The organism is Synechococcus sp. RedBA-s (assembly GCF_024345495.1).
Classification (GTDB): Bacteria; Cyanobacteriota; Cyanobacteriia; order PCC-6307; family Cyanobiaceae; genus Regnicoccus_A.
Window position 1 is genome coordinate 1 of the sequence record NZ_JAGQBF010000021.1, and the last position, 51,645, is coordinate 51,645.

Sequence of the window (51,645 nt, forward strand, 5' to 3'; positions counted from 1 at the left end):
AGATCCGCGCCGCTGAGGACCCTGAATTCGAGACCTTCTACACGAAGAACATTCTTCTCAATGAAGGTCTGCGTGCCTGGATGGCACCGGCCGACCAGCCGCATGAAAACTTCGTCTTCCCTGAAGAGGTCCTGCCCCGTGGAAACGCCCTTTAATTCATCCATGGTGGCTGTCGGGGGCAAAGACCTCGACTCCACCGGTTATGCCTGGTGGGCCGGTAACGCCCGCCTGATCAACCTCTCCGGCCGTCTGCTGGGCGCCCACGTGGCCCACGCCGGTCTGATGGTCTTCTGGGCCGGAGCGATGATGCTGTTCGAAGTGAGCCACTTCAGCTTCGACAAGCCCATGTATGAGCAGGGTCTGATCCTGTTCCCGCACGTGGCCACCCTCGGCTACGGCGTCGGCCCCGGCGGTGAGGTCACCAGCCTCTACCCGTTCTTCGTGGTCGGTGTGCTGCACCTGATCAGCTCAGCTGTTCTTGGTCTCGGCGGCCTCTATCACGCCCTGCGTGGTCCTGAAATTCTGGAGAACTACTCCTCGTTCTTCTCCCAGGACTGGCGCGACAAGAACCAGATGACCAACATCATCGGCTACCACCTCATCCTTCTGGGTGTGGGTTGCCTGCTGCTGGTGTTCAAGGCGATGTTCTTCGGCGGTGTCTATGACACCTGGGCGCCAGGTGGCGGTGATGTGCGCATCATCACCAACCCCACACTCAGCCCCGGCGTCATCTTCGGCTACCTCACCGCGGCACCCTTCGGTGGCGAGGGCTGGATCATCGGGGTGAACTCGATGGAAGACATCATCGGCGGTCACATCTGGCTCGGCCTGATCTGCATCTTCGGTGGCATCTGGCACGTGATCACCAAGCCCTTCGGCTGGGTGCGTCGTGCCTTCATCTGGAATGGTGAGGCTTACCTGAGCTACAGCCTCGGCGCCCTGAGCTTCATGAGCTTCATCGCCTCGGCCTTCATCTGGTTCAACAACACCGCCTACCCCTCCGAGTTCTACGGCCCCACCAACGCCGAGTCCTCCCAGGCCCAGAGCTTCACCTTCCTGGTGCGTGACCAGCGCCTCGGCGCCAACATCGGTTCCGCCATGGGCCCCACTGGCCTAGGCAAGTACCTGATGCGCTCCCCCACCGGCGAGATCATTTTCGGTGGTGAAACCATGCGCTTCTGGGACTTCCGTGGTCCCTGGCTGGAGCCCCTGCGTGGCCCCAACGGCCTCAGCCTCGACAAGCTCCAGAACGACATTCAGCCCTGGCAAGTGCGCCGCGCGGCTGAATACATGACCCACGCTCCCAATGCCTCCCTCAACTCCGTGGGCGGCATCATCACCGAGCCCAATTCGGTGAACTTCGTGAACGTGCGTCAGTGGCTTTCTGCCACCCAGTTCGTGCTCGCCTTCTTCTTCCTGGTGGGTCACCTCTGGCACGCCGGTCGCGCCCGCGCCGCCGCCGCCGGTTTCGAGAAGGGCATCGACCGTCAGGCCGAGCCCACCCTGGCCATGCCCGATCTCGACTGACCCGTTCGCAGAACCTGATCGCTTTGAGACGTCTCCAACCCCCGCGAATGCGGGGGTTTTTTCATGGTCGAAAGACCTTGTCATCCCTCAGCGCAACGGTGAAGGATTCTGGATGCATCCGCTGCATCCACCCTGCCTACGTTGAAGACGGTTGAACATGCTGTCCCACTGAGCTCACTGAGCCACGCCATGACTGCCACACACACGTTCCTTCATCACCAGCGCCGCTCGGCGGCATGGCTGGCCGCAATGGCGCTGTGCATGCCGGCAGTCGCTTTGCCGATACCAGCACTGGCCCAGTCCCGCTCCCTTGACTTTCCCAGCAGCGGAGTGATCTGCGACCGGACGGTTCGCATCTGCTACGACAGCAACGGGGTGTCCTTGCCACTGACCCGTCGCTATTTCGACCGGCGCGCCGAGCAGAACTTGCAGCGCCAGTTCTCCGGACGACAGATCCCCAGGGAATTTCAACTCAGTGGTGGGGAGGTCTGCGATCTCCGGCGCCAGATCTGCTGGGATGACGGCTGGAAGAAAACCAACGTGAGCACTCGCTTGAGTCGTCAGTTGTTCGGCAGCGACTGGAAAGCAGGGAATCAGTGGGGGAACAACAACTGGAAGCAGAACGAGCAGGCGAGCGTTTGCCAACTCTCCCAGCGCGGGCGACGACTCTTCAACGGCAACTGCAGTCTCAGGCGGCGAAACACAGCGAATGGGACGGCCTATTCCGTAGAGTTTCAGGATGGACAGAAGTTTGCCTTCTACAACCGGCAGGGAGAACTCGTACTTCGTGACGGTACAAGAATATGGCCTGTGCGTTACACCAGGAGTGGCAATGAAGTGGTATTCAATTGGGCCGACCTGCAGCTAGCCGCCGGAGCGGGCAATCAGCAGACAGATCAGCAGGGCTATCCGCAACAGGATTATCCACAGCAGGGATATCCCCAGGACTACCCTCAGAATTATCCTCCCACGCAGAATCCAACCGGCCAGGTCCTGCAGGATCTGTTCAACAACCTGTTCCGCTGATGCAGATTCAGCCCGACAACCAACGGCGCAACAGGGGCAGACTCAACCCGATCACATTGCTGAAGCAACCCTCGATCTGCTCCACCAGTAACCCGCCGCGGCCCTCCAACGCGAACCCGCCCGCACAGTTGAGCGGCTCTCCGCTGGCCACGTAGGCGGCGATCTCCGCCTCGCTGAGATCCGCGAACCTGACGCGGGTCGTGACCGTGGCCACCAGGAGATCGGACGGGAAGTGGCCTGGCTCCCCGAGGGTGTCCCCCACGGGCAGCAGGCAGTGGCCGGTGTGCAGTTCCCCCCATGAGCCGGCCATGCGCCGCCAGCGACTGGTGGCTTCCTCGGCATCACGGGGCTTGCCGAAAACGGCCCCGTCGAGCACAAACAGGGAGTCGCAGCCAAGCACGCCACACACATCCTCGCCCTCCGGCAAGACCAGCTCATGCCCCACCGCCTCGGCTTTGGCCCGTGCCAACGCCTGCACCAGCTGGAGTGGATCTGGATCCCGCCAGGCCTCCTCATCGACGCCGCTCACCTGCACCCGGTGGGGGATGCCCGCCTGCTCCAGCAACCGGCGTCGTGCCGGCGAGGCAGAGGCCAGCACCAGTGGGGCTTGCGACATGGACCCTGACCTCCTGGCCTTGGCAAGACCACAACGATCCTCCTCCCCCGCAGGGAGACCCAGCCGTTTCGTCCCCACCAGAGAGCGCACTGATCCAGGAGAATCGGCACATGCATGGCCCGACCCCAGGCTCCCCCACCAGCACCCTCAACGATCCCCGCTCGCTGGAGCGGGCGGCCAGTGCCCTGCGTTGCCTCCCCTTCCGGCGGGCCTTCTATGGGCTGCTCAGCGGCGAGGCGATCAGCAGCGAGGAGCTGCACCGACGTGTCGACCGGGAGCAGTTCAGCTTCGCTCCCCTGAGCAGCGACCGGGCTGAAGACCACTTCATCTGGCTGATCCGGGTGGGGGTGCTGCGCCGGGAGGTGGATGGCCAGGGACTGACCGAGCGGGTGCGGCTGACGCCGATGGGCCGGGAGCTGCTGGAGCGCTGGAGCGGGGAGATCCCAAGGGCTTCCCTGCTGGAGCGGATCCGCCATGGGCTGCGCCGCCGCTGGCCGCGCCTGTGAAGCCGCTGATGGTGCTGGGAACCAGCAGCGGCGCGGGCAAGTCGCTGATGGCAGCAGCCCTCTGTCGGGTGCTGCTGCGGCGCGGCGAGACGCCCCTGCCCTTCAAGGGTCAGAACATGAGCCTCAACGCCTGGGTGGATGGCTCTGGCGGCGAGATGGCCTACAGCCAGGCCCTCCAGGCCTGGGCGGCGGGCCTGGAGCCGGCGGTGGCGATGAATCCCGTGCTGCTCAAACCCCAGGGCGACAGCACCAGCGAGGTGATTCACCTGGGGCGCTCCGTGGGGGTGTGCCGCGCCGAGCACTACTACCGCGACTGGTTCCGTCCGGGCTGGGCAGCGATCCGCCAGGGCCTGAGCGATCTGCAGACCAGCCATCCAGGTGGGCGGCTGGTGCTGGAGGGGGCCGGCAGCCCAGTGGAGGTGAACCTGCAGTCGCGGGATCTCACCAACCTGCGCCTGGCCCAGTTCCTGCGGGCCCGTTGCCTGCTGGTGGCCGACATCGAGCGGGGGGGAGTCTTCGCGCAGATCGTGGGCACCCTGGCCCTGCTGCGGCCGGTGGAGCGGCCGTTGATCCGCGGCATCCTGATCAACCGCTTCCGCGGGCGCCGGGAGCTCTTCGACGAGGGCCGCAGCTGGCTGGAGCGCCACACCGGCCTGCCGGTGCTGGGGGTGATGCCCTGGCTCGATGAACTCTTTCCCCCGGAGGATTCCCTCGACCTGCTGGAGCGCAAGGCGCGTAAAGCCGACGCCGAACTGGAGATCGCGGTGCTGCGCCTGCCCTCGATCAGCAATTTCTCCGATCTCGATCCCCTCGAAGCCGAACCCAGTGTTCGGCTTCGCTGGGTGCGCCCCGGGGAGCCCCTCGGCAGCCCCGATGCCGTGATCATCCCCGGGAGCAAGCAGACCCTGCGGGATCTGCAGGCCCTGCGTGTCAGCGGACTGGGCGAGGAGCTACGGCGGCATCTGGCTGGCGGCGGCCATCTCTTCGGCCTCTGCGGCGGCCTGCAGATGCTGGGCCAGAGCCTGCTGGATCCCCACGGTCTTGAAGGCAGTCTTGAAGGCAGCCTTGAAGGAGGCGGCGCCAGCGGCGAGCACGCCGGGCTGGGGCTGCTGCCCCTCCTCACCCACTACGACCACGACAAGGCCACCCAGCAGGTGAGTGCCCCGGCCCTCTGGCCACCGGGCAGCAGCCTGGCCCTGGAGGGCTTCGAGTTGCACCGGGGCCGGAGCACCTGCCTGGAGCCGCAGCAGTGCCTGCCCATCGCCCAGCTCCCTGGTCTGGGCTGGTGGATGGCCGGGCCCAAGGGCGCCGTGGTGGCCGGCACCTACCTGCACGGGGTGTTCGACTCGGGTCCCTGGCGGCGGCGCTGGCTGAACCAGTTGCGCCACCGCCGCGGCCTCAACCCCCTGGGGGAGCAGCAACCGCACCACAGCCAGCAGCGGGAAGCCCTGCTCGATCGCCTCGCCGAGGCCTTCGAGGCCCACGTCAACCTCGCCCCGCTGCTGGAGCGGCCATGAAGCGCGCTGCCACGCCGGTGATGGTGCACTGGCCCAATGGCCGCAGCACCCCGGTGCCCCCAGGCAGCGACTGGCTTCAGGCCGCCGCCGCCGCCGGCCAGGCGATCCCCACCGGCTGCCTCGGGGGTAGCTGCGGCGCCTGCGAGATCGAAGTGAACGGCCGGGTGGTGCGGGCCTGCATCGCCACGGTGCCCGCTGCCCGCAGCGGCGACCTGCGGGTGGAGCTGGCCAGCGATCCCTACTGGTGAGCGGCCCCTAGGGCTGAGCCGGATCAGACGGGTGGGCCTGGATCAGGCCGCCGCCCAGCACCACGTCGCCTGCATAGAACACCGCCGCCTGACCCGGGGTGATCGAGAACTGCTCCTCGTGGAAGCTCAGCCGGGCGCGATGGGGGCGGCCTGCGGCTGCATCGGCAGCCGTGGGCTCCAGGGGCAGCAGCTGGGCAGCCACCGGCGCGCTGCGGTAACGCACCTGAACCTCCAGCTCCAGGGGGCCAGTGGGCGGTGGAATCGAAATCCAGTTGATCGCACCCACCACGCAACCGCTGCGGGCCGCCTCGGTGCGGGGGGCCACCACCACCCGGTTCATCGCCCCATCGAGGCGCACCACGTGCAGGGGTTCGCTCCAGGCCACCCCAAGGCCCTTGCGCTGGCCGATGGTGAAATGCTCGATACCGTCGTGCTCCCCCACCAGCGTTCCGTCGACCAGCACGATCTGTCCCTGACGGGGCGGCAGGTAGGCATCGAGGAAGGCCTTCATCGAGCCGTGGTGATCGGCCAGGCAGAGGTCCTGGCTCTCGGGTTTCCGGGCGGTGCGCAGGCCGAGGGCTTCAGCTTCCAGCCGGGTGTCGGGCTTGGTGAGTTCACCGAGGGGGAACACCAACCGCGCCAGCACCGCCTGGGGCAGGTCGTAGAGGAAATAGCTCTGGTCCTTGTGGGCATCGAGGCCCCGCAGCAGCTGGTGACGGCCGGCGGCTGCGCTGGAGCCAGCGGCGTCAGCCAGGCGCACCCGGGCGTAGTGGCCGGTGGCGATGCGGCCGATCCCCAGTTCGGACTCGGCCCACTCCAGCATCGGCGTGAATTTCACCTCCCGATTGCAGCGGGAACAGGGCAGGGGAGTCACGCCCCCCTCGTAGCCCTGCACGAGGAACTCCACGATCTGCTCGCGAAAGCGCTCGCGGCTGTCAACCACATGGTGGGGCACCCCCAACTGTTCACAGAGGCCGGCGGCATCCACCAGCCCCTCGGCGCAACAGGCTCCCTTGCCACTCATCAACCAGAGGGTGAGACCCTCCACCTGCCAGCCGGCGGCCACCAGCAGCGCAGCGGTGAGTGAACTGTCAACCCCACCGGAGAGGCCCACGGCCACCCGATGCTCTCCGGGCCAGGCACGCAGGCGCTCCAGCGCCGCCGCCCCCGCAGCGGTGACGGGGCTGGCGAGGGAGATGGGAGCAGAGCTGGGAACTGGGGCGGTGGTGGTCAAAACCGGAGGCCTCCGGGGCGCAGGAGGAACGAAACAGAGCGTTGTTCCCATCATGGGACCGGGACCCCAGCGGCGGGCCCCGCCTGCCTCACCCGCACCGGAGCCCCCTTGAGCAGCAGCGACACGATCCACTGGCCCCGCCGGGATGCCGCCCACCTGCTGGTGCGCGCGGAGCAGATGGCCCAGCTGGAGCAGCAGCTGTTCGCCAGCGGGCTGCCGGTGGAAGCCCTGATGGAGAAGGCCGCCCTGGCCATCAGTGGGCGCCTGCTGAATGAGCCCGAACCCCTGCGCCGAGGGGTACTGGTGCTGGTGGGACCCGGCCACAACGGCGGGGATGCCCTGGTGGTGGCCCGGGAACTGCACCTGGCAGGGGTGCTGGTACGGCTCTGGAGCCCCTTCGAGCGCCACAAACCGCTCACTGAGGCCCACTTACGCCATGCCCACTGGCTGGGGATCGAGCGCCTGGGCACCAGCCCCGATCCGGCCGAGGCCGCCCTCTGGATCGATGGGCTCTTCGGCATCGGCCAGCAGCGACGGCCTGGCACCGCGATCGAAGCCCTGCTGGCCGAGCGGGCTCGCCTGAGGCCCAATCAGCTGGTGGCCATCGACACGCCCACGGGCCTGTGCGCCGACAGCGGCCGGCTGCTGGGGAGCTGCGCCGCCCGCGCCCGCAGCACCTACTGCCTGGGTCTGCTCAAGCAGGGACTGGTGCAGGACGAAGCCCTGGCCTGGGTGGGGGACCTGGTGCGGCTGGACCTGGGGCTGCCGCCGGCCCTGCTGGGGCAACTGCCGCTGGATCAACCCCTTGGCCTGGGTCGCCTGGATCAGCTGAGCGCTCCAGCCCTGGAGCCTGCGCCCCATGCCGCCAAATACGGCCGCGGCCGCCTGCTGGTGGTGAGCGGCAGTGCCGCCTATCCGGGCGCCGCCCTGCTCAGCCTGCTGGGGGCCAGTGCCAGTGGCTGCGGCAGCCTGCGGGCGGCGGTGCCGCGCCCCGTGGCCCGGCAGCTCTGGAGCCTGCTGCCCCATGTGGTGCTGGGGCCAGCTCCGGGGGAAACAGGCGCCCTTGATCGCCTTGATGCCGTGCTGGTCGGCCCGGGACTGGGGCTTGCTGCCGCCCTCGCCGCTGGGCCCGGCGGCCCACCGCTCTGGCAGGCCCTGCAGACCTTCACGGGCCTGGTGGTGATCGATGCCGATGGCCTCAACCAACTGGCCGCCGGCGTGGCCGGCGAGGCGATGACCTGGCTGCAGGGGAGGCAGGGTCCCACCTGGCTGACGCCCCACGGCGGTGAATTCGCCCGCCTGTTCCCCGATCTGGCCGGCGAACCGCCCCTGGAGGCCGCCGCCCGTGCCGCCACCCGCAGTGGCGCCGCCCTGGTGCTCAAGGGCGCCCGCAGCGTGATTGCCGCCCCCGACGGCAGACGCTGGCAGCTGCTGGAGGCGGCGCCGGAAGCGGCCCGGGCCGGCGCCGGCGATGTGCTGGCCGGATACGTGGCCGGACGGGGGGCACTGGCTGTGGCGGCCGGGATCGCAGCTGGGGAGGCCTCCACCCTGGCGGCCGCTGCCCTGGCCCACGCCCAGGCGGGGCTGACGGCCCGGGAGCGACTGGGGCCGGGTCAGGTCACACCCCAGGCCCTGGCCGCAACTCTGGGCCAGCGCTGTTCAGATGGGGCCAATTCTTAGGGCCTTAAGTGTGTCGTTTTACTCGCACAACCTTGAAAGGTTGTTGAAATAACATCCCCATCTTCTCCATTCATCGGACATTGATCAAACCTTCCGGACCTGTTCATGACAGCCTCCACCCTTCAGCCCCGCGAACAGCGGCGGCGGGGGAGCGATCCCATCAGCTGGTATCTGGGCACGATCGGGCGGGTGCCTCTGCTCACGCCTGCAGAGGAGATTGAACTGGGCAATCAGGTGCAGTCGATGATGCAGCTGATGGAATCGGGCCTGGAGGATCCCCCCAGCGTTCGCCAGAAACAACTGCTGCGCCTGGGTCGTCGCGCCAAGCAACGGATGATGAAGGCCAACCTGCGTTTGGTGGTCAGCGTTGCCAAGAAGTACCAGGGCAGGGGGCTGGAGCTGCTGGATCTGATCCAGGAGGGCTCGCTGGGCCTGGAGCGGGCCGTGGAAAAGTTCGATCCCACCCGAGGCTACAAGTTCTCCACCTATGCCTTCTGGTGGATCCGCCAGAGCATGACCCGCGCGATCGCCTGCCAGTCGCGCACGATCCGTCTGCCTGTGCATCTGAGCGAGCGCCTCAGCGCCGTGCGTCGCGTCAGCCTGGAGCTGGCCCACAAGCTCGGGGCCATGCCCAGTCGCAGCGAGATCGCCGAAGCCATGGCGATCCCGATCCAGGAACTCGACGGACTGCTGCGCCAGTCGTTGACCACCTCCAGCCTCGATGCTCCAGTGAACGGAGAGGAGGGACGCAGTTTCCTCGGGGATCTGATCGCCGACACCAGCCACGAGGAGCCCCTCGACCTGGTGGAGCGAGGGATGCACCACGAGCAGCTGGAGCGCTGGCTCAGCTACCTCACCGAGCAGGAACGACAGGTGCTTGACCTGCGCTTCGGCCTCAACGGGCACGAACGCCTCACCCTCGCGGAGATCGGCCGCCTGCTGGAGGTATCGCGCGAGCGGGTGAGGCAGGTGGAACTCAAAGCCCTGGGCAAGCTGCGGAGCCTCACGAGCCGGCTGCCCAGCCAGCTCTCAGTCTGAGCCTCGGGCTCAGTCTTCGGCCCAGATGTAGCGGGTGAGCTCGCTGGGATCTGGTTCCGGTGCCCCGAGAGCGAACGTCACCGCGTCGGCCACCTCAGCATCAATCTCCTTCTCGATCGCCTTGAGCTCCTCGTTGCTGGCCAGGTCGTGGCTGGTGAGATGGGCGGCCAGGGCCTTGATCGGATCCCGCTTAGCCCAGAACTCCTTCTCCACTTCGCTGCGCAGCTCATCGGGGTCGGCGAGGGAATGGCCACGGAAGCGGTAGGTGAGGCATTCCAGCAGGGTGGGACCCTCACCGGCCCGGGCACGGTCCACCGCCCGCTGGGCCGCGGCGCGCACCGCCAGGACATCCATGCCGTCCACCTCTTCGCCCGCCATGCCGAAGGCGGCGGCCTTGCGCCAGATCTCCGGATCACTGGTGGCGCGATCGTGGGACATGCCGATTGCCCATTTGTTGTTCTCGACGACAAACAGAATCGGCAACTTCCACAGCGCCGCCATGTTCAGGCATTCAAAGAACTGGCCGTTGTTGCAGGTTCCATCGCCGAAAAAGGCGGCGGTGACGGCATCGCTGTCGGCCTCACCGAGGGCATCACGCTTGTAGCGGCTGGTGAAGGCGGCGCCGAGGGCCACCGGAATTCCCTCGCCGATGAAGGCATAGCCGCCGAGGAGATGGTGCTCCTTGGAAAACAGGTGCATGGAGCCGCCGCGGCCCTTGCTGCAGCCGGTGGCCTTGCCGAACAGCTCGCTCATCACCTCGCGGGCGGGCACGCCGGCACTGAGGGCATGCACGTGGTCGCGGTAGGTGCTGCAGAACCAGTCGTGCTGGGTGCGCATGGCCTTGATCACCCCGGTGGAGACGGCCTCCTGACCGTTGTAGAGGTGAACGAAGCCAAACATCTTGCCCCGGTAGTACATCTCGGCGCACTTGTCCTCGAAGCGCCGCCCCAGGGTCATGTCGCGGTAGAGGGTGAAGCCCTCATCCCGGCTCACCGTGGCGAGGCCCGCCGGGTAGAGCGCCGCCAGGCGTTCGGCGTGGCTGCCGGCTGCTGCTGCTTCAGCCCCGTCGGCGGCGGAATGGAGCGTGGCGGCGATCTCCTGAGTCATGGCAAGGGGAGTCGAGGCTGATGCGACTGACTGTAGGGGGAGAGCCGGGCCGGAAAGGTCAAAACCGATGCCGCTGCCTACACTCGCTCTAATGCCCTCGATCCAGGGCCCGTGAGCTGAAGGGGTTGGAACTGCCGATCGACCACTTCCGTCTGCTGGGCGTGAGCCCGGCGACCGACGCCCATACCGTGTTGCGCACCCTTCAGCACCGCCTGGAGAAGGTGCCGGATCAGGGCTTCACCCTTGAGGCGATCCGGGCTCGGGCCGATCTGCTGGAGGCCAGCGCCGACGTGCTCTCCGACTCCCAGCGCCGCCAGGCCTACGAAGCTCAGCTGATGGAGATCGAGCAGGGGGGCGAAGGGCTGGCGGCCGGCCTGGATGTGGCGCCATCGAAGGATCTCGGTGGGTTGCTGCTGCTGCTGGAGGCGGGCATGCCCCAGGAGACCTTTGAAGCCACCATGGCCTGCCTGCAGCCACCCCAGGCCCCAGCCCTTGGCAGCGGCCGCGAAGCTGACCTCTGCCTGCTGGCGGCCCTGGCCAGCCGCGCCGCCGCCGCAGAGCTGCAGGGCCAGCGCCATTACGAGGGAGCCGCCCAGCTCCTACAGCAAGCCATCCAGCAACTGCAACGGATGGGCCGGATGCCCGAGCAGCGGCTGCAGCTGAGCAACGACCTGCGTGAGCTGCTGCCCTTCCGGGTGCTGGGGCTGGTCAGTCGGCCGCTCACCGCCACCCAGGAACGCGCCGAAGGTCTGGAGCTGCTGGAGGGTCTGGTGCAGCGCCGGGGTGGCCTGGAGGGGGAAGACGATCCCAGCCTCCCCCGCGACGACTTCCAGGCCTTCTTCAAGCAGATCCGCCTGTTCCTCACCGCCCAGGAACAGGTCGACCTCTTTGACCGCTGGGCCCGAGGCGGCTCGGCGGCGGCGGAGTTCCTCACCAGCTACGCCCTCACCGCCTCGGGCTTCGCCCAGCGCAAGCCTGAACGCATCGCCGCCGCCCAGAAGCGCCTGCAGGCCTCCGGCCAGCCCGGCATCCAGCCACTGCTGGCCTGCCACCACCTGCTGCTGGGTCAGATCGAGCCGGCCGTACAGCATTTCAACTCCGGTGCCGGGGCCGAGCTCAAAGCCTGGGCCGCGGAGCAAGCCATGGAACCCCTCGCCCAACTCTGCGCCTACTGCCGCGACTGGCTGGCCCGGGACGTGCTGCCCGGTTACCGGGACATCGAGGTGGATGCCGACCTCGAGGCCTACTTCGCCGACCGCGACGTGCAGGCTTTTGTCGATCAGCAGGATCGCCGCCAGGCCCGCGCTGCCGGGCCCGGGCCGGCGGTGATCGCCGGTGAGCCGGCCATCACAACCGGCGCGGCCTGGGCCATGCCCGAGCTGGAATCCCTCCCCCCAGATCCCGTCGAGCTGTTCAGCCCTTCAGCTCCAGAGCCCGCCAGCGACGCTGTGATGCGGGTGCCACGGCCCCGGGCCAGCCGGCCGCTGGCCAAGGCCGGAGTGGCTCTGGCGGCCGTGGCTGCCCTGATCGCCGGGCTCTGGCTGGTGTTGCGCCCCCGGCCGGCTGCACCGCCGCCGCCTTCTCCCGCCGTCAGCACCCGCCCGCCGCAGGCGGCACCCACCGCCGCCGCTGCTCCGCTCACCAGCGCCAGCCCCAGTCAGGCAGAGGTGCGCCTGCTGCTGGAGCGCTGGTTGGCGGCCAAGGCGGACCTCCTCGGCGGCCGCACCAGCCCGGCTGACCTCGATCAGCTGGCCCGTCCGGCCCTGGTGGCTGACCTCCGCTCCCAGGCCAGGGTCCTCAAGGCACGGGGGGAGCAGCAACAGGTGCAGGCCAGGATTGAGCAGTTCCGGTTCAGCACTCAGAGCCCACGCCGGATCGAAGCCGAGGTCCAGCTGGACTACAGCGAGGAGCTCCGCTCCGGCACCAAGGTGATCAAGCCCAGAAGCCGCGCTGTGCTGCGCAACCTCTATGTGTTTGCCCTTGATGGCGGAACCTGGAAACTCGCTGATTTCCGCAGCCGCCGCTGAGCGTTCAAGCCCTGATCGGCACAGTCCCCTGACCCTATGTCAGGGTTTGATTCAACGATCAACCCCCCAGGGGTCACCCCTTTCACACCGCCATGTTCGACGAGCTCTCCCAGCGTTTTGAGGATGCGGTCAAGAGCCTGAAGGGCCAGGACCGGATCACGGAAAGCAATGTGGAGGGCGCCCTCAAGCAGGTGCGTCGTGCCCTGCTCGAGGCCGATGTGAGCCTGGAGGTGGTCAAGGGGTTCATCGAGGAGGTGCGCACCCAGGCTGTGGGCGCCGAGGTTGTGCGCGGCGTCAGCCCCGACCAGCAATTCATCCAGCTGGTGCACCAGGCCCTGGTGGAGGTGATGGGCGGCGAGAACGCGCCGCTGGCGGTGGCCGATCAGGCCCCCACCGTGATCCTGATGGCGGGCCTTCAGGGGGCCGGCAAGACCACCGCCACCGCCAAGCTCGGTCTGCACCTCAAGGAACAGGGCAAGCGGGCGCTGATGGTGGCCGCCGATGTCTATCGGCCGGCCGCCATCGACCAGCTGCAGACCCTGGGGGCCCAGATCGGCGTGGAGGTGTTCAGCCTCGGAGCTGACGCCAGACCCGAAGACATCGCCGCCGCCGGCATCGCCAAGGCGAAGGAGGAGGGCTTCGACACGGTGCTGGTGGACACCGCCGGACGCCTCCAGATCGATGCCGCGATGATGGAGGAGATGGTGCGGATCCGCCAGGCCGCGGCACCCGATGAGGTGCTGCTGGTGGTGGATTCGATGATCGGCCAGGAGGCGGCCGAACTCACCCGCGCCTTCCACGCCCAGGTGGGCCTCACCGGCGCCGTGCTTACCAAGCTCGACGGCGACTCCCGCGGCGGGGCGGCCCTGTCGATCCGCAAGGTGAGCGGCGCCCCGATCAAGTTCATCGGCACCGGCGAAAAGGTGGAGGCGCTGCAGCCCTTCCACCCCGAGCGGATGGCCAGCCGCATCCTGGGCATGGGCGATGTGCTCACCCTGGTGGAGAAGGCTTCCAAGGAGGTGGAGCTGGCCGATGTGGCCAAGATGCAGCAGAAGCTGCAGGAAGCCTCCTTCGACTTCTCCGACTTTCTGCAGCAGATGCGCATGATCAAGCGCATGGGCTCCCTGGGGGGCCTGATGAAGCTGATCCCAGGCATGAACAAGATCGACGACGGCATGCTCAAGCAGGGGGAGGAGCAGCTGGGCAAGATCGAGGCGATGATCGGCTCGATGACCGCGGCCGAGCGGGAGCAGCCCCAGCTGCTGGCGGCCCAGCCCTCCCGGCGGCGGCGGATCGCGGCGGGCAGCGGCCACAGTCCCGCCGATGTCGACAAGGTGCTGGCCGACTTCCAGAAGATGCGCGGCTTCATGCAGCAGATGACCCGTGGCGGCATGCCTGGGATGCCCGGTATGCCGGGAATGGGCGGCGGATTTCCTGGCCTGGGTGGGGGCTTCCCCGGCATGGGCGGCGCCGGCATGCCTGGAATGCCCGGTATGCCGGCGGCCGCCGGGCGGGGCGGCGGCTCGCGCAAGGCCAGCCGTCCCCCGAAGAAGCGCAAGGGGTTCGGCCAGCTCTGATGGGTGGCAAGGTAAGGTCGTTGTTTGGCGCGTGATCTCACCGCCAGGCGGACTTTCCGCCCACCCCCTCCACCAAGTCAGCAAGGCAAGGCCACGATGATCAAGCTCCGCCTGAAGCGGTTCGGCAAGAAGCGGGAAGTGAGTTTCCGTCTGGTGGCCACCAACAGCACGTCCCGTCGGGATGGTCTGCCGCTTGAGGAGCTGGGCTTCTACAACCCGCGCACCAAGGAAACCCGCCTGGATGCCGAAGCCATCCGGGTGCGCCTGAGCCAGGGCGCCCAGCCCACCGACACGGTCCGCTCCCTGCTGGAGAAAGGCGGCCTGATCGAGAAGACCATCCGTCCTGGTGAAACCGTCGGCAAGGCCAAGCAGGCTGCCGCCCGTGAAGCCGCCGTCAAGGAAGCCGCCAAGGCCGCTGCCGCTGAATCGGCGGCCGCTGCTGAGGCCGCCGCCGCCAAAGCGGCTGAAGCCGCTGCTGCCGCCGCCGAGCCCGAAGCCGAGGCCGTCAGCGCCGGTGCCTGAGCGGACGCTCCATGGCTGGGGCTGAAACGCTTCCCTGCTTTTCGATCGACCTTCCCCACCAGGAAGGCGCCCTTGCCCTCGCCGGTGAGGCCGAAGCCACCCTGCATCGCCTTGAGGCCCTCACCGGAGCCTCCCTGGTGTTGCGGGGTCTTCAGCTGGTGATCCAGGGCAGCCCCCCCCAGCTGGAGCGGGCCTCGGCCCTGGTGGAGCTGTTGCGGCCCCTCTGGATGGAGGGTCAGGCCATCGGCGCGGTGGATCTGCAGACCGCCCTCACCGCCATCGACAGCGGCCGCAGCAACGAGCATCGCGAACTCTCCCAGCAGGTGCTGGCCCGCAGCCAGAGCGGCAAACTGCTGCGCCCGCGCACCGTGCGCCAGAAGGTCTACGTGGAGGCGATGGAACGCCACGATCTCACCCTCGCCCTGGGTCCAGCCGGCACCGGCAAGACCTTCCTGGCCACTGTTCAGGCCGTGCGCATGCTCCAGGAGCGACGGGTGGAGCGCCTGATCCTCACCCGGCCGGCGGTGGAGGCCGGCGAACGGCTGGGCTTCCTGCCCGGGGATCTGCAGCAGAAGGTCGACCCTTACCTGCGCCCGCTCTACGACGCCCTGCATGGCCTGCTGGGGGCGGAGCGCACCACGGCTCTGCTGGAGCGAGGAGTGATCGAGGTGGCACCGCTGGCCTACATGCGCGGCCGCACCCTGGCCGATGCCTTCGTGATCCTCGACGAGGCCCAGAACACCACCCCCGCCCAGATGCGCATGGTGCTCACCCGGCTGGGGGAGAACTCGCGCATGGTGGTCACCGGGGATCCCACCCAGTCGGATCTGCCCCGCGACCAGCTCAGTGGCCTGGTGGAGGCCGCCGGCGTGCTGGCGGATGTGGAGGGCGTGGCCATCTGCCACCTCACCGCCGCCGATGTGGTGCGCCACCCATTGGTGCAGCGCCTGGTTCAGGCCTACGCCCGCCGCGATGCGGCAATACCGACCAGGCAACGATAGGGAGAACCGCACACTCCCACCCCGCTGTCACTGGCAGGATGGTGGCAATCGAATTCACTGGTCCCATGCCAGCCAGCAGCAACTTCCAAGAAGCCATCCGCGAGGCCCAGCAGGGCGCGCTGATCGGCCCCAACGTGGTCAACAAGGCACTGCCCTACGTGGGTGGCGGCATGGTGCTCACCGCCGCCGGCGTGGTCGGTGGCCTCTCAATGGTCGGCACCCCGCTGTTCATGCCGCTTTTCTGGGTGGCGCTGATCGGCAACTTCATCCTCTTCTTCGTCGCCCAGAACGTGGCGATGAAGGGCAACAACGGCACGGCCCTGCCGATCCTGGCGGTCTACAGCCTGATCACCGGCTTCACCCTCAGCGGCATCGTCGCGATGGCGATCGGCACCGCCGGCATCGGCGCGATCGGCACCGCGGCCCTGGCCACCGGCATCACCTTCGTGGTGGCCTCTGTGGTGGGACGTCGCATGAGCGACTCGATCGGTCAGGCCCTCGCCGGTGTGGTGGGTCTAGGCATCCTCGGCCTGATCATCGCCATGGTGGTCCAGCTCGTGGGCGGCATCTTCATCCCCGGCTTCGGTGGAAGCGGCTTTGAGCTCCTGATCGCTGGCTTCGGCACCGTGCTGTTCGTGGGAGCCGCCTTCCTCGACTTCTACACCATGCCCCGCACCTACAACGACGACCAGTACCTGGCCGGCGCTCTGGGCATGTACCTCACCTACATCAACCTGTTCATCTTCATCCTGCGGCTGATCATCGCCCTCAACGGCGGCGGCCGTCGCGAGTGAGCGAGTGAGCGACTGAAGCGATTTCAGCCGCATCACAGCAACCGATCCGGCTCAGTCGTCAGCCACCGCCAGCACAGCTGAGCGGATGGCCTGACGCTGGGCTTCGTCGTAGCCCCAGCGATCCAGGAAGGCCACATCCTCTCCGGAGCCCTCCGCACCGGCCAGCAACAGCTCCAGACGCTGTTTCACCGCCAGTGGCTCCAGCAGACGCAGCAGTTCAGTGCACCTCCGAGCCACCCGCTCGGAGCCTGAGCGTTGACCCTCATCACCGGAGCGCTGGTGATGCAGGGCCATCGCCGTGCTCATGGCCAGGTTGCGGGCGCTGAGATCCACCACCCCATCACCGGCCTGGCGCAGGCTCAGTACCAGGCATTCCGGCAGGCGATCCATCAGCGGGGCGTCGCTGGTGAGAGACACCACAAAGAAACCGCGGGCGCCATCGAGGCTGGCCACCAGCTCCCCCACCCGATCGGCCAGCACCTCATCGCTGAGTTCGCCGTTCTGCCAGTGGCCCAGCCAGGCCGCGGCGATCTCCATGGCCTGGGGAAAACTGGGGGAGGCGTGAGTGGAAGCCGACATCTCGGACCGGTGGGCTGGCAGTGTTGAGGTTATGGACAAGCCGGGCCTGAGCGAGACCGAACCAGAGCAGACGCTGGGGGCCGAACGGCCACTGCCGTTGCCTCTGGCCCTGCCGGCGCAGGCCCCCGAGGGCTTTCGCTCCGGCTTTGTCGCCCTGATCGGTCGCCCCAATGTGGGCAAATCGACCCTTCTCAACCACCTGGTGGGCGAGAAGGTGGCAATCACCTCGCCGGTGGCCCAGACCACCCGCAACCGCCTGCGGGCGATCCTCACCACCGCCAGCGCCCAGCTGGTGCTGCTGGACACCCCCGGCATCCACAAGCCCCACCACCTGCTGGGGGAGCGCCTGGTCAAGAGCGCCCGCAGTGCCATCGGCGAAGTGGACGTGGTGCTGCTGCTGGTGGATGGCAGTGAGCCGGCGGGGCGCGGCGATGGCTTCATCGTCGAGCTGCTGCGCTTCTGCCGGGCGCCGGTGCTGGTGGCCCTCAACAAAAGTGATCTGGTGGATCCGCTGCGGGCCGCCGAGCTGGAGGCCAGCTACCGGGAGCTGCTGCTGCTCTCTGATCAGCGGGCTGATCCCGCCGATCCCGGCCAGCGGCGCAGCGACTGGCCGCTGCTGGCCTGCAGTGCCAGCACGGGCGCGGGCTGCCCTGAGCTGGTGGAGGCCCTGGCGGCGCGCCTGCCCCTGGGTCCCCATCTCTACCCGCCGGATGCGGTCAGCGATCAACCCGAGCAGCTGCTGCTGGCGGAGCTGATCCGCGAGCAGGTGCTGACGCTCACCCGCGAGGAGGTGCCCCACTCGGTGGCGGTGCAGGTGGAGCGGATCGTCGAAGACGGCAAGCGCATCGCCGTGCTGGCCACGGTGCTGGTGGAGCGCTCCAGCCAGAAGGGAATCCTGATCGGCAAGCGCGGTCAGATGCTCAAGGAGATCGGCAGCGGGGCCAGGGCCCAGATGCAGAAGGTCTTCGACGGACCGGTGTACCTGGAGTTGTTCGTCAAAGTGGTGCCCAACTGGCGGCGTAACCCGGCGCGGCTGGCGGAACTGGGCTATCGGGGCGAATGATGGCCGCCTCAGTGGCCTCATCCAGCGACTGAGAGGATGGGGGGCCAGAGTGCGCCCCCGCCGTGAACGGCTCCAGCCCCGCCTTCCCCCCCGAAGACCTGCCAGCCTTTCTCGACCTCTGCGCCGGTCAGTGGATGGTGCTGCGCAGCCGGATGGAGGCCACCATGGCCGCCAGCGGTGACGACGACGCCTGGCACAACAGCAACCGCGGCGACCTGGGGGTGAGCCTGCGCCCGGCCGCCCCCGGCCGCTCCCTCGGGGGGCTGGAGGTGACGGCACCCGATGGCCAGGCCCACCAGCTTGACTTCGAGGCCGGCGGCAGTCTGCTGGGCGCCGAGGGCAGCATCGGCCAGTGGCAGCTGTGGCCCGATGGCAGCCTGGAGCTGGTGATCAGCAGCAGTGGCCTGGAGCAGCGCGAGCGGATCTGGTTCACCAAACCGAACCTGCGCCTGCGCAGCGTGATCGTCAACGGAGCCGACGGCCAGCCGGAGCAGGCCAGCTTCTGCTCGGAGATCCGCCGCGTCAGCCGCCCGGCCCCTGCGGAGAGCTGAGGGCCATGCGGCTGGATGTGGTGAGCCTGGCTCCCGAGTCGTTTGCGCCCCTCACCAGTCTCGGGGTGATCGGGCGGGCCTTCAACGCCGGCATCGCCGAGCTGCACACCCACAACCCCCGCGATCACGCCAGCGACCGCTACCGCAAGGTCGATGACCAGCCCTACGGCGGTGGCGCCGGCATGGTGCTCAAGCCGGAGCCGGTGTTCGCGGCCTTCGAATCCATCCCCGTGTTGGAGCGTCGACGGGTGCTGCTGCTCAGCCCCCAGGGTCAGCCCCTGCGCCAGGCCGACCTGCAGCGCTGGGCCCAGCAGCACGACCAGCTGGTGCTGCTCTGCGGCCACTACGAAGGCTTCGACGAGCGCATCCGCAGCCTCGCCGATGAGGAGGTGTCGCTGGGGGATTTCGTGCTCACCGGCGGCGAGCTGGCGGCGATGGCGCTGATCAATGGCGTGGTGCGGCTGCTGCCGGGCACGGTGGGCAGCGCCGAGTCGCTGCTGGAGGAAAGCCACAGCACCCTGCTGCTGGAGCATCCCCACTACACCCGTCCGGCCGAGTTCCGGGGCCTGGCGGTGCCGCCCGTGCTGCGCAGCGGCGATCACGGCGCCATCGCCCGCTGGCGGGCCGAGCAGCAGCAGGAACGCACAAAACAGCGCCGCCCCGACCTCTACCGTCGCTGGCAGGAGCAGCAGCAGCTGTTGCAGCAGAGGCCTAGCGAGATGCGGATCGGCAACGGCTACGACATCCACCGGCTGGTGCCCGGGCGTCCCTTGATCCTGGGGGGCCTCACCCTGGAGCACCCCGCCGGCCTCGGCCTCGATGGCCACAGCGATGCCGATGTGCTCGTGCACGCCCTGATGGATGCCCTGCTGGGGGCCCTCAGCCTGGGGGACATCGGCCAGCACTTCCCCCCCGACGACGAGCGCTGGCGCGGTGCCGACAGCCTGGTGCTGCTGGAGCAGGTGGTGGCCCTGGTGCGGCAGCGGGGCTGGCGGGTGGTGAATGTGGACACGGTGGTGATCGCCGAGCGCCCGAAGCTGCGGCCCCACATCGCCGCCATGCGCGCCGCCATCGCCCAGCGCATGGGGCTCAATCCAGACCAGGTGGGCATCAAGGCCACCACCAATGAGACCCTGGGCCCCACCGGACGGGAGGAGGGGATCGCCTGCCACGCCGTGGCCCTGCTGGAGCCGTGGGGAGGCGGGGATGGGTAGGGTCTGCGCTCTGGCGGTGCTGCTGTTGACCTTGCTCCTGGGTGTGGCGCCCACCGCGGACGCCGGAGCTCATGGCGACGGCAGCCAACAACACGGGATCCAACAGCAGGTGGTGGTGGAGGTCCTGCGCCTGAAGGTGCCCGCCGCCGATCGGGAGGCCTGGCTGGAGGCGGAGCGGCAGAGCTGGGAGCCCTGGCTGCAGGCGCAGAGCGGCTTCCTTGAGCGACGGATCTACTGGGATGCCGCCAGCGACGAGGGGGTGCTACTGATCCACTGGGCCAGCCGTCGCCAGTGGCAGGGCATCGCCACCGCCGAGGTAGAGCGGGTGCAGGAGCGCTTCGATCAGCTGGCGCAGCAGGGCACCGGCCGCAGCGATCCCCATCCCTTCCCCCTGCTCTTCAGCGGTGAGCTGATCCCCCAATGAACCCCAGTGAGCCCCTGGCGCGGCTGGATCTGGGGCGACGCGAGCGGCTGGGGATGCTGGAAGCGGTCTGGGGTGAGACCAAAGATGTCGATCAGATCACGGCGATCCTCGACCGCCTGCACCAGGCCGGCGAGCTCGCCCTGGTGACGAGGGTGAGCGCCGACAAAGCCGCGGCGATCGAGGAGCGGCTGCTCTTTGAGCGGCCCAAGATCGCCGCCGGCTTTGAGCATCACCGCCAGGCCCGCGCGCTCACCAGCGGTATCCTGCCCAGCGCCGATCCAGCCCTGGGGCTGGTGCAGGTGCTCTGCGGCGGCACCAGCGACCTGCCCGTGGCCCACGAGGCCCAGCTGGCCCTGCGCTGCCATGGGGTGACCACGGAGCTGGTGGTGGACGTGGGCGTGGCCGGTCTGCACCGGCTGCTGGAGCAGCTGCCGCGGCTGCGAAGAGCCCGGGTGCTGATCGCCTGCGCCGGCATGGAAGGCGCCCTGCCCACAGTGCTGGCTGGGCTGCTCCCCCAGCCGGTGATCGGCGTTCCTGTCTCGGTGGGCTATGGGGTCAGCGCCGGCGGGGTGGCTGCTCTCAACGGAATGTTGGCCAGCTGCGCCCCGGGGCTGAGTGTGGTGAACATCGACAACGGTTACGGGGCCGCCATGGCGGCCCTGCGCATCCTGCTGGCGCTCAGAGGTGCTGCAGCAGCGGATAGGCCGTCAGCAGCTCCTCAGTGCTGAGCACCTCTCCCTTGCCCTCGGGCTGCCAGATCACCTCCAGGGCGATCAGATCACCGGCGGACACCGCACCGATCACGCCGAGCCCATCGCGCAGATCATCGGCCGTGCTGACGGTCTTGAGGGGGATGCGGCCACGGCTGGCCACCAGCAGGGTGACAGCGATGAAGTCGCTGGTGGCATCGGTGGGGCCACTGGCGGCGGCTTCATCCTGGAAGCGGCGCCCGCCCACATTGGAGGTGACCTCACTGCGCAGCTTGCTGCGTTCGGTCATCGAGAGCCGGTTGAAGGTGGATTCGGCGCTGGCGAAGGGCACCTGGCCCAGTTCGCTGTTGGCGTAGACCCAGAGGTCGGGCTGGCGCAGCAGCGACAGGCTGGTTTCCTGCAGCAGCCGTTGCAGGCCGCTGCTGCCGGTGGTGTCGGCGGTGGCGGCCAGACGGCGCAGATCATCCTGAAGTTCGCGGGCTGAGGCCAGCAGACCCACCTGCAACTGGGCGATGGTCACCGGCCCATCGGCGCGGGGGGCCGCCGCCAGGGAACCGGCGCCACTGCTCATGCCACCGCCACCGCCGCGCAGGGCGTTCACGAGGAAACCGGCGATCGCCATCATGATCAGGAAGCCGAACAGGCCGCCGCCCCCGAAGCCGAAGATGGGAATCAGGAAGGGGAAGCCGATCCCTCCGCCGTAGCCACCCCGATAACCCCCACCGCCATAGCCACCCTGGTAGCCGCCACCACCGCCGCTGTAACTGCGGGGCATGGACGGGGTCGAGCGAAAACTTCCACCACCGATACGACCACCGCGGGCGGCCCAGCTGGGGGCCGGCGAAGAGAAGAACAGCAGGCCACTGGTCAGGAGCGGCATCAGAACCAGCAGAGAAAGCCGGCGCATCCTGGCGAAAGCGATTGGGAAGGGACGAGGGGACACAGGTGTCACCCGAAGCAAGTGCAGCGAATCTAGGAACCACCCCCCACGATGGTGACCACCTCAAGTACGGCGTCCCCACCAACGGCCTGATCGGCCCAGGCCGTGCGGGGCAGAATGTCGCCGTTGAACTCCACCACCACCAGCCGCGGTTCGTAGCCGAAGTGGCGCAACACCTCCAGCAGCGGCAGGCCCGCCGGGCAGCTGCGGGCGTCGCCGTTGAGCTGGATCGTGAGGTTGGCGCCTGGCCCCTGCTGGTCGCTCATGCCTCCTCCCCCAGGGCTGCGAGCAACTGGCGGCTGGCCGCGCCCGGATCGCTCGCCTCGGTGATGGCCCGCACCACCGCCACCCGGCTGCCGCCTGCGGCCTGCACCGGCGGCAGCCGGGTGAGATCGAGCCCGCCGATGGCGAAAAAGGGAATCGGGCTCTCGGCCGCCGCCGCGCGCACGTAGGCCAGGCCCACCGGCTCACGGCCGGGTTTGGTAGGGGTGGCGTTGATGGGGCCAACGCCCACGTAGTCGCAGCCCTCAGCCACCGCCTGGCGCAACTGCTCGATGCGCTGGGTGCTGCGACCGATCAGGCGATCGGGGCCCAGCAGGCGACGCGCTTGAGCCGGGGGCAGATCCCCCTGGCCCAGATGCACCCCATCGGCCTCCACCGCCAGGGCCAGGTCCACCCGGTCATTGACGAGAAAGAGGGCGCCATAACTGGCGCAGAGCTGACGCAGGGCGCGGGCCTCGCGCCAGCGCTCCAGGTCGTCGGCCTGCTTGGCCCGGTACTGCACCAGGCGCACCCCCGCCTCGAGGGCCGCGGCCACGGTCTCGTGCAGACGGGGCGACGGGCTGGTGATCAGATAGAGGTGACAGCGCAGCAGTTGCTCGCGGCGGCCGGCGGCGGCTCCACAGGCGCGGATCAGATCCACCTCCAGGTCATAGAGGGCATAACGGATCGCGGCAGCCTCGGCGGCCAGCAGCGGATCACCGGCGCGGCCGAACTCCTCCAGGACCCGCAGGGCCTCCTGGGCGCGGCCTGCATTGGCGGCCACCACCTGCACCGGCTGAAGCCGCTTGGCCTGGGCGGGGTGGGCCAGGCCCGCTCCCCCATCGCTGGCGCTGTGGCGGGCAGCCTTGTAGGCGGGCAGGTGGCAGCGGCCCAGCCGTTGGCGCAGGTCCTTGAGCCGGGCCACCAGATCCTGGCGGTCGAGGCCGAAGCGGCACCAGTCTTCCAGCACCCGCAGGCCCTCGCGGGCGCGGTCGAGGTTGGCGTCCAGCAGGCGCAGCACGGCCGGCTCAGGTGTCGTCAGGGCGGCATTCACGGGATCGGAACCTGCGTAAGGTGAAGGCCACTCCAGGGCAGGGCGGCAATGGAATTCGGCGGTGGCGACAGCCCGATGCTGGTGCTGATCTCAGGAATTCTGCTGCTCGGGGGCATTGCTGCCTTCATCGGCTGGGGTCTGAGCAACGCCTACCCCCCCGGCTGAGCGGCTCTCCAGCAAGCGGAGGGCCAGGGCCGCATCCACACCAATCTGGCGGCTGAGTTCCTCCAGGCCGGCAAAGCGTTGCTGCTGGCGCAGCAACTGGACCGGCTCCACCTCAAGGTCACGGCCCACCAGCTCGATGTCCCGATCCAGCAGGTGCACCTCCACCGCCGAAGGGGCCAGAGGATCCACTGTGGGCTGCGGACCCAGGTTCATCACCGCCGCCATGGTCGTGCCGCAGGCCTGCAGCGCGCCGCCTCCATCGGTGGGTGAGGTGGTTCGCACCCAGGCGGCATAGACCCCCTCCTGGGGCAGAAACTTGCGGCCGTCCACCTGCAGATTCGCCGTGGGCCAGCTGAGCTGACGGCCCAGCCCCCGGCCGCGCACCACCCGGCCGCTGAAGCGGTAGGGGCGCTCCAGCAGGCGGTTGGCCTCATCGATGGCACCGGCCGCCAGGGCCCGGCGGATGCGGCTGCTGCTGATGCGCTCGGAGCCATCCCAGAGCATCGAGGAGACGAGAACACGTAGACCATGGCGTTCGCCGATCTCTCGCAGGCTGGTGGTGTCGCCGCTTCGGTCGTGGCCGAAGCGGAAGTTCTCGCCCACCGCCACCTCCCGAGCCTGGAGCTCCCCCACCAGCACCTGCTCGATGAAGGCCTCCGGGCTGAGCAGCGAGAGCTGGCGGGTGAAGGGCACCAGCACCAGCTGCCGGATGCCGTAGGGCTCCAGCAGCGCCAGCTTCTCGCCCGGGAGATCGAGGCGCAGGCGCGGTTCGCCGTAGAGCAGCTCCCGGGGATGGGGCCAGAAACTCACCACCGTGGGCACAAGCCCGGGTGTGGGAGCGGCAGCGACGGCGGCGATCACCCGGCGGTGCCCCTGGTGCAGACCATCGAAACTGCCCAGGGCGACGGCTGTGGGCCGCGTCGCCTCCTGGGGGGAGCGCAGGGGAATCAAGGAATCGGACGGGGCCCGGCTTGGAAACCATCCTTCCATGGGGGTTCCAGCCAAGGAGCCGCCGCCACTACGGGCCATGGCAAGTTTGAGGAGCTCTGATCACGGTTCTGCGCTCCGATGGTTGACCGCCTCGATCTCCAGCTGGTGTCAGCGGCCCTGCGCCGGGTGGGCTGGATCCGCTTCTGGACTCAGCTGTGCCTCGGCGTGGTGGTGGTGGGCGTGCTGGCCTTCAACAACATCGGCGGGCGCCTGGCGGCCAACAGTGCCCGCTCCCTCGGGCTCGGCCCTGGCCTGTCCCTGACCACCCTTTCCTTTTTTGTCTTGCTCTGGTGTCTGTGGCAGAGCTGGCTGGTGGTGCGCTGCGGCCGGGCCCTGGCCAGCCCCGCCCGTCCTGGCCGCGGCGAAACCAGCCGTCTGATCAAGCGGGGCGTGCTGGCCGATCTGGCAGGGCTCAGCCTGGCGGCGGTGGGGTATCAGGCCCTGGCCGGCAGCCTGTTCGTGCAGGCCTCGATGCAGGTGCCCGGCTTCTTCGGGGCGCAGCTGGCGGTGCCGCCCGGCACTCGCGGCGGCCTGATGGGGCTGCCGATCACCTCACTCGAGATGCTCTCGGTGCTGAGCAACACCCAGGTGCTGTTCGCCCACCTGATCGGCCTGTGGATCAGCCTCTGGCTACTGCAGCGGGTTCACCGCCCCAGCTGAACCGGCAGTTGATCGAGGCCACCGCGCCAGAACAGCTCCGGCTGCAGCGGTGTGAGGGCGGCGCCGCCGGCATGGATCTGGGCCACATCGGTGGGCCAGTCGCGGGGGCCTGCGGTGGCGGATTCAAGGTCGTCGACCACCTCACCGGCCAGCCAGTAATAGGTGCGCCCGCGGGGATCGGTGCGCTGATTGAACTGATCGCGGTAGCGGCGCACCGCCGGGCGGCACCAGCGCAGGGAACCGATCCGCTCGATCGGCAGGGCCGGCACGTTGAGGTTGAGCAGCAGCCCCTCCGGCCAGGCCCCGGCCATGGCCGCCTCCGCCACATCGAGGGCGAGGGTGGCGGCCGGGCCGAACTGGCGCCAGTCGAAGCAGGCACTGCTCACCGCCAGGGCGGGCAGCCCCTCGAGGGTGCCCTCCATCGCCGCTGAAACGGTGCCGGAATAGAAGACATCGCTGCCCAGGTTCGGGCCGTGGTTGATGCCGGAGAGCACCAGATCGGGCGGGGCATCGAGCAGCCGGCCGAGGGCCAGCTTGACGCAGTCGGAGGGGGTGCCGCTGCAGGCCCAGGCGATGATCCCGGCGGCGAAGAGCCGGTCGGCCCGCTCCGCCCGCAGGGGGGTCTGCATGGTGAGGCCATGGCCGGTGGCGGAGCGCTCTTGGTCGGGGCAGACCACCGTGACGGTGTGGCCACGGCCCGCCGCCTCGGCCGCCAGGGTCTGGATCCCCTCGGCGAATACCCCGTCGTCGTTGCTGATCAGGATCCGCAGGCTGGGCATCGGGAGCGGCAGGGGCAGGGGCGCTGGCGGCAACTTAGGCAGGCTTGCTCCGTACAGTCGACAGCCAACGCCCCCGATCCGTGAGCGCCACGATCAGCCTCCAGCAGCTCACCGACCAGCTCGACGCCCTTGAAGCCGAAGCGGCGGCCTCCATCGCCGCCGCCAGCGGCAGCACGGAGCTGGAGGGACTGCGGGTGGGGCTGCTGGGCAAGAAGGGCCGCCTCTCCGCGGTGCTGGGGGCCATGGGCAAGCTGGAAGCGGCCGAGCGCCCCGTGGTGGGTCAGCGGGCCAACGTGCTCAAGGAGCAGGTGCAGGCGTTGCTGGGCCAGCGGCTGGAGGGGCTGCGGGGCGCCGCCATGGCCGAGAAGCTGGCGGGGGAACGGCTGGATGTGACAACCCCCAGCCGCTACGTGCCGGTGGGGCACCGCCACCCGCTGATCCGCACGATCGAGGAGATCGTCGACATCTTTGCTGGGCTGGGTTACAGGGTGGAGGAGGGGCCGGAGGCCGAAACCGACTACTACAACTTCACCGCCCTGAACATCCCGCCGCACCACCCGGCGCGGGACATGCAGGACACCTTCTATCTGCCCGGTGAGCGCCTGTTGCGCACCCACACCTCACCGGTGCAGATCCGCCACCTGGAGAGCAACCCGCCGCCGGTGCGGATCGTGGCGCCCGGGCGGGTGTACAGGCGCGACGCGGTGGATGCCACCCACTCGCCGGTGTTCCACCAGGTGGAAGTGCTGGCCATCGATGAAGGGCTGGATTTCAGCCACCTGCGGGGCACCGTCACCACGTTCCTACAGCAGTTCTTCGGTGATCTGCCGGTGCGCTTCCGCGCCAGCTACTTCCCCTTCACAGAGCCGTCGGCGGAGGTGGATGTGCAGTGGCGGGGGCGCTGGCTGGAGGTGATGGGCTGCGGAATGGTGGATCCGGCGGTGCTGGAGGGCCTGGGGCTGGATCCCGAGCGCTGGAGCGGTTTTGCCGCTGGCCTGGGGGTGGAGCGGTTCTGCATGGTGCGCCACGGCATCGACGACATCCGCCGGCTGTTCACCAGCGATCTTCGCTTCCTGGAGCAGTTCTGATGTCAAACGGGCCGCAGCAGGAAGGCTCCCCATACACTCAACAGGTTCTCGCCTCCGACCGGTGCCCTGCGTCGGACTGATCGTCAACGACGGCAAGGATCTGGCCGTCAAGACGGCCGATCTGATCCAGAGCCGCTTTGAAGCGGCCGGTACCAGCGTGCTCAGGGTGAGCAGCTCAGGCGGGATGGTGGGTTTCGCCAATCCCGACCACCACCTGCGCAGCCGCGGCTTCAGCGCCTGCGTGCCCGAGAGCTTCCACCCGGAGATGAGCCTGGCGGTGGTGCTGGGGGGCGACGGCACCGTGCTCTCCGCCGCGCGCCAGACCGCACCGATCGGCGTGCCGATCCTCACGGTCAACACCGGCCACCTGGGTTTTCTGGCCGAGGCCTACCTCAGCGAGCTGGATGGGGCCATGGAGCAGCTCCTCAGCGACCGCTGGAGCGTGGAGGAGCGCACGATGCTGGTGGTGAGCGTGATGCGGGGCGACCAGAGGCGCTGGGAAGTGCTCTGCCTCAACGAGATGGCTCTGCACCGGGAACCGCTCACGAGCATGTGCCATTTCGAGATCGCCATCGGTCGCCATGTGCCCGTGGACATCTCCGCCGATGGGGTGATCCTCTCGACCCCCACCGGATCCACCGCCTATGCCCTCAGTGCCGGCGGGCCGGTGATCACCCCCGACTGCCCGGTGCTGCAGCTCACCCCGATCGCCCCCCATTCCCTCGCCTCCCGCGCCCTGGTGTTCAGCGACCAGGAGCCGGTGACGGTGTTTCCGGCCACGCCCGAGCGGCTGATGATGGTGGTGGACGGCAGCGCCGGCTGCTATGTGTGGCCGGAAGATCGGGTGCTGATCCGCCGCAGCCCTCACCCCGCCCGCTTCGTGCGGCTACAGGACCACGAGTTCTTCCAGGTGCTGCGCAACAAGCTGGGCTGGGGACTGCCCCATGTGGCCAAGCCCGACAACGGCGAGTTCGGCGGCCGCGACGGCCCCGGTGCCGGTGCGCGTCCATGAGTGGGCCCCTGATCCTGCTGGTGGGGGAGGAGGCCGAAGCGATGGCACCGCGGCTGGAAGCCTCCGGTTACCGCACAGCCCCGGTGGGTGCCCTGCCCGATCCGCCGGCGGCGGTGCTGGTGTCAGGAGCCGATGGCGTGGCCACGATTCCGGCCCTGCGCATGATCCTGGAGAACGTGCCGATCCTGCTGGATCTGGTCTGCGACAGCGTCGAGGCTCGCTCCCGCTGCTTCAGCTCCGGCGCCGACGACTTCTGGCTCTCCAGCGCCGGCGGCAGCGACCTGCTGATGCGCCTGCGCCTGCTACTGCAGATCCGCGGTGATCACCGTGCTGGCGGCGGCGGCCAGATGCCCCCCCTGCAGCTCGCCGACCTGAGCCTGGATCCTGCCAGCCGGGAGGTGCGGCGGGGCCGGCGACCCCTCGCGCTCACCGCCCGCGAATACCAGTTGCTGCTCACGCTGATGCGACAGCCGGGGATGGTGCTCAGCCGGGAGCAGATCCTCGCTGAGGTGTGGAACGACCAGCAGGGGGCCGCCAGCAACGTGGTGGAGGTGTACGTGCGTTATCTGCGCCAGAAGCTGGAAGAGAACGGCGAGCGGCGCCTGATCCACACCGTGCGCGGGCGGGGCTACTGCCTGTGCGAGCGTGCCCCCCGCCCGGAGCGCCCAGCCCCATGACCCACTCCAGGCTGCTGCCAACAGCGCAGGCAGCTCTGCTGGCGCCGCTGGGGTTGGTGCTGGGGGCCCTCGCCCTGGGCTCCCCCCGGGCCCTTGGCGCGGAGAGTCGAGCGCAGGCCCCTCCCCAGGTGCTGCCGCTGGAGGCGGAGTGGTGCCTGGAGGGAACCGGCGGCTGCATCCAGCTGGAGGTGCCCAGGGGCCAGCGCCAGTACAGCCTGGGCCTGATGCAACGCCCGCCGCTGGGGCCCCTGCGGGGCATGTGGTTTCGCTTCGATCCACCCGAGCCGGCACGGTTCTGGATGCACCAGACCATCACCCCGCTCGACATGATCTTTCTGCGCGAGGGCAAGGTGATCGCCATCGAAGCCGCGGCCCAGCCCTGCCCGCGTCTGCCCTGCCGCAGCTACGGGCCGGTGGAACCCGCCGATGGGGTGGTGGAGCTGGACGCCGGCGAGGCGGCCCGCCTTGGCTTTGCTGTGGGTACCCCGGCGCCGATCCACTGGCTCAATCGACGCGGCGCCCCTTGAGCACCAGCACGGGATTGAGCGGGGCCAGGCGTGTGCCTTCGGCCAAGGGAGCGCCGCGCCAGGCCTGCAGCTGACTCACCTGGACCCTCAGCCCCGCCCGCTCCAGCGGCGGGCGCAACTGGGCGAGTGCTTCGAGGGTGGCCAGGGGAATCACCACCTGGCCGAGGGGCCGCAGGCGCCTCAGAACGATCTCCAGCAGCGCCAGACGCTGACGGCCGCCACCGCCGAGCAGCACCCGGTCGGGATCGGGAAGGCCGTCCTCATCCAGAACGCTGAGGGCGTCAGCTTCGAGAACCCCCGCCGGCTCGACACCGAGACGCTCGGCATTGGCGCGGATCAGGGCCGCCGAGCCACCGCGCCGCTCCAGGGCCCAGAGCGCAAGGGCCGGCCGCAGCCTCAGGGCTTCCAGCCCAACTGAGCCCACCCCGGCCCCCACATCCCAGAGCACGCCGGCAGCGGGCAGCTCTAGATCCGCCAGCAGCTGGATGCGCACCTCCCGCTTGGTCATCAGGCCCGGGCGGTCGTCGTGCTGAAGGAAGAGGCCGTCGTCGAGGCCGAACAGGGGCAGAGCCGCGGGATCGGCTGGGGGAGCCGGAGGCTCGGCGATCAGCAGCACCAGGTGCAGCGGATCGCAGTCGGCGGGAAGCGGTGCGTCAGGCGCCAGACGCTGCACCCGCTCGGCCGGATGGCCCAGCCGCTCACACAGCCAGAAGCCGTAGGCCGCTGCCAAGCCTGAGGCGGCAAGGATCCGTCTCACCTCCTCGGCGCCGCCGCGGCCGGGGTCGGTGAGCACCGCCAGGGCCGCTGGTCGTTTCTGCAGCGCCGCCGCCAACGGTTCTGGATCGCGGCCATGCAGGCTCACCCAGGCGGCGTCCTGCCAGGGGCGGCCAAGGCGCGCGAAGGCCAGCTGCAGGGAGCTCGGGGCCGGATGAAAGCGCAGCTGATCCGGGCGGACATGCTGCAGCAGCAGCCGGCCGATGCCGAACCAGAGGGGATCGCCGCTGGCCAGCAGCACCGCCGGTCGGCCCGCCGCCAGGGACTCCTCCAGGGGCCCGATGATCAGCTCAGGCCTGTCGCTGGCCAGGAGCTCGGGGGTTTCCGATCCCGCCGGCACCCGGCCGGCCGCCAGCTCCTGCTGCCACCAGGGGGCGAGGTCCCCCAGCAGCCGCGTCGGCGCCAGCACCAGCCTGGCGCCCCTCAGCAGCTCAAGGCTGCGGGGCGTCAGGCCCGCCACGCCGGCGGCGTCGGTACCGATCACCTCCAGCACGCCGCGCTGCTTGGCTGCCGGCTCGCTGCGCTCGGTAGCTGCCGGCTCGCTGCCCAGGGTGCCCATTGCGATTGGAGCCATGCTGCTCCCTCAACCGTTGATCCAGTGTCAGCCGATTTGAGACGTGCAGTCTGCAGGAATCGAGAGACCCCATGCCTCCGCCCCCTGGATCGTTTGGACCGTGATCAGCAGATGACTGGCTTCGACCGAATCGGGAATCCTGCAGCGACCGCCCCTCCCGGATTTCGCCGGTAGAGCACCTGGCCAACACGCTCGATGTGATCGATCAGCTCAGGGGATTGCAGCGATACCCGCAGCGACAGATCGAAGCGCCAGGGCAACAACAGATCATCGAGGGCCTGATCGAGGCGAGCCAGGGTGAGGGCATCAAGATCGGCCCCGGAGAGGGTGAGATCAATATCGGAGCCGGGCCGATGGCGGCCCAGGGCACGCGAGCCATAGAGGGTGGCCAGCTCGATCGCCGGGAACGCGTCCAGAGTGGCCTAGATCTGCGCCAAGGCGGCGGCGGGCAAACCGTGGCTGGCCATAGAGATCTGCAAGGTCATGGCTGAACAGCCCGCTCTGCCAGCCAGGCTTCCAGCTCCTGGAAGGCGTCCAGATAGCGACTGGTCACCGCCGACACGATCTCCTGCACGGTGGCCTCATCGTCAGTGTGGGTGCTGAGGTTGCGGTGGCGAATCATCGCCATCCAGATGTCGCCATCGCGGATCAATCCCTGGACAAAGGCTTCTCGGGTGGTGTCGCGGGAACCAAACAGCTCCACGGCCCCACGGGAGGAGAGAAAGTCTTTGAGGGTCTTCCAACTGAGCTCATGGGTGAACTCAAACGCCTGAATCAGACCCTGCCGCTCCAGATCGCTGAGAAGGCATGACGCCAAGCGACCCAAAGGGGTCAACCGCGATGCCACCCACTCCCGCCCCCTTCACCGTGGTTCAGGTGGGCAGCCTCGGGGTGATCGGCGACAACGTCTACCGCAGGCATGAGCGGGCCGCCGCGTGGAGGAGCGCCTGCGCGCCCGGCTGGCGGCGGCTGGCCTGGAACCCCAGCGTCTGGTGTTCAGCCCCAAGCTGGAGAGCGCCGCCTTCGATCAGGCCTGCCCCCTTGCCGATCTGCTGCTCGACACCAGCCCCTACGGCTCCGGCGCCACAGCGGTGACCGCCCTGTCCTCCGGCGTGCCCCTGCTCACCTGCCCCGGATCAGGCGCTTCAGGAGGATTCAGGCTGAACAAGCTCTCCCAGCTGCCGGTCCGCGAAGCCCACCACGGCCCTGGCCACCTCCAAGGCCAGCGCCCCATCCCGTTCGTCGAACAGATCCACCGGCGCCTCATCGCCATCCGGTTAGCGGCTGGCGGTGGTCATCCGCTGCAGAGGTTTCAGCGGCAGTTGGCGCAACTGGGCTGTCTCGATGCCAAGCAACTCCAGGGCGCAGAGCAATCGCTCGATCGAGTGGGTTCGCTCCGGCTCCTGATCGAGGGCCAGCAACACCGCCTTGAGGGCCTTTTCGGCAGCCTGGGAGCAGTGATAGCAGGCCTTGGCGTGGAATCCTCCCTCGCTGTCATGGCTTCTGGGTCGGTTGCAGGCGGATCGCATCGCGGCAGATGCCGCGCCACCAGGGATCGTCGCCCCGTTGGCGCTCCAGCCAGCGGCCCTGGCTGATTCCGATCACGTCGTCGGCCAGGCCTGCTCCCAGCAGGTCATCGGCCAGCTGGTCAGCGGCGCTCTGGTAAGGCGCCACCGCCAGCAGATCCACATCAGAGCGGGCATCCCAGTCGCCACGAGCCAAGGAGCCGAACAGCCACACCTGGGCTCCAGTCCGTCCGGCGAGCAGGGGCTCGATGCTGCTGCGCAAGGCCTCGATCCGTTGGCCGCGCAGCCGCTGGCGGATCTCCTGCACGCTCGCCATGGGCTGGCCTCGACGGGATAGGGCGAGATTAGGAATAGTTCCAGCAGTCCGGGCCCAACGTTGTCCTGGATGCCCATGCCTGAAGCTGCGCCCAGTCCACAGGGCGACACCGAACCACCAGCAGCGCCTGATCCCAACATTGGCGATCACCCCAGTGGCAGAAGGCCGCCAGCCGATCCATCACGAAGAGGGTTGGCGTGATCACGCGTAAGGAGCCCCAGGGTGTTGCGAGGATTTCCAGCTGGCGTGCATCAACAATGGTTTGACCGAATCCCAGCGGGCCTGTGGGGAATTCGAGCAACCATTCCGTCTGAGGATCCGAACCGGTGGACCTGGAGCCCTCGACGGCCATGCGAATCCAAGGAACGACCGTCGGCAAGCGACGCCAAGTCCTGTCATGCTGACTCCAGAGTCCGACTTGCGGAAGCCGAAACCATGAAAGTGACTGTTGAGCTTTCGGATACTGAGATGGCCGAAATCCTGACCCTCACGGGCGAGCGCAAGAAGGGGCCCGCCATCCGCCGCCTGATGGAGGAGGCCCTGCAGCAGCGCCATCGCGCCCAGATCGCCCAGCGATTCCTCAGCGGCGAATGGGGCGTGCAGCTGGAGAGCTACGAGGCCGACCAGGAGCACGAGCGCCAGCGAGACCAGGAGTTCGCCCCATGACCCTGCTGCTCGACACCAGCCTTTGGATCGATTTCACCCGCACCAGAAGCCCGGCCCCCCTCAAGCAGTTCATCGCGCCCTTCGTGCTGGACCCTCAGGCCCACCTGGCGGAACCGGTGCGCTTTGAGCTGCTCCGTTCAGCCCGGCCGGACGAGACCCGCCAACTGGAGGCCCAGTTCGCCACCTTGCCCACGCTCCCCACCCCGGCAGATCTGTGGCAGCGGGCGATCGACCTGGGCCAGGCCTGCCGCCAGATCGGCCGGACGGTGCTCAGCCTCGACCTCCTGGTGGCCACCGTGGCTCTGCACCACAACGCGGTGCTGGTGAGTTTCGACGCCGACTTCGAGGCCATCGCCTCGGTGAGTGAACTGCGCCTGCAGCGCCTTGAACGCCCTGTCTGACCCATGACCCCCACCTCAGATAGGGGCGGTGGAAGACCTCGGCCAAGGTTTTGGGGGGTTTACGCCAGTCTTTTAATTATGGCTGAGCCATAAACCCCCATAAGCTGCCACCGGGCTGGCTGGAACCCTCCACAATGCCCCCCATGGTTACGGCGGCTGGTTCCTCTCATCCCTCGGCCTGAGCTTCATCCTGGAGCAGAGCTCCACCCTGGAAGCCAATCCAGCAGGCCTTTGCCTGCGTTGGATCGCCAGGCCGGCACCCAGCAAGCTCGGCTATCCCGGCGATCAGCTGGGACAACTACGCCGAGTACCTCGCGCTCTACGGCAGCGCAATCGCGCATCGACAACCGGTGGCGGTCGGCCGTTGATCGGAGAGCCTTGATGCCGGCTTCTCGCCGAATCTCGAACGCGAACTGCAAACCCTGGCCCTGGGCGCGAGGATGGCCCCTCGAGTGTCCACCACCCTGCGATGAGCGACCGCCGCCAGCGCATCCACGAGCTAGTGCTCACCCTGCTGGCCCAGCAGAAGGATCTCGAACTTCTCGCCGGCGACGGCACCGCCCTGCCCAGCGGCGACCCCGGCAACTGGATCGAGCGCAACCGGCGCGTCGTGCAGCGCTACCAGGCCCTGGTGCGCTCCGCCGTCACCCTCGATGCCCTGGTCGACCAGGACGTGAACGGCGGGTTTCCGGCGCCAGCCAAGGGCGATGACTGACTCCCTCCGCCACCAGCAGTGCCGGCCAGCTCTGACAAGCTGGCCCCATCTCGATGAGCACCATGGCTCCGTTCGGCCTGTCCGCCCTCTCCTCGCTGCTGCGCGGCCCCGGCGCCGGACGGCCCGCTCAGGCCCCTCCCGCCAGCTGGCAGCGGCCGATCGGCCAGGGCTGGGAGGCTCCCTACACGGTGCGCTACGCCAGCAACCTCGACGACGGCCCCAACCACGGCGCTCCCCTCGGGGGCTTCGGGGCGGGCTGCATCGGCCGCGGCCCCGACGGCAACTTCAACCTCTGGCACCTCGATGGCGGTGAGCACTGGTTCGGGGTCCTGCCCGACTGCCAGTTCGCCCTCTACGAGCGCGACGGCAGCAGCAGCCGGGCACGGGCCCTGGCCCTGGCGCCGGAGCGCGACGACTCGCGGCCGGAGGCCGGCGTGCGTCCCCTGGGGCGCTGGCAGTGGCTGGAGGGCGACACCAGCAGCACGGAGACAGGCAGCGGTACAGCCGGCAGTTACGCCGCCCGCTACCCACTGCACTGGTTCGACTACCAGGCCGACTTCCGCGCCGAGGCGAGTTGCGAGGCCTTCAGCCCGATCCTCCCCGGCGATTACCAGCGCACCAGCTATCCGGTGGCGGTGTTCCGCTGGCGGCTGGCCAACCCCACCAAGAAGCCCCTGGATCTCTCGCTGCTGCTGAGCTGGCGCAACACCGTGGGCTGGTTCACCAACACCGACCCCAGCGCCGCCGTGGAGTTCCGCGATGACGGCAGCCCGGAGCACAACTACGTGCCCGCCATCGGGGCGGGAGTGGGCCAGCGCAACCGCTGGATCGATGCACCCGGCCTCAAGGGCGTGCTGCTGGAGGGATCACCCAGCCAGCCGATCGCCGAGGGGCAGGGTCAGTGGTGCCTGGCGGTGCCCGACCAGCTCGAGGGGGTGGAGGTGATGCGCTGCAGCCGCTGGGACCCCACTGGTGATGGCGGCGAGATCTGGGAGGCCTTCAGCCGCGACGGCTCGATCCCCGACAGCAACAACGATCGCCGCAGCACCGGCTGCGAGCAGGCCAGCGCCTCCATCGCCCTGCGGCTGAGGCTGGAGCCAGGCGCCGAGATCGAGCTGCCGGTGGTGATCAGCTGGGACCTACCCGTGACCGCCTTCGCCACGGGCACGGCCGCCCTGCGCCGCTATACGGATTTCTTCGGCGCCACGGGCAGCAGCGCCGCCGCCATCGCCGCCGAGGCCCTGCGCGATTGGCGCCAGTGGCGCGACGCGATCGAGGCCTGGCAGAAGCCGGTGCTGGAGCGCAGCGATCTGCCCGAGCCGCTGCGCATGGCCCTGTTCAACGAGCTCTACGACCTCTGCAGCGGCGGCAGCCTCTGGACCGCCGCCAGCTCCACCGATCCCGTGGGCCGCTTCGGGGTGCTGGAGTGCCTCGACTACGCCTGGTACGAAAGCCTGGACGTGCGGCTGTACGGCTCCTTCGCCTTGCTGCAGCTCTGGCCCGAACTGGACAAGGCGGTGTTGCGCAGCTTCGCCCGCGCCATCCCCGCCGCCGATGCCACCCCCCGGCCGATCGGCTGGTACTTCACCCAGGGCCGGGGCCGGGTAGAAGCGGCACGGAAAGTGGCCGGCGCCACCCCCCACGACCTGGGCGCGCCGAATGAGCGGCCCTTCGATGCCACCAACTACACCGCGTATCAGGACTGCAACCTCTGGAAGGACCTGGCCTCCGACTTCGTGCTGCAGGTGTGGCGCCTGTTCAGGCTCTCCCCATCGGGGGAAGATCTGCGCTTCCTGGCCGACTGCTGGCCGGCGGTGGTGGAGTCGCTTCGCTATCTCAAGCAGTTCGACATCAACGACGACGGCCTGCCCGACAACGGCGGCGCACCAGATCAGACCTTCGACGACTGGCCCCTGCAGGGGGTGAGCGCCTACTGCGGTGCCCTCTGGATCGCGGCGCTGGAGGCGGCCCTGGCGATGGCCCAGCGGCTGCAGCTCGACCTCGGCCTCGACACCGGCGCCGAGCAGCGGGAGTTCGGCAGCTGGCTGGAGCCGTCACGGGCGAATTTCGATCGGCTGCTCTGGAACGGGGAGTACTACCGGATCGATGCCGGCAGCGGCACCCCGGTGGTGATGGCCGACCAGCTTTGCGGCGATTTCTACGCCCGCCTGCTGGGGCTGCCGCCGGTGGTGAGCGACGAGCGGGCCCTCTCCTCGCTGAAGGCGATCCGTGAGGCCTGCTTCGAGCGCTTCGAAGGCGGGCGCCTGGGGGTGGCCAACGGCCTGCGCCGCGACGGCACGCCGCTCGACCCCAAGGGCACCCACCCACTGGAGGTGTGGACTGGCATCAATTTCGGCCTGGCGGCCTACTACCGCCTGATGGGCCAGACCGACACCGCCCTGGCGATCACCGGCGCCGTGGTGGGCCAGGTGTATGCGGGGGGGCTGCAGTTCCGCACTCCGGAGGCGATCACGGCGGTGGGCACGTTCCGGGCCTGCCACTACCTCCGGGCGATGGCGATCTGGGCCCTCTGGGCCACCCACACCGACTGGCAGCCAATCCCCGGCGCCGAGCGCGAACCATGAGGCGGCTGATCCGCCGCGCCGGCCGGCTGCTGCTGGCCCTGGGGCTGGTGCTGGGCTGCCTGCTGGTCTCGCCCACCAGCCCGGCGCTGGCGCAGCTTCACGAGCACCCCAGCGAAACCGGCAGCCCGGTGCTGCGCAGCCTGGTGAGCCTGCGCGATCTCGATGATCAGGCCTGGCAGTTGGTGGCCTTCCGCGACGGTGCGCCCGGAGCGCCTCTGCGTCTGCGGGTGGTGGGCTACCCCGGCAAGGTGCGCCTGGATCACCCCACCCCCCTGCTGGTGCGCTCGGGCCCGTTCCAGTGGCAACTGAGCGATTTGACTCTGGAGAGCCCGTCTCTGGCTGGCGACGGCCGCTCCGCCGCCGCCGAATTCGATCTGGCCCCCCTGCTGGCGGAACTGAGCCAGAACCGGCCGCTGCGCCTGCGGCTGCCGGGGGTGTTCACCGAGCTGCCGGTTCCTCCGTTCGTGGTGGCGGAGTGGCGCAGCCTGGGCGGAGCTCCGGCTTGAGCGTCCAGGCTCCTTCTCCCTCCCCCAGCCCCTGGAGCCCCTGGATGGACCGGGCCCTGGATCTGGCCGCCCTGGCGATGGGGCGCACCAGCCCCAACCCCCTGGTGGGAGCGCTGGTGCTCGATGCCAGCGGCCTGCTGGTGGGGGAGGGCTTCCACGCCGCCGCCGGCCGGCCCCATGCGGAGGTGGGGGCTCTGGCCCAGGCGGGAGAGCGGGCCCGGGGGGGCACCCTGGTGGTGACCCTGGAGCCCTGTTGCCACCACGGCCGCACGCCCCCCTGCAGCGAAGCCGTGATCGCCGCCGGGATCCGTCAGGTGATCGTGGCGATGGAGGACCCCGATCCGCGGGTGGCGGGTTCGGGCATCAAGGCGCTGCGCCAGGCCGGAGCTGAGGTGCTGCTGGGGGTGCGCCAGATGGAAGCTGAACGCCTCAATGCCTCGTTTTGCCATCGGCTGCGCACGGGCCGGCCCCTGGGCCTTCTCAAATGGGCGATGAGCGTGGATGGACGCACAGCCCTACCCAACGGAGCCAGCCAGTGGATCAGTGCTCCTGCCTCGAGGGACTGGGTGCACCGGCTGCGGGCCCGCTGCGACGCGGTGATCGTGGGGGGCGGGACCCTGCGCGCCGATGACCCCCTGCTCACCAGCCGGGGCCAGCGGGCGATAGAGCCCCTGCGGGTGGTGATCAGCCGCACTCTGGAACTGCCCCAGCACGCCCGGCTCTGGGACCAGGCCGCAGCGCCCACCCTGGTGGCCCATGGTCCCGAAGCGCCCCAGCAGGAACGGCGGCGGCTGGATGGGCTGGGGGTGGAGCGGCTTGAGCTGAAGCGCTGCGAACCGCTGGAGCTGATGGAGGCCCTGGCACTGCGCGGTTGCAATCAGGTGCTGTGGGAATGCGGTCCGGCCCTGGCGGCGACGGCCCTGCGGCAGGGCTGCGTTCAGCGCCTCTCAGCGGTGATGGCCCCGAAGCTGCTGGGGGGCGTCGCCGCCCGCACGCCCGTGGGCGACCTGCAGCTGAGCTCGATGGCGATGGCGCCCCCCTGGCTGGAGCAGGCCCTGAGCCGCTCCGGCGACGATCTGATCTGGGAGCTGAGCGCACCGAGCGACTGAAGGGGCAGAAGGGTCTGGGCAGGCCGTCCTTAAATTCGGTCATGCTCGATTTCTCCGCCCTGCGCCTGTCCATTCCCCTGGTGGGGGGTCTGCTGGCGGCAACGGTCGGGCTGGTGCTCCAGCTCCTGGGCCGCCGGCTGACCGCTGGGTCGCTGGGGCGCGTCCTGGTGCTGCGCAGCCGCCTCAGCCTCACGGTCACGATCCTGGTGAGCTTCGGCGCCTGGTGGCTACTGACCCTGCTGGGCCCTGACGTGCTGCCCCTGCCGAGGGGCGGCGCCGAGGTGCGTGATGAGCTGATCTTCATCGGTCTGATCTGGACCCTGCTGCGCTGGAAGGGTGAGATCTGGCGTCAGGCCGACAGCTACTCGCAGCAGGTGTTCCCGAAACTGCCCCATCGGGAGCGGCTGTTCCTCTTCGATCTCAGCGACAAGCTGTTCACGGTGCTGGTGGTGGTGATCATCGGCATGGAACTGCTGCGGCTGCTGGGCACCCCCACCGCCCTGATCGCCACCGCCGGCGGCTTCGGTGCCGCGGCCCTGGGCTTCGGGGCCCGCACGATCGTGGAGAACGGACTGAGTGGCATCAGCCTCTACATCAACCGGCCCTTCGTGGTGGGGGATTCCATCCGGATTCCCTCAGAAGATCTCAACGGCACGGTGCAGGCGATCAGCTGGTTCTACAGCGAGCTACGGGATCCGGAGCGGCAGCCGATCTTCATTCCCAACTCGATCTTTACTATCAAGCCGATCGTCAACATCGCCCGGATCGACAGCCGCCGGGTCTGGATCGACTTCGGCCTCCGCTACGACGACCGGGCCGCGATCGAGCCGATCATCTCCGAGCTGCGGGAGCTGCTCAAGGCGCACCCACTGGTTGATCACCAGAAGGCCCCGGCGGTGCATTTCGTGGGTTATGGCGAATCAAGGCTGAACCTGCGGCTGCTCTGTTATGTGGCCAGCGGCGAGATCACGACCGCCTGGGACCTGCAGCAGGAGCTGCTGCTGCGCATCGGTGAGGTGGTGGAGAAGCATCAGGCCGCGATGTCCTTCCCGACCCAGACCCTCATCCAGACCTGAGCCCGCCATGCCCCTCAGCTTCGCCGAACTCCAGTCTCTGCTGCGGCCGGAATGGGGAGAGTTCCACCCCGACAGCGATCAGATCCGTGGTCGCGAGGGCACGGGCGAGGGCTGGGATTTGCTGGTGGTGCCGTCGCTGAGTCTTGACCATCACCAGATGGCGCTGGTCACAGGCGCTCACCACTACGAGGAACGTCAGCTGTTCTCGCTGATCCGCCTGCGCGATCCCGGTGTGCGGGCGGTGTACCTCACCAGCAAGTTATTGCCTGAATTGGTGGTGGATGCGGTGCTGGAGCTGCTGCCGGGGGTACCCGCCTCTCACGCCCGCCGGCGCCTGCACCTGTTCGACACCGACGACTCCTCCGCCCGGCCGCTGACTGAGAAGCTGCTGGAGCGGCCGGCACTGCTGGCGCGCATCCGCGAGCGCCTGCGGCCCGGGCGCAGCTTCATGACCTGCTTCAACGTGACCGAGCAGGAAAAGCTGCTGTCAGAGCGGCTGCAGGTGCCACTGCTGGGCACCGATCCGGCCCTGAGCCACTGGGGCGGCAAGGCCGGTAGCCGCGAGCTCTTCCGCCGCTGCGCCGTGCCCCATCCCCCCGGCAGCCCCCTCATCTACGACCTCGACGCGCTCGCGGAGGCCAGCGCCGAGCTCTGGGAAGCGCACCCCGAGCTGAGCCGGGTGGTAGTGAAGCTGGACCAGGGCTTCAGCGGTGAAGGCAACGCCCCCCTGGAACTCACGCCCCTGCAACTGGATGGTCTGAGCGGCCGCGAGCGCCGAGGGCGACTGCGGCAGGCGCTGGAAACTCTGGCGATGCCACCCCCCCAATGGCGCCAGTTGCTGCAGCAGCAGGGGGCCCTGGTGGAGGCCTGGCTGCAGGGGGGCGAGGCACTGGCCTCACCGAGCGTGCAGGGGATGATCCACCCGGGCGGGGCGGTGGAGGTGCTCTCCACCCACGAGCAGGTGCTGGGGGGCGTCAGCTCCCAGACCTACCTGGGCTGCCACTTCCCCGCCGATGGGGCCTACCGGGCCGAGCTGATGCGCCACGGGCTGGCGGTGGGCCAGGCCCTGGCGGCCGAAGGGGCCCTGGAACGCTACGCGGTCGATTTCGTGGCGCGTCGCTTCGGGGATCAGTGGGATCTGCAGGCGATCGAGGTGAACCTGCGCAAGGGCGGCACCACCCACCCCTACATGGCCCTGCGCTATGCCACCAACGGCCACATCGATGCCAGCAGCGGCCTGTTCCGCTCGCCCACCGGCCAGTCGCTGTTCTACGCCGCCACTGACAACCTCTGCGACCCGAGGCTGCGGGGCCTGCTGCCAGTGGACCTGATCGATATCGTGGCCGCCGCCGGCCTGCACTTCGATCCCGCCGCCCTGCACGGCAGCGTGTTCCACCTGCTGGGCTGCCTCTCGGAATTCGGCAAGCTGGGCATGACCTGCATCGGCCGCAGCCCCGAAGAAGCCGAATCCATCTATGCCGCCACCCGAGAGCGGCTGATCGCGGGAGCCGAAGCCCTGCAGGGCTGAAGGCGGTGCTCGGGGAGCGTCAGCCGGCTGAGCGCCAAACCCGCATCCGTGGGGCTGCAGGATGAAGGACCCTCCGCCCCACCATCATGGAAGCCCGCTGGAACGACGCCGTGATCGCCACCAGTGACGACATCGTCAAGTTGGAGGGCAACGCCTACTTCCCGGCTGAAGCGCTGATCAGTGAGCACCTGCGGCCTTCATCGCACCGCAGTGTGTGTGGCTGGAAGGGGGAAGCCCACTACTACGACGTGGTGGTGGGGGATCAGGTGAACGCCAACGCCGCCTGGTACTACCCCGAGCCCAAGCAGGCTGCCAGTGAGATCAAGGGCCGGGTGGCCTTCTGGAAGGGCGTGAAGGTGGGCTGAGCCTGCCTCACACCAGCGACGGCTGCGCCTGGGGCAGGCCATGGGCGCCATAGGCCCGCTCCAGCACCAGCTGCCGCCCAGTTTGCGGCTGCCAGCACAGTTTCACCGCCAGGGGCTGGCCGGAGCGGCGCTCCAGGGCGGTGCTGAGGCTGAGGTTGTCGCTGAGCTGCCAGCAGCCGCGGCCTGAGCCATCACCATCCGGCAGCAGCCTGGCCCGCAGGAGCGCCGCTGGAGGCGGGTCCACCACCCCGGGGCGGGCTTCCACCACCAGCACCACGCTCTCGAGCCGCTCGGCGCTGTGGCGCACCACCAGGCGGCGGCGGCGGTCGCCATCCACCAGGCAGAGCTCCATCACGGCGGGCCAGGGACCGGTCCTGTCGGGGCCGAGGCTCCAGTGCCCTTCCGGACTGATCGCCATCAGCTCCGGCAGCTCGGCGAAGCGCATCGTGGCCCCCTTGCCGGTGTTCAGATAGGTGAGGGCAGCTTCGATCTGGCCGCCGATGTCCTGCACCTCCAGCAGAGTGCCGAAGCGCTCGCTCTCCAGTCCCTGGCCATCCAGGCGGATGAAGGTGCCCTCCCAGAGGCCGGCACTGTGCTCCAGCAGGGTGGCGCGGCGATCAAAGCTGGGCACGGACAGGGAGATCGCGGGTAGGACCCGATGCTTGTAGTCCTTGCACTAGGGCGCGGCTGGCTGCTGGGGGGCCTCCGCCAGGAGCGGCGGGCTGGCCTCACCAGCCTCGTCGCCCTCTTCCTTGCCCCAGCCCAGGATCATGCCGGTGATTGGAATCGCCAGGAACACCCCCAGCAGCCCCGCCAGCCGCTCGCCCACGAACAGAGCGAAGAACAGCACCACCGGCCGGATCTCCAGGGCCCGGCCCATCACCCGTGGGTGGATCACGTTGTCCTGGATCTGCTGCAGCACCACCGAGGCGATCACCACCTGCAGGGCCAGCCACTGGCCCTGGGTCAGAAACACCAGGCCTGAGGCAACGATCACACCAAGGGTGGCGCCGATGCCAGGGATGGCATCCAGCACCCCCACCACGATCGCCAGCACCAGCGAGAACTTGACCCCCAGCAACGCGAAGACCAGGAAACTGCTGATGCTCAGAAAGATCATCAGCGTGATCTGGCCGCGCAGGAAACCCAGCACGTTCTTCTGGACGCTGCGATCGAAGCGGCCACGCACGTCTTCAGGCAGCAGGCGCAGGGCCTGGCTCCAGGTGGCCCCGTTGTCGATCAGCATGTACACCACGATCACAAGTAGAAACACCCCACCGAAGACGTTGGTGAAGGCACCGCCGATCACCCCGAGGCCGGTGCCGAGGCTGGCGCGCAGTAGCTCAAGCACCTTCGAGATCTCGATCGTTTTCAGATAACTGTGAAAGGGCAGATCCGGACGCTGCAATCCCAGCACCAGATCATTGAGCAGGCTGCTGCCCTGGTTGATCAACTGGAAACCGAGCACCGCCACGAACAGGCTGGCCACAGCCAGGCCGGCCAGCACGGTGATCAGGATCGCCAGGCCCCGTCCACAACCCAGGCGCACCAGCCGCCGCACCGGATAATCAAGCAGCACCGCCAGCACCGCCGCCGCGATGAACACGGTGAGCACTGCTCGGAAGTAGTCGATCAGCTGCACCACCGCCCAGCCGCAAGCCAGCAGCAACAGGAAGCGCAGTAGGGCGGAGTGGCTCAGCCGCTGCCAGGCCGAGCCGTTGGGGTCGTTCATGGGTCTTGATCAGACGCGGTGCTGGTGCCAACCATGCACCCGAATGGAGTTGACGGACCAGCGGACTTCCTGAGACGTGACGAAATCGGCCGAAAAGAGCGGAATGACTTAAGGGAGTGGCACTGGGACCCTCTGCCCCCTACCTACAGTCGAATCCAATTGGGACAAGCACTCTGCACGCCTCCGCTCTGCTCGAGAGTCCGCACCCCGAGCCCCGGTCCAATGGGCCCGCAGGCGGACTGCGCTACGGCGATTTCGTCCTGAAGCCCTTCATGGCCAGCGACGATCGCCTGGCCAGCTGGCAGATCCTGAGCACGGTGGGGGCCTATCTGCTGCTCTGGGCCGTCACGGTGGCTGTGGCCCGGCAGTCGCTCTGGCTCACTCCGCCGCTGCTGGTGCTGCTGGTGCTGCTCTCGGGCCGCTGCTTCTCGCTAATGCACGACTGCGGCCATTACTCCCTGTTCAGCTCGAAACGGCTGAACAGGGCGGCGGGCTTCCTGCTGGGCGTGGTCAACGCCATTCCCCAATACCCCTGGTCGCAGGGTCATGCCTATCACCACAAGCACAACGGCAACTGGGATCTCTACCGGGGCCCCTCGGCTCTGATCAGCGTGGAGCAGTACCAGCAGCTGGGCCCCACCTCCCAGTGGTTCTACCGCCTGCTGCGCCATCCGCTGATGCTCTTCCCGGGCGGCTTCTTCTACCTGGTGATCAAGCCCAGGCTGGCGCTGCTGCTGGGATCGATTCAGTTCCTCGGTCATGCCGCCAGCACTCTGCGGGCCAACTGGAGAACCCCCATTCCCCAGCTGGTGGGCTCCTTCCAGTCGAAGCACTGGTATAGCGGCGCTGAATTCATCGACCTGCTGCTCAACAACATCTGCGTGGTGGCCAGCTGGGTGCTGCTCTCCCGCTGGATCGGCGCCGGCCTGTTCTGGAGCCTTTACTCGCTCGTGATGGCAGCCTCGGCCGCCCTGTTCATCTGCATCTTTTTCGTTCAGCACAACTTCGAGGGCTCCTACGCCCACCGCAGCGAAGGCTGGGACCCGCTCGAGGGCGCGATCGCCGGCACCAGCCTGCTGGTGCTGCCCGGAATCTTCAACTGGTTCACCGCCGACATCGGCTGCCACAACATCCATCACCTCTGCGAGCGCATCCCCAACTACCACCTTCGGGCCTGCCAGGAGCGCAATGCCGCCCTGCTGACAGGGGCCACGCGCCTGACCATCGCCGACATCCCGCGCTGCTTCAAGTACGTGCTCTGGAACCGGGAGAGCGAAACCCTTTCGCCCATCCCCTGGGGCTCGGCCCTTAAAAAAGCTGTGGCATCCCAAGGCTGAAGCCGACAACACAGATAGCTTCGATGGAACAACTTCGCTGGACCCCTCATGGGCATGGGTGAACTGTTCCTCGAAAGCCTCAGCACCGGTGTGATCACGGTGGGGGAGATTAACTGGGTCACCGCCCAGCAAAAGGCCTTCAACCGTCAGGAGGAGGCCACAGCCCTGAAGCTGGGCCGCCTGCTCGACTCCGGTCGCATCCAGATCGGCTGCCGTGTGCCGCCAGCAGCCGCAGCCTGAGCTTCAGGCTGATTTCGGCCCGACTCAGATCAACTCGGAGTGGGCAGGATCCCCTTTGAAAGGGCCCTCCACCTGTGAGGTGATCCAACCTCCGTAGAAGCCGCCGGGCTGGGGAATCACCACTTCCCCGTCCAGCCAGCAGCCGTCCATCAGGGCCGGATAGACAGCGAACCAGCCGGAGATGGCGGCAAAAGCGGGCGTGGGTTGGGGGTACGACCACACAGCCCGCTCCAGGCGGCGCTCTCCCACCACCACGTCGTAGTAGCGAGCCAGGCCCTTCCATTCACAGAAGCTGCGCCCGGCGGCGGGCTGCAGCAGCTCCAGGCGCAGATCCTCCGGGGGCAGGTATGGGGTGGGCGGATGAAAGGTTTCAAGAACCATCAGTGAGCGACGGGTGTCCGCCAGCAGCTCCCCCAGGGCCCGCACCTGAATCCAGGCCTCCGAGGGCACCAGCGCCGGTGGTCGCGGATAGTCACAGACCCGGTCCGGCTGGCGGTCGCTCGACGGCTGGCTGATCCCCATTTGATGGCCCTGGCCATAACAATGGTCAGCATGGCCAACCCCTCACCCGTTCGGCAGCGCCGTGGCCTGGATCGCCTCCTGAGCCGGCTCGGCGGCACCGCCGTGATTCCCCTGCTGATTCTCTCCGTGGCCTGGGGTCAGGAGCTGGTCGATCAGATCGTCTTCGCTGGGAACTGGAATCTGCCAATGCTGCCGGGGGGCTCATTCCTCGGGGTGCTCACCGCCCCGTTCAGCCACGCCGACCTGGGCCACCTGCTCGGCAACAGCCTCTGGTTCCTGCCGCTCTCCTGGCTGGTGCTGCTCAAGAGCTGGCACGACTACCTGGCCGTGTGGGTGGGGGTGTATGTGATGGCAGTCCCGGTCTGGCTGTTCTCAAGCAATGGCAGCCATGGGCTTTCAGGCGTGGTCTTCGCTCTGGTGGGCTACCTGATGGTGATCGGCTTCCTGGAGCGGCGCCCGCTGCCCCTGCTGCTCTCGCTGTTCAGCCTGATGAGCTACGGCGGTTTCCTGCCCGGCCTGCTGCCCTTCTTCACTCCAGCGGGTGTGAGCTGGATCGGTCACGTGAGCGGCTTCTCCGGCGGGGTGCTCGCCGCTCTGGCCATCTACCGGGAACCGGCAGGAATGACCAGGAAATGAGGGGCTGATGTCATGCCCGCGCTGCGGAAGCTGGGAAGTTCGCCGCGACCGCAGCCTCGCCGGTCGAATGGTCTGCGGCCGCTGCAGCCTGCCCCTGGGTGCAGGCGCCACCCCCAGCGCCGGTGGTTTTCGCCGCCTGGCCCTGCTGGGAGGTGGCCGCCGAGATGGCCGCCGGGGCCAAAGCCGCAGCTGGCTGCTGCCAGTGGCGTTGTTGCTGGGACTGAGCGCACTGCTGGCCTGGCTGAGCGAGCAGCCTCAGCCCAGCCGTGCTCCCTTCGGCCACGGGCAGGAGCGATTGCGCTGATCGCCGGACTGAACTCCGCGCTGGCGGCTCAGCCGGGGATGAACGTGCGCAGCCGCCTGGCTTCGATGCCGGCCCGTTGTTGCAGCTCCTCATCGCTCAGCTGGCCCTCCTCCCGCTGCTGGGCGGCGAGCACGTCGCCCTCCTCAACGGGGAATCCCTCCTGGCGGGCCAATTGCAGGAAGGCCTCCAGATCGAGGGGCTGCTGCAGGCGCTCCTGCAGCGAAGCCGAACTGCGGGCATGGAGCAGGAAGGCGTCCAGGTGATGCAGGCCCACGGAAGAGGATTCAACTGACTTCCGTACTAACCCAGGTGGAGGCCCGCCGGCGGATTCAGGCGCCAGGGTCCTGCAGGCTGGAGAAACTACCGGGCTGGATCGTCTCCAGACCCGTGAACAACAGGCCGGCAGTCAGGCCCAACAGCAGATATCCCGAGGCAGCCCCCATCAGTACCCTCCCGTTCACCTGCTGTTCTTCCGCCAGAAATCCCGCCAGACGCAGCACGCTCCAACCCACGAACAGAGTGGTGAGCACGAGCAGGGGCCAGCCGTTCAGGCGAAGAGAGAGAGCTGCTCCCGGGACCGCTGCGGCGGCAGCGCCTCCCAGCCGCTGGGATCCCAGCCCGAGAGCAGCGGCTCCAGGGCCCGAAGGCCGGCCCCATCGGCCGGGGCCAGCCAGGCCTGCTCGAGGCCATCGGGGAGCAGCACCGGCATGCGCTGGTGCAGGGGTTTCACCAGGGCGTTGGGGCTGGTGGTGAGCACGCAGCAGCTCTCCAGTTCGCTGCCATCGGGACCGATCCAGCGGTCCCAGATCCCGGCCAGCCAGAACGGTTGGCGATCGAGCCGGCGAATCAGCCAGCCCTTCTCCAGGAAGCCATCGGCAGGGAGGAGGCAGCGGCGGTGGCGCCAGGCGCCACGAAAGGAGGCCTTCTCCGCGACAGTTTCGCTGCGGGCATTGAATGGCCGCGGCGCATTGAGGGGATCCTTAGCCCACTCCGGCAGCAGACCCCAGAGCATCAGGGCGCTGGCGATCTGCCCGTGCTCCTGGCAGAGGGCCAGCACCGGCTGCCCGGGCTGGATCAGGGGGCGGGGGGCGTAGTGGCGCTCCAGCTCCGCCGGCAGGCGCCCCCCCAGCCTCGGCAGGAGCTGATCCAGCTCGGTGGTGAGGCAGAAGCGACCACACATGGCGACCAGGAGTGGGGTGAAATCCAGGCTAGGGATGAGGTGACGTTCGGTTCTCACCCCCGCGCCGCGGGTCACCACCAGAAGCGCGCCGCCTAGTTTGGCGTCATTGCCGCGCCCGCAACCATGGCTCTACGCCAGGACGACAACCGCCCGAACAGGCGCTTCGGAATCATCAACCTGGTGCTGATCGGCTTCGGGGTGCTGCTGCTGCTGAGCAACTTCCTGCCCAATCAGGGCGCCCAGGTGCCCCGGGTGCCTTACTCCCTCTTCATCGATCAGGTCAATGATGGCCACGTGAAGCGGGCCTACATCACCCAGGATCAGATCCGCTACGAGATCACCGACGCCGAGGAGGGTGCCCCCTCGGTGCTCGCCACCACGCCAATCTTCGACATGGAGCTGCCCCAGCGCCTGGAGCAGAAGGGGGTGGAATTCGCCGCAGCACCGCCGAAGCGTCCCAACTTCTTCACCACGCTCCTGAGCTGGGTGGTGCCACCGCTGATCTTCATCGTGGTGCTCCAGTTCTTCGCTCGCCGGGCCATGGGTGGTGGCGGCGCCCAAGGCGCGCTGAGCTTCACCAAATCCAAGGCCAAGGTCTACGTGCCCGATGAGGAATCGCGCGTCACCTTCGCCGACGTGGCTGGCGTGGATGAGGCCAAGACCGAACTCAACGAGATCGTCGATTTCCTCAAAACCCCCGAGCGCTACGCCGCCATCGGTGCACGCATCCCCAAGGGCGTGCTGCTGGTGGGTCCTCCTGGAACGGGCAAGACCCTGCTGGCCAAGGCCGTGGCCGGTGAAGCCAGCGTGCCCTTCTTCATCATCTCCGGCTCGGAGTTCGTGGAGCTGTTCGTCGGAGCCGGCGCCGCCCGCGTCCGCGATCTGTTCGAAGAGGCCAAGAAAAAAGCTCCCTGCATCATCTTCATCGACGAACTCGATGCGATCGGCAAGAGCCGCTCCGGCTCGATGGGCGTGGTGGGCGGCAACGACGAGCGGGAGCAGACCCTCAACCAGCTGCTCACCGAGATGGACGGTTTCACCGGCCAGGACAAACCGGTGATCGTGCTGGCCGCCACCAACCAGCCCGAAACCCTCGATGCCGCCCTGCTGCGGCCCGGCCGCTTCGACCGCCAGGTGCTGGTGGATCGCCCCGACCTCTCGGGCCGCAAGAAGATCCTCGACATCTACGCCAAGAAAGTGAAGCTGGCCGCCAGCATCGACATCGACAAGATCGCCCAGGCCACCAGTGGTTTCGCCGGCGCCGACCTGGCCAACCTGGTGAACGAGGCGGCCCTGCTGGCGGCCCGGGCCTACCGCACCGAAGTGGAGCAAGCCGACCTCAACGAGGCGATCGAGCGCGTGGTGGCAGGTCTTGAGAAGAAGAGCCGCGTGCTCCAGGACGACGAAAAGCGCGTCGTGGCCTACCACGAGGTGGGTCACGCGATCGTGGGACACCTGATGCCAGGCGGCAGCAAGGTGGCCAAGATTTCGATCGTGCCCCGGGGCATGAGCGCCTTGGGCTACACCCTGCAGTTGCCTACTGAGGAGCGCTTCTTGAACTCTAAGGAAGACCTCGAAGGCCAGATCGCCACCCTGCTGGGGGGCCGCAGCGCCGAGGAGGTCGTCTTCGGTGAGGTCACCACCGGGGCCTCCAATGACCTGCAACGGGCCACCGACATCGCCGAGCAGATGGTCGGCACCTACGGCATGAGTGACACCCTCGGTCCGCTGGCCTACGACAAGCAGGGGGGCAATCGCTTCCTGGGCGGCGGCAACAACCCACGCCGCTCGGTCAGCGATGCCACCGCTCAGGCCATCGACAAGGAGGTGCGCGGCCTGGTGGACCGGGCCCACAACCGTGCCCTGGCAATCCTGCACGGCAACCGCGCTCTGCTCGAAGACATCGCCGGCAAGATCCTCGACAAGGAGGTGATCGAAGGTGATGAACTCAAAGATCTGCTGGCCTCCAGCACCCTTCCCAGCGAAGCGGTGCTCTCTCCCGTCTGAGCCGCCCCTTGACGCGGGGGCACGTTGTCCCCGATAAGGGTTCTTTGAAATGGGGTCATGGGCCCGCACTTCAGCCAGCGTTATCCCGGTCTTGCTGACCTGCGCGGCCGGGACCTGCTGTCTTCAGCGGATCTTGGCGCTGAGCAGACCCTGGCACTGCTGGACCTGGCGTCAGATTTCAAGAGCGGCGCCCAGCGCCTGGATCTGAGTGGCCAGGCGCTGGGGCTGATCTTCACCAAGGCCTCCACCCGTACCCGCGTCAGCTTTTCCGTGGCCATGGGCCGCCTGGGCGGCCAGGTGCTCGATCTCAACCCCTCCGTCACCCAGGTGGGTCGCGGCGAACCGGTGGCCGACACCGCCCGGGTGCTCAGCCGCTACGTGGATGCCCTGGCGATCCGCACCTTCGAGCAGCAGGAGCTGGTGGAGTACGCGCACTGGGCCTCGATTCCGGTGATCAATGCCCTCACCGACCTGGAGCATCCCTGCCAGGCCCTCGCCGATGTGCTCACCATCCGCGAAAGCTTCGGCTCCCTCAAGGGCCTCACCCTGGCCTACGTGGGTGATGGCAACAACATGGCCCACTCGCTGATGCTCTGCGGCGCCCTGCTGGGCATGAACGTGCGCGTGGCCTGCCCCGAGGGCTTTGCCCCCGATCCCGCCGTGCTCGCCCAGGCCCAGGCGCTGGCGGGCCGCGTCGCCACGGTGTCAGTGCTGCATCAACCGGTGCCGGCGGTGCGCGACGCCGAGGTGCTCTACACAGATGTCTGGGCCTCGATGGGCCAGGAGCAGGAGCAGCAGCAACGGCTGCAGGCCTTTGCGGGCTTCTGCGTCGATGAGGCGCTACTGGCCGAGGCCGATCCCCGCGCCATCGTTCTGCACTGCCTGCCGGCCCACCGCGGCGAGGAGATCAGCGCCGGCGTGATTGAAGGCAGCGCCAGCCGGGTGTTCGATCAGGCCGAGAACCGCCTGCATGTGCAGCAGGCCCTGCTGGCGGCCCTGCTGGCAGATCCCGCCACGCCCTGCCTCTGAAGCGCCCAGCCGCGCACCAGGGGTAGACAACCGGCACGACTGCAGGAACACTGGGGTCATGGTTCATGCGTACTGCCTGTGATCGTCTCCTCCAGGCCAGCCGCCCCCAGCGGCCACGACCTCACCAGCGCCCAGCAGCAGCTCTACGACTGGCTGGCGCAGTACATCCAGCAGCACCGGCACAGCCCCTCGATCCGCCAGATGATGGAGGCGATGGGTCTGCGTTCGCCCGCGCCGATCCAGAGCCGGTTGCGGCACCTGCAGCAGAAGGGCTGGATCACCTGGCAGGAGGGTCAGGCCCGCACCCTGCAGGTGCTGGGGGCCGAAGCCGCCGGGGGGATTCCCGTGCTGGGCTCGGTGGCGGCCGGCGGCCTGATCGAATCCTTCGACGACGTGCGCGAGCGCCTCGATCTAGCGCCACTGCTGGACACCCGCGGTCTGTTCGCCCTCACCGTGAACGGCGACAGCATGGTGGAGGCCCACATCGACGATGGCGACATCGTGCTGATGGAGCCAGTGAGCGATCCCTCCTGCCTGCGGCCCGGAACGATCGTGGCCGCCCATGTGGCCGGCAGCGGCACCACCTTGAAGCACTTCAGCTGCCAGGGCGGCAAGGTGCGCCTGGAGGCCGCCAACTCCGCCTACGCCCCGATCGAGCTGGAGGCCGAGCAGGTCACCGTCCAGGGCCGCATGGTGGCGGTCTGGCGCCAGGTGTGAACCGCTGAACCGCTGGGCTGTAAGCTCATCAAGCGTCAAAACAAGGGCTCCAGGGCCCGGCCGATCGTCCAGCGTTCGGTTTGTTTGGTCAACACATGGGGCCATAGCTCAGCTGGTAGAGCACCTGCATGGCATGCAGGGGGTCAGCGGTTCGAATCCGCTTGGCTCCATTCTTTTTTCTCTGTCACAGCAAGGGTTTTCCGGATTCACCCCGCGACCCTGCTGGTGCACAATCTGGCTTGCCAGGGCAGATCTGCGCTAACTGAGCTCTAGCATGTTTGTACTGCTAGAGACGAGATGATCTGAGCGATGGGCGCACGGAGTTCCTGCTGGATCCCCGAGCTGAAAAGCCTGCTACGAGTTCGCTGAAAAACTCGGCCAGCTCTGCGAAAATGGATCAACTGCACAGACGTTGATGCGAGGCCAACAGGAGCGCAGCGGCTCCTTGTTCTCCTACGTCTCGATCGAGGAGCGGATCCCCACCAGCCATCCGCTACGGCGGATCCGCAAGTTGGCGGACCAGGCTCTTGATCGGCTCAATCCCACCTTCTGCAGGCTGTACGCCTCAGAAGGACGACCATCGGTTCCACCGGAGCAACTGCTGCTGGCCTCGCTGCTCAGGCGTTCTATGGGATCCGCTCCGAGAGGCTGCTGCTGGAGCAGCTCCACTCCAACCTGCTGTTCCG

At 68.3% G+C, this 51,645-nt stretch carries 59 protein-coding genes, 1 tRNA gene and 2 pseudogenes; 42 read left to right on the top strand and 20 right to left on the bottom strand.

The genetic code is table 11. The features are described from left to right. The 3 genes and pseudogenes from KBY67_RS09835 to KBY67_RS09845 all read left to right on the top strand — a co-directional run. Positions 1 to 155 (top strand): annotated as a pseudogene (locus KBY67_RS09835) (photosystem II D2 protein (photosystem q(a) protein)); the annotation flags it as partial. Positions 156 to 162: 7 nt separating this feature from the next. Further along, positions 163 to 1,527, top strand: a complete 1,365-nt coding sequence (psbC, locus tag KBY67_RS09840) for a photosystem II reaction center protein CP43 (RefSeq protein WP_255110853.1) — start codon at positions 163 to 165, stop codon at positions 1,525 to 1,527. Between the two features lie 189 nt (positions 1,528 to 1,716). Next, entirely contained in the window at positions 1,717 to 2,553 is an 837-nt protein-coding gene (locus tag KBY67_RS09845) for a YcgJ family protein (protein ID WP_255110854.1), read from the top strand. Between the two features lie 7 nt (positions 2,554 to 2,560). Here the strand turns inward: KBY67_RS09845 and KBY67_RS09850 are convergent, their stop codons facing one another. Beyond that, positions 2,561 to 3,169 carry a nucleoside triphosphate pyrophosphatase gene (locus KBY67_RS09850; RefSeq protein WP_255110855.1) on the bottom strand — a complete coding sequence of 203 codons (609 nt, stop codon included), beginning with the start codon at positions 3,167 to 3,169 and terminating at the stop codon, positions 2,561 to 2,563. Positions 3,170 to 3,279: 110 nt separating this feature from the next. Here KBY67_RS09850 and KBY67_RS09855 point away from each other — a divergent pair, with 110 nt between their 5' ends. Genes KBY67_RS09855 through KBY67_RS09865 form a run of 3 tightly spaced genes read left to right on the top strand, consistent with a single transcriptional unit; the run spans position 3,280 to position 5,440 of the window. Beyond that, positions 3,280 to 3,675, top strand: coding sequence for an Npun_F0494 family protein (locus tag KBY67_RS09855; protein ID WP_255110856.1), 396 nt, complete (start codon positions 3,280 to 3,282; stop codon positions 3,673 to 3,675). An 8-nt stretch (positions 3,676 to 3,683) separates the two neighbouring features. Further along, entirely contained in the window at positions 3,684 to 5,192 is a 1,509-nt protein-coding gene (locus tag KBY67_RS09860) for a cobyric acid synthase (protein ID WP_255110857.1), read from the top strand. Further along, entirely contained in the window at positions 5,189 to 5,440 is a 252-nt protein-coding gene (locus KBY67_RS09865) for a 2Fe-2S iron-sulfur cluster-binding protein (RefSeq protein WP_255110858.1), read from the top strand. The genes KBY67_RS09860 and KBY67_RS09865 overlap by 4 nt, the downstream gene beginning before the upstream one ends. 7 nt (positions 5,441 to 5,447) lie before the next feature. Here KBY67_RS09865 and mnmA read toward each other — a convergent pair whose 3' ends face one another. Then, positions 5,448 to 6,638: a tRNA 2-thiouridine(34) synthase MnmA gene (gene mnmA / locus KBY67_RS09870; RefSeq protein WP_255110903.1), complete on the bottom strand. Its 1,191-nt coding sequence runs from the start codon at positions 6,636 to 6,638 to the stop codon at positions 5,448 to 5,450. A gap of 144 nt (positions 6,639 to 6,782) precedes the next feature. Here mnmA and KBY67_RS09875 point away from each other — a divergent pair, with 144 nt between their 5' ends. Both KBY67_RS09875 and KBY67_RS09880 read left to right on the top strand, forming a co-directional pair. Next, on the top strand, positions 6,783 to 8,354 hold the full coding sequence (locus tag KBY67_RS09875) for an NAD(P)H-hydrate dehydratase (protein ID WP_255110859.1): 1,572 nt from the start codon (positions 6,783 to 6,785) through the stop codon (positions 8,352 to 8,354). A gap of 105 nt (positions 8,355 to 8,459) precedes the next feature. Next, complete coding sequence (locus KBY67_RS09880) at positions 8,460 to 9,392, top strand: sigma-70 family RNA polymerase sigma factor (protein ID WP_255110860.1); 933 nt, start codon at positions 8,460 to 8,462, stop codon at positions 9,390 to 9,392. A gap of 9 nt (positions 9,393 to 9,401) precedes the next feature. On the opposite strand, the gene pdhA is transcribed toward KBY67_RS09880, so the two are convergent. Further along, positions 9,402 to 10,499, bottom strand: a complete 1,098-nt coding sequence (gene pdhA, locus KBY67_RS09885; protein WP_255110861.1) for a pyruvate dehydrogenase (acetyl-transferring) E1 component subunit alpha — start codon at positions 10,497 to 10,499, stop codon at positions 9,402 to 9,404. A 125-nt stretch (positions 10,500 to 10,624) separates the two neighbouring features. Between pdhA and KBY67_RS09890 the strand changes: the two genes are divergently transcribed. From KBY67_RS09890 to KBY67_RS09910, 5 genes are all read left to right on the top strand, one after another. Next, entirely contained in the window at positions 10,625 to 12,526 is a 1,902-nt protein-coding gene (locus tag KBY67_RS09890) for an ARC6/PARC6 family protein (protein ID WP_255110862.1), read from the top strand. 92 nt (positions 12,527 to 12,618) lie between these two features. Next, entirely contained in the window at positions 12,619 to 14,103 is a 1,485-nt protein-coding gene (ffh, locus tag KBY67_RS09895; protein WP_255110863.1) for a signal recognition particle protein, read from the top strand. A 96-nt stretch (positions 14,104 to 14,199) separates the two neighbouring features. Continuing rightward, the gene (gene rpsP, locus KBY67_RS09900) at positions 14,200 to 14,625 is read left to right on the top strand and encodes a 30S ribosomal protein S16 (protein WP_255110864.1); all 426 of its coding nucleotides are present in this window, start codon (positions 14,200 to 14,202) and stop codon (positions 14,623 to 14,625) included. Between the two features lie 11 nt (positions 14,626 to 14,636). Next, positions 14,637 to 15,626 (top strand): PhoH family protein, encoded by a 990-nt coding sequence (locus KBY67_RS09905; protein ID WP_255110865.1) that lies wholly within the window; start codon positions 14,637 to 14,639, stop codon positions 15,624 to 15,626. 65 nt (positions 15,627 to 15,691) lie between these two features. Then, the gene (locus KBY67_RS09910) at positions 15,692 to 16,420 is read left to right on the top strand and encodes a Bax inhibitor-1 family protein (RefSeq protein ID WP_255110866.1); all 729 of its coding nucleotides are present in this window, start codon (positions 15,692 to 15,694) and stop codon (positions 16,418 to 16,420) included. A gap of 51 nt (positions 16,421 to 16,471) precedes the next feature. Here the strand turns inward: KBY67_RS09910 and KBY67_RS09915 are convergent, their stop codons facing one another. Next, positions 16,472 to 16,999, bottom strand: a complete 528-nt coding sequence (locus KBY67_RS09915; protein ID WP_255110867.1) for a hypothetical protein — start codon at positions 16,997 to 16,999, stop codon at positions 16,472 to 16,474. Positions 17,000 to 17,030: 31 nt separating this feature from the next. Here KBY67_RS09915 and era point away from each other — a divergent pair, with 31 nt between their 5' ends. The 5 genes from era (at position 17,031) to larB (ending at position 20,979) form a co-directional block, all read left to right on the top strand. Continuing rightward, positions 17,031 to 18,062, top strand: coding sequence for a GTPase Era (gene era, locus KBY67_RS09920; RefSeq protein WP_255110868.1), 1,032 nt, complete (start codon positions 17,031 to 17,033; stop codon positions 18,060 to 18,062). 62 nt (positions 18,063 to 18,124) lie between these two features. Then, complete coding sequence (locus KBY67_RS09925) at positions 18,125 to 18,613, top strand: phycobiliprotein lyase (RefSeq protein ID WP_255110869.1); 489 nt, start codon at positions 18,125 to 18,127, stop codon at positions 18,611 to 18,613. Next, complete coding sequence (trmD, locus tag KBY67_RS09930; RefSeq protein ID WP_255110904.1) at positions 18,610 to 19,827, top strand: tRNA (guanosine(37)-N1)-methyltransferase TrmD; 1,218 nt, start codon at positions 18,610 to 18,612, stop codon at positions 19,825 to 19,827. The genes KBY67_RS09925 and trmD overlap by 4 nt, the downstream gene beginning before the upstream one ends. 16 nt (positions 19,828 to 19,843) lie before the next feature. Next, positions 19,844 to 20,251, top strand: coding sequence for a TIGR03792 family protein (locus KBY67_RS09935; protein WP_255110905.1), 408 nt, complete (start codon positions 19,844 to 19,846; stop codon positions 20,249 to 20,251). After that, a complete protein-coding gene (gene larB / locus KBY67_RS09940) occupies positions 20,248 to 20,979 on the top strand; it encodes a nickel pincer cofactor biosynthesis protein LarB (protein ID WP_255110870.1) in 732 nt (243 codons plus the stop codon). The genes KBY67_RS09935 and larB overlap by 4 nt, the downstream gene beginning before the upstream one ends. Here the strand turns inward: larB and KBY67_RS09945 are convergent. The 4 genes from KBY67_RS09945 to KBY67_RS09960 form a co-directional block, all read right to left on the bottom strand. Beyond that, positions 20,930 to 21,868 (bottom strand): DUF1517 domain-containing protein, encoded by a 939-nt coding sequence (locus tag KBY67_RS09945; RefSeq protein ID WP_255110871.1) that lies wholly within the window; start codon positions 21,866 to 21,868, stop codon positions 20,930 to 20,932. The two genes, larB and KBY67_RS09945, sit on opposite strands and share 50 nt — an antisense overlap. Positions 21,869 to 21,933: 65 nt before the next feature. After that, entirely contained in the window at positions 21,934 to 22,167 is a 234-nt protein-coding gene (thiS, locus tag KBY67_RS09950) for a sulfur carrier protein ThiS (protein ID WP_255110872.1), read from the bottom strand. Further along, positions 22,164 to 23,216 (bottom strand): thiamine phosphate synthase, encoded by a 1,053-nt coding sequence (locus KBY67_RS09955; protein WP_255110873.1) that lies wholly within the window; start codon positions 23,214 to 23,216, stop codon positions 22,164 to 22,166. The genes thiS and KBY67_RS09955 overlap by 4 nt, the downstream gene beginning before the upstream one ends. A 90-nt stretch (positions 23,217 to 23,306) precedes the next feature. Beyond that, a complete protein-coding gene (locus KBY67_RS09960; protein ID WP_315855576.1) occupies positions 23,307 to 24,332 on the bottom strand; it encodes a bifunctional riboflavin kinase/FAD synthetase in 1,026 nt (341 codons plus the stop codon). Positions 24,333 to 24,449: 117 nt separating this feature from the next. Between KBY67_RS09960 and KBY67_RS09965 the strand changes: the two genes are divergently transcribed. Next, positions 24,450 to 25,031, top strand: a complete 582-nt coding sequence (locus KBY67_RS09965; RefSeq protein WP_255110874.1) for a DUF3611 family protein — start codon at positions 24,450 to 24,452, stop codon at positions 25,029 to 25,031. Here KBY67_RS09965 and surE read toward each other — a convergent pair. Beyond that, on the bottom strand, positions 25,016 to 25,810 hold the full coding sequence (gene surE, locus KBY67_RS09970) for a 5'/3'-nucleotidase SurE (RefSeq protein ID WP_255110875.1): 795 nt from the start codon (positions 25,808 to 25,810) through the stop codon (positions 25,016 to 25,018). The genes KBY67_RS09965 and surE overlap by 16 nt on opposite strands. An 80-nt stretch (positions 25,811 to 25,890) precedes the next feature. Between surE and pheS the strand changes: the two genes are divergently transcribed. The 4 genes from pheS to KBY67_RS09990 all read left to right on the top strand — a co-directional run bounded on the left by pheS (position 25,891) and on the right by KBY67_RS09990 (position 29,114). After that, positions 25,891 to 26,898: a phenylalanine--tRNA ligase subunit alpha gene (gene pheS, locus KBY67_RS09975; RefSeq protein WP_255110876.1), complete on the top strand. Its 1,008-nt coding sequence runs from the start codon at positions 25,891 to 25,893 to the stop codon at positions 26,896 to 26,898. 61 nt (positions 26,899 to 26,959) lie between these two features. Continuing rightward, positions 26,960 to 27,910 (top strand): NAD(+) kinase, encoded by a 951-nt coding sequence (locus tag KBY67_RS09980; RefSeq protein ID WP_255110877.1) that lies wholly within the window; start codon positions 26,960 to 26,962, stop codon positions 27,908 to 27,910. After that, complete coding sequence (locus KBY67_RS09985; protein ID WP_255110878.1) at positions 27,907 to 28,587, top strand: winged-helix domain-containing protein; 681 nt, start codon at positions 27,907 to 27,909, stop codon at positions 28,585 to 28,587. Before KBY67_RS09980 ends, KBY67_RS09985 begins: the two co-directional genes overlap by 4 nt. Next, positions 28,584 to 29,114 carry a DUF192 domain-containing protein gene (locus KBY67_RS09990; protein WP_255110879.1) on the top strand — a complete coding sequence of 177 codons (531 nt, stop codon included), beginning with the start codon at positions 28,584 to 28,586 and terminating at the stop codon, positions 29,112 to 29,114. The genes KBY67_RS09985 and KBY67_RS09990 overlap by 4 nt, the downstream gene beginning before the upstream one ends. On the opposite strand, the gene cbiE is transcribed toward KBY67_RS09990, so the two are convergent. From cbiE to KBY67_RS10005, 3 genes are all read right to left on the bottom strand, one after another. Continuing rightward, positions 29,092 to 30,381: a precorrin-6y C5,15-methyltransferase (decarboxylating) subunit CbiE gene (gene cbiE, locus KBY67_RS09995; RefSeq protein WP_255110906.1), complete on the bottom strand. Its 1,290-nt coding sequence runs from the start codon at positions 30,379 to 30,381 to the stop codon at positions 29,092 to 29,094. The genes KBY67_RS09990 and cbiE overlap by 23 nt on opposite strands. Before the next feature lie 185 nt (positions 30,382 to 30,566). Beyond that, positions 30,567 to 30,878, bottom strand: a complete 312-nt coding sequence (locus KBY67_RS10000; RefSeq protein WP_315855578.1) for a nucleotidyltransferase domain-containing protein — start codon at positions 30,876 to 30,878, stop codon at positions 30,567 to 30,569. 65 nt (positions 30,879 to 30,943) lie between these two features. Beyond that, positions 30,944 to 31,279: a nucleotidyltransferase substrate binding protein gene (locus KBY67_RS10005; protein ID WP_255110880.1), complete on the bottom strand. Its 336-nt coding sequence runs from the start codon at positions 31,277 to 31,279 to the stop codon at positions 30,944 to 30,946. Positions 31,280 to 31,302: 23 nt separating this feature from the next. Between KBY67_RS10005 and KBY67_RS10010 the strand changes: the two genes are divergently transcribed. Beyond that, positions 31,303 to 31,557 (top strand): hypothetical protein, encoded by a 255-nt coding sequence (locus KBY67_RS10010; RefSeq protein WP_255110881.1) that lies wholly within the window; start codon positions 31,303 to 31,305, stop codon positions 31,555 to 31,557. 182 nt (positions 31,558 to 31,739) lie between these two features. On the opposite strand, the gene KBY67_RS10015 is transcribed toward KBY67_RS10010, so the two are convergent. Then, entirely contained in the window at positions 31,740 to 31,991 is a 252-nt protein-coding gene (locus KBY67_RS10015; protein WP_255110882.1) for a HEPN domain-containing protein, read from the bottom strand. Beyond that, the gene (locus KBY67_RS10020; protein ID WP_255110883.1) at positions 31,957 to 32,304 is read right to left on the bottom strand and encodes a nucleotidyltransferase domain-containing protein; all 348 of its coding nucleotides are present in this window, start codon (positions 32,302 to 32,304) and stop codon (positions 31,957 to 31,959) included. The genes KBY67_RS10015 and KBY67_RS10020 overlap by 35 nt, the downstream gene beginning before the upstream one ends. 468 nt (positions 32,305 to 32,772) lie before the next feature. On the opposite strand from KBY67_RS10020, the gene KBY67_RS10025 reads away from it, so the two are divergent. The 9 genes from KBY67_RS10025 to KBY67_RS10065 all read left to right on the top strand — a co-directional run bounded on the left by KBY67_RS10025 (position 32,773) and on the right by KBY67_RS10065 (position 41,255). Continuing rightward, the gene (locus KBY67_RS10025) at positions 32,773 to 32,970 is read left to right on the top strand and encodes a hypothetical protein (protein ID WP_255110884.1); all 198 of its coding nucleotides are present in this window, start codon (positions 32,773 to 32,775) and stop codon (positions 32,968 to 32,970) included. After that, complete coding sequence (locus KBY67_RS10030; protein WP_255110885.1) at positions 32,967 to 33,371, top strand: PIN domain nuclease; 405 nt, start codon at positions 32,967 to 32,969, stop codon at positions 33,369 to 33,371. The genes KBY67_RS10025 and KBY67_RS10030 overlap by 4 nt, the downstream gene beginning before the upstream one ends. Before the next feature lie 469 nt (positions 33,372 to 33,840). Next, positions 33,841 to 34,086 (top strand): hypothetical protein, encoded by a 246-nt coding sequence (locus tag KBY67_RS10035; RefSeq protein WP_255110886.1) that lies wholly within the window; start codon positions 33,841 to 33,843, stop codon positions 34,084 to 34,086. A gap of 62 nt (positions 34,087 to 34,148) precedes the next feature. Next, positions 34,149 to 36,671, top strand: coding sequence for a GH116 family glycosyl hydrolase (locus tag KBY67_RS10040; protein WP_255110908.1), 2,523 nt, complete (start codon positions 34,149 to 34,151; stop codon positions 36,669 to 36,671). Further along, a complete protein-coding gene (locus KBY67_RS10045; RefSeq protein ID WP_255110887.1) occupies positions 36,668 to 37,177 on the top strand; it encodes a DUF3122 domain-containing protein in 510 nt (169 codons plus the stop codon). Before KBY67_RS10040 ends, KBY67_RS10045 begins: the two co-directional genes overlap by 4 nt. Positions 37,178 to 37,221: 44 nt before the next feature. Then, complete coding sequence (ribD, locus tag KBY67_RS10050) at positions 37,222 to 38,286, top strand: bifunctional diaminohydroxyphosphoribosylaminopyrimidine deaminase/5-amino-6-(5-phosphoribosylamino)uracil reductase RibD (protein ID WP_255110909.1); 1,065 nt, start codon at positions 37,222 to 37,224, stop codon at positions 38,284 to 38,286. 41 nt (positions 38,287 to 38,327) lie between these two features. Then, positions 38,328 to 39,362, top strand: a complete 1,035-nt coding sequence (locus KBY67_RS10055; RefSeq protein ID WP_255110888.1) for a mechanosensitive ion channel family protein — start codon at positions 38,328 to 38,330, stop codon at positions 39,360 to 39,362. A gap of 7 nt (positions 39,363 to 39,369) precedes the next feature. Further along, on the top strand, positions 39,370 to 40,890 hold the full coding sequence (locus KBY67_RS10060; protein WP_255110889.1) for a peptide ligase PGM1-related protein: 1,521 nt from the start codon (positions 39,370 to 39,372) through the stop codon (positions 40,888 to 40,890). Positions 40,891 to 40,976: 86 nt separating this feature from the next. Next, positions 40,977 to 41,255 carry a DUF427 domain-containing protein gene (locus KBY67_RS10065; protein WP_255110890.1) on the top strand — a complete coding sequence of 93 codons (279 nt, stop codon included), beginning with the start codon at positions 40,977 to 40,979 and terminating at the stop codon, positions 41,253 to 41,255. A gap of 7 nt (positions 41,256 to 41,262) precedes the next feature. Here the strand turns inward: KBY67_RS10065 and KBY67_RS10070 are convergent, their stop codons facing one another. Together KBY67_RS10070 and KBY67_RS10075 are read right to left on the bottom strand one after the other, a co-directional pair. Further along, the gene (locus KBY67_RS10070; protein WP_255110891.1) at positions 41,263 to 41,886 is read right to left on the bottom strand and encodes a DUF3598 family protein; all 624 of its coding nucleotides are present in this window, start codon (positions 41,884 to 41,886) and stop codon (positions 41,263 to 41,265) included. Between the two features lie 45 nt (positions 41,887 to 41,931). Then, positions 41,932 to 42,987 (bottom strand): AI-2E family transporter, encoded by a 1,056-nt coding sequence (locus KBY67_RS10075; protein ID WP_255110892.1) that lies wholly within the window; start codon positions 42,985 to 42,987, stop codon positions 41,932 to 41,934. Between the two features lie 272 nt (positions 42,988 to 43,259). On the opposite strand from KBY67_RS10075, the gene KBY67_RS10080 reads away from it, so the two are divergent. Beyond that, entirely contained in the window at positions 43,260 to 44,324 is a 1,065-nt protein-coding gene (locus KBY67_RS10080; RefSeq protein ID WP_255110893.1) for a fatty acid desaturase, read from the top strand. Positions 44,325 to 44,378: 54 nt separating this feature from the next. Continuing rightward, positions 44,379 to 44,564, top strand: a complete 186-nt coding sequence (locus KBY67_RS10085; protein ID WP_315855577.1) for a hypothetical protein — start codon at positions 44,379 to 44,381, stop codon at positions 44,562 to 44,564. Positions 44,565 to 44,588: 24 nt separating this feature from the next. Here KBY67_RS10085 and KBY67_RS10090 read toward each other — a convergent pair whose 3' ends face one another. Continuing rightward, positions 44,589 to 45,086: a DUF427 domain-containing protein gene (locus KBY67_RS10090; RefSeq protein ID WP_255110895.1), complete on the bottom strand. Its 498-nt coding sequence runs from the start codon at positions 45,084 to 45,086 to the stop codon at positions 44,589 to 44,591. 3 nt (positions 45,087 to 45,089) lie between these two features. On the opposite strand from KBY67_RS10090, the gene KBY67_RS10095 reads away from it, so the two are divergent. Continuing rightward, positions 45,090 to 45,722, top strand: a complete 633-nt coding sequence (locus tag KBY67_RS10095) for a rhomboid family intramembrane serine protease (protein ID WP_255110896.1) — start codon at positions 45,090 to 45,092, stop codon at positions 45,720 to 45,722. Positions 45,723 to 45,729: 7 nt separating this feature from the next. Beyond that, a complete protein-coding gene (locus tag KBY67_RS10100) occupies positions 45,730 to 46,026 on the top strand; it encodes a hypothetical protein (RefSeq protein ID WP_255110897.1) in 297 nt (98 codons plus the stop codon). A 28-nt stretch (positions 46,027 to 46,054) separates the two neighbouring features. On the opposite strand, the gene KBY67_RS10105 is transcribed toward KBY67_RS10100, so the two are convergent. Genes KBY67_RS10105 through KBY67_RS10115 form a run of 3 tightly spaced genes read right to left on the bottom strand, consistent with a single transcriptional unit; the run spans position 46,055 to position 47,206 of the window. Beyond that, complete coding sequence (locus tag KBY67_RS10105) at positions 46,055 to 46,300, bottom strand: Nif11-like leader peptide family RiPP precursor (RefSeq protein ID WP_006171849.1); 246 nt, start codon at positions 46,298 to 46,300, stop codon at positions 46,055 to 46,057. Positions 46,301 to 46,355: 55 nt separating this feature from the next. After that, on the bottom strand, positions 46,356 to 46,556 hold the full coding sequence (locus KBY67_RS10110; RefSeq protein ID WP_255110898.1) for a hypothetical protein: 201 nt from the start codon (positions 46,554 to 46,556) through the stop codon (positions 46,356 to 46,358). A gap of 17 nt (positions 46,557 to 46,573) precedes the next feature. After that, a complete protein-coding gene (locus tag KBY67_RS10115) occupies positions 46,574 to 47,206 on the bottom strand; it encodes an SOS response-associated peptidase (RefSeq protein ID WP_255110899.1) in 633 nt (210 codons plus the stop codon). Between the two features lie 123 nt (positions 47,207 to 47,329). Between KBY67_RS10115 and ftsH the strand changes: the two genes are divergently transcribed. The 5 genes and pseudogenes from ftsH to KBY67_RS10140 form a co-directional block, all read left to right on the top strand. Continuing rightward, entirely contained in the window at positions 47,330 to 49,213 is a 1,884-nt protein-coding gene (ftsH, locus tag KBY67_RS10120) for an ATP-dependent zinc metalloprotease FtsH (protein ID WP_255110900.1), read from the top strand. Positions 49,214 to 49,270: 57 nt separating this feature from the next. Continuing rightward, entirely contained in the window at positions 49,271 to 50,242 is a 972-nt protein-coding gene (gene argF / locus KBY67_RS10125; RefSeq protein ID WP_255110901.1) for an ornithine carbamoyltransferase, read from the top strand. 78 nt (positions 50,243 to 50,320) lie between these two features. Continuing rightward, positions 50,321 to 50,959 carry a transcriptional repressor LexA gene (lexA, locus tag KBY67_RS10130; protein WP_255110902.1) on the top strand — a complete coding sequence of 213 codons (639 nt, stop codon included), beginning with the start codon at positions 50,321 to 50,323 and terminating at the stop codon, positions 50,957 to 50,959. A 97-nt stretch (positions 50,960 to 51,056) separates the two neighbouring features. Continuing rightward, positions 51,057 to 51,129 (top strand) — tRNA-Ala (locus KBY67_RS10135). Positions 51,130 to 51,374: 245 nt separating this feature from the next. Beyond that, positions 51,375 to 51,645 (top strand): annotated as a pseudogene (locus KBY67_RS10140) (transposase); the annotation flags it as partial.

Excerpts from the sequence above, each read along its gene's own strand:
- psbC (WP_255110853.1), top strand. The coding sequence starts at position 163 with ATGGTGGCTGTCGGGGGCAAAGACCTCGACTCCACCGGTTATGCCTGG.
- KBY67_RS09845 (WP_255110854.1), top strand. The coding sequence starts at position 1,717 with ATGACTGCCACACACACGTTCCTTCATCACCAGCGCCGCTCGGCGGCA.
- KBY67_RS09850 (WP_255110855.1), bottom strand. The coding sequence starts at position 3,169 with ATGTCGCAAGCCCCACTGGTGCTGGCCTCTGCCTCGCCGGCACGACGC.
- KBY67_RS09855 (WP_255110856.1), top strand. The coding sequence starts at position 3,280 with ATGCATGGCCCGACCCCAGGCTCCCCCACCAGCACCCTCAACGATCCC.
- KBY67_RS09860 (WP_255110857.1), top strand. The coding sequence starts at position 3,684 with ATGGTGCTGGGAACCAGCAGCGGCGCGGGCAAGTCGCTGATGGCAGCA.
- KBY67_RS09865 (WP_255110858.1), top strand. The coding sequence starts at position 5,189 with ATGAAGCGCGCTGCCACGCCGGTGATGGTGCACTGGCCCAATGGCCGC.
- KBY67_RS09880 (WP_255110860.1), top strand. The coding sequence starts at position 8,460 with ATGACAGCCTCCACCCTTCAGCCCCGCGAACAGCGGCGGCGGGGGAGC.
- pdhA (WP_255110861.1), bottom strand. The coding sequence starts at position 10,499 with ATGACTCAGGAGATCGCCGCCACGCTCCATTCCGCCGCCGACGGGGCT.
- ffh (WP_255110863.1), top strand. The coding sequence starts at position 12,619 with ATGTTCGACGAGCTCTCCCAGCGTTTTGAGGATGCGGTCAAGAGCCTG.
- rpsP (WP_255110864.1), top strand. The coding sequence starts at position 14,200 with ATGATCAAGCTCCGCCTGAAGCGGTTCGGCAAGAAGCGGGAAGTGAGT.
- KBY67_RS09905 (WP_255110865.1), top strand. The coding sequence starts at position 14,637 with ATGGCTGGGGCTGAAACGCTTCCCTGCTTTTCGATCGACCTTCCCCAC.
- KBY67_RS09910 (WP_255110866.1), top strand. The coding sequence starts at position 15,692 with ATGCCAGCCAGCAGCAACTTCCAAGAAGCCATCCGCGAGGCCCAGCAG.
- KBY67_RS09915 (WP_255110867.1), bottom strand. The coding sequence starts at position 16,999 with ATGTCGGCTTCCACTCACGCCTCCCCCAGTTTTCCCCAGGCCATGGAG.
- era (WP_255110868.1), top strand. The coding sequence starts at position 17,031 with ATGGACAAGCCGGGCCTGAGCGAGACCGAACCAGAGCAGACGCTGGGG.
- larB (WP_255110870.1), top strand. The coding sequence starts at position 20,248 with ATGAACCCCAGTGAGCCCCTGGCGCGGCTGGATCTGGGGCGACGCGAG.
- KBY67_RS09945 (WP_255110871.1), bottom strand. The coding sequence starts at position 21,868 with ATGCGCCGGCTTTCTCTGCTGGTTCTGATGCCGCTCCTGACCAGTGGC.
- thiS (WP_255110872.1), bottom strand. The coding sequence starts at position 22,167 with ATGAGCGACCAGCAGGGGCCAGGCGCCAACCTCACGATCCAGCTCAAC.
- KBY67_RS09965 (WP_255110874.1), top strand. The coding sequence starts at position 24,450 with ATGGTTGACCGCCTCGATCTCCAGCTGGTGTCAGCGGCCCTGCGCCGG.
- surE (WP_255110875.1), bottom strand. The coding sequence starts at position 25,810 with ATGCCCAGCCTGCGGATCCTGATCAGCAACGACGACGGGGTATTCGCC.
- KBY67_RS09985 (WP_255110878.1), top strand. The coding sequence starts at position 27,907 with ATGAGTGGGCCCCTGATCCTGCTGGTGGGGGAGGAGGCCGAAGCGATG.
- KBY67_RS09990 (WP_255110879.1), top strand. The coding sequence starts at position 28,584 with ATGACCCACTCCAGGCTGCTGCCAACAGCGCAGGCAGCTCTGCTGGCG.
- KBY67_RS10010 (WP_255110881.1), top strand. The coding sequence starts at position 31,303 with ATGCCACCCACTCCCGCCCCCTTCACCGTGGTTCAGGTGGGCAGCCTC.
- KBY67_RS10015 (WP_255110882.1), bottom strand. The coding sequence starts at position 31,991 with ATGCGATCCGCCTGCAACCGACCCAGAAGCCATGACAGCGAGGGAGGA.
- KBY67_RS10020 (WP_255110883.1), bottom strand. The coding sequence starts at position 32,304 with ATGGCGAGCGTGCAGGAGATCCGCCAGCGGCTGCGCGGCCAACGGATC.
- KBY67_RS10025 (WP_255110884.1), top strand. The coding sequence starts at position 32,773 with ATGGCCGAAATCCTGACCCTCACGGGCGAGCGCAAGAAGGGGCCCGCC.
- KBY67_RS10030 (WP_255110885.1), top strand. The coding sequence starts at position 32,967 with ATGACCCTGCTGCTCGACACCAGCCTTTGGATCGATTTCACCCGCACC.
- KBY67_RS10035 (WP_255110886.1), top strand. The coding sequence starts at position 33,841 with ATGAGCGACCGCCGCCAGCGCATCCACGAGCTAGTGCTCACCCTGCTG.
- KBY67_RS10040 (WP_255110908.1), top strand. The coding sequence starts at position 34,149 with ATGGCTCCGTTCGGCCTGTCCGCCCTCTCCTCGCTGCTGCGCGGCCCC.
- KBY67_RS10045 (WP_255110887.1), top strand. The coding sequence starts at position 36,668 with ATGAGGCGGCTGATCCGCCGCGCCGGCCGGCTGCTGCTGGCCCTGGGG.
- ribD (WP_255110909.1), top strand. The coding sequence starts at position 37,222 with ATGGACCGGGCCCTGGATCTGGCCGCCCTGGCGATGGGGCGCACCAGC.
- KBY67_RS10055 (WP_255110888.1), top strand. The coding sequence starts at position 38,328 with ATGCTCGATTTCTCCGCCCTGCGCCTGTCCATTCCCCTGGTGGGGGGT.
- KBY67_RS10060 (WP_255110889.1), top strand. The coding sequence starts at position 39,370 with ATGCCCCTCAGCTTCGCCGAACTCCAGTCTCTGCTGCGGCCGGAATGG.
- KBY67_RS10065 (WP_255110890.1), top strand. The coding sequence starts at position 40,977 with ATGGAAGCCCGCTGGAACGACGCCGTGATCGCCACCAGTGACGACATC.
- KBY67_RS10075 (WP_255110892.1), bottom strand. The coding sequence starts at position 42,987 with ATGAACGACCCCAACGGCTCGGCCTGGCAGCGGCTGAGCCACTCCGCC.
- KBY67_RS10080 (WP_255110893.1), top strand. The coding sequence starts at position 43,260 with ATGGCCAGCGACGATCGCCTGGCCAGCTGGCAGATCCTGAGCACGGTG.
- KBY67_RS10085 (WP_315855577.1), top strand. The coding sequence starts at position 44,379 with ATGGGTGAACTGTTCCTCGAAAGCCTCAGCACCGGTGTGATCACGGTG.
- KBY67_RS10090 (WP_255110895.1), bottom strand. The coding sequence starts at position 45,086 with ATGGGGATCAGCCAGCCGTCGAGCGACCGCCAGCCGGACCGGGTCTGT.
- KBY67_RS10095 (WP_255110896.1), top strand. The coding sequence starts at position 45,090 with ATGGCCCTGGCCATAACAATGGTCAGCATGGCCAACCCCTCACCCGTT.
- KBY67_RS10100 (WP_255110897.1), top strand. The coding sequence starts at position 45,730 with ATGTCATGCCCGCGCTGCGGAAGCTGGGAAGTTCGCCGCGACCGCAGC.
- KBY67_RS10115 (WP_255110899.1), bottom strand. The coding sequence starts at position 47,206 with ATGTGTGGTCGCTTCTGCCTCACCACCGAGCTGGATCAGCTCCTGCCG.
- ftsH (WP_255110900.1), top strand. The coding sequence starts at position 47,330 with ATGGCTCTACGCCAGGACGACAACCGCCCGAACAGGCGCTTCGGAATC.
- argF (WP_255110901.1), top strand. The coding sequence starts at position 49,271 with ATGGGCCCGCACTTCAGCCAGCGTTATCCCGGTCTTGCTGACCTGCGC.